Origin of the sequence: Thauera humireducens (assembly GCF_001051995.2) — a bacterium.
In the GTDB taxonomy this organism is placed as follows: Bacteria; Pseudomonadota; Gammaproteobacteria; order Burkholderiales; family Rhodocyclaceae; genus Thauera; species Thauera humireducens.
Map to the genome: position 1 here is coordinate 3,734,113 of NZ_CP014646.1, position 57,069 is coordinate 3,791,181.

General features: G+C 66.1%; 50 protein-coding genes (2 of these 50 cut by a window edge). 38 read left to right on the top strand and 12 right to left on the bottom strand.

What is annotated here, in order from left to right; genetic code table 11:
• The 4 genes in view from AC731_RS20095 to AC731_RS17365 are tightly spaced (at most 4 nt apart) and all read right to left on the bottom strand, a layout consistent with a single transcriptional unit that may run on beyond the window.
• On the bottom strand, positions 1-63 hold the beginning of the coding sequence (locus tag AC731_RS20095; RefSeq protein WP_004253676.1) for a hypothetical protein. Its footprint begins 90 nt before the window's first position; the window shows 63 of its 153 coding nt (coding positions 1-63); its start codon is at positions 61-63; the stop codon falls past the left edge of the window.
• Between the two features lie 4 nt (positions 64-67).
• Positions 68-838 carry a phosphoadenylyl-sulfate reductase gene (locus AC731_RS17355; protein WP_004253679.1) on the bottom strand — a complete coding sequence of 257 codons (771 nt, stop codon included), beginning with the start codon at positions 836-838 and terminating at the stop codon, positions 68-70.
• Complete coding sequence (locus AC731_RS17360; RefSeq protein WP_048708024.1) at positions 838-1,389, bottom strand: DUF934 domain-containing protein; 552 nt, start codon at positions 1,387-1,389, stop codon at positions 838-840. The genes AC731_RS17355 and AC731_RS17360 overlap by 1 nt, the downstream gene beginning before the upstream one ends.
• Positions 1,382-3,070, bottom strand: a complete 1,689-nt coding sequence (locus tag AC731_RS17365) for a nitrite/sulfite reductase (RefSeq protein WP_048708025.1) — start codon at positions 3,068-3,070, stop codon at positions 1,382-1,384. Before AC731_RS17365 ends, AC731_RS17360 begins: the two co-directional genes overlap by 8 nt.
• Before the next feature lie 172 nt (positions 3,071-3,242).
• On the opposite strand from AC731_RS17365, the gene cysB reads away from it, so the two are divergent.
• Positions 3,243-4,184, top strand: a complete 942-nt coding sequence (gene cysB, locus AC731_RS17370; protein WP_004253687.1) for an HTH-type transcriptional regulator CysB — start codon at positions 3,243-3,245, stop codon at positions 4,182-4,184.
• A gap of 16 nt (positions 4,185-4,200) precedes the next feature.
• Here the strand turns inward: cysB and AC731_RS17375 are convergent, their stop codons facing one another.
• From AC731_RS17375 to AC731_RS17385, 3 genes are all read right to left on the bottom strand, one after another.
• Positions 4,201-5,202, bottom strand: a complete 1,002-nt coding sequence (locus AC731_RS17375; RefSeq protein ID WP_048708030.1) for an asparaginase — start codon at positions 5,200-5,202, stop codon at positions 4,201-4,203.
• 69 nt (positions 5,203-5,271) lie between these two features.
• Entirely contained in the window at positions 5,272-7,011 is a 1,740-nt protein-coding gene (locus AC731_RS17380) for a cation:proton antiporter domain-containing protein (RefSeq protein ID WP_048708033.1), read from the bottom strand.
• A gap of 61 nt (positions 7,012-7,072) precedes the next feature.
• A complete protein-coding gene (locus tag AC731_RS17385) occupies positions 7,073-8,893 on the bottom strand; it encodes an ABCB family ABC transporter ATP-binding protein/permease (protein WP_048708036.1) in 1,821 nt (606 codons plus the stop codon).
• Between the two features lie 157 nt (positions 8,894-9,050).
• Between AC731_RS17385 and AC731_RS17390 the strand changes: the two genes are divergently transcribed.
• The 15 genes from AC731_RS17390 (at position 9,051) to AC731_RS17460 (ending at position 28,018) form a co-directional block, all read left to right on the top strand.
• Positions 9,051-9,728, top strand: a complete 678-nt coding sequence (locus AC731_RS17390; RefSeq protein WP_048708037.1) for a TetR/AcrR family transcriptional regulator — start codon at positions 9,051-9,053, stop codon at positions 9,726-9,728.
• Positions 9,729-9,782: 54 nt separating this feature from the next.
• Positions 9,783-12,269: an acyl-CoA dehydrogenase gene (locus AC731_RS17395; RefSeq protein WP_048708040.1), complete on the top strand. Its 2,487-nt coding sequence runs from the start codon at positions 9,783-9,785 to the stop codon at positions 12,267-12,269.
• Positions 12,266-13,552, top strand: coding sequence for an acetyl-CoA C-acetyltransferase (locus tag AC731_RS17400; protein ID WP_048708042.1), 1,287 nt, complete (start codon positions 12,266-12,268; stop codon positions 13,550-13,552). The genes AC731_RS17395 and AC731_RS17400 overlap by 4 nt, the downstream gene beginning before the upstream one ends.
• A complete protein-coding gene (locus AC731_RS17405) occupies positions 13,549-15,567 on the top strand; it encodes a 3-hydroxyacyl-CoA dehydrogenase NAD-binding domain-containing protein (protein ID WP_048708044.1) in 2,019 nt (672 codons plus the stop codon). The genes AC731_RS17400 and AC731_RS17405 overlap by 4 nt, the downstream gene beginning before the upstream one ends.
• Before the next feature lie 3 nt (positions 15,568-15,570).
• On the top strand, positions 15,571-15,978 hold the full coding sequence (locus AC731_RS17410; protein ID WP_038010909.1) for an acyl-CoA thioesterase: 408 nt from the start codon (positions 15,571-15,573) through the stop codon (positions 15,976-15,978).
• A 77-nt stretch (positions 15,979-16,055) separates the two neighbouring features.
• The gene (locus AC731_RS17415) at positions 16,056-17,342 is read left to right on the top strand and encodes an OmpP1/FadL family transporter (protein WP_004253719.1); all 1,287 of its coding nucleotides are present in this window, start codon (positions 16,056-16,058) and stop codon (positions 17,340-17,342) included.
• Positions 17,343-17,402: 60 nt separating this feature from the next.
• Complete coding sequence (locus tag AC731_RS17420) at positions 17,403-19,784, top strand: 3-hydroxyacyl-CoA dehydrogenase/enoyl-CoA hydratase family protein (RefSeq protein WP_048708047.1); 2,382 nt, start codon at positions 17,403-17,405, stop codon at positions 19,782-19,784.
• Between the two features lie 13 nt (positions 19,785-19,797).
• Positions 19,798-20,997, top strand: coding sequence for an acetyl-CoA C-acyltransferase (locus tag AC731_RS17425; RefSeq protein WP_048708049.1), 1,200 nt, complete (start codon positions 19,798-19,800; stop codon positions 20,995-20,997).
• 264 nt (positions 20,998-21,261) lie between these two features.
• Positions 21,262-22,602 carry a Na(+)-translocating NADH-quinone reductase subunit A gene (locus AC731_RS17430; protein ID WP_048708050.1) on the top strand — a complete coding sequence of 447 codons (1,341 nt, stop codon included), beginning with the start codon at positions 21,262-21,264 and terminating at the stop codon, positions 22,600-22,602.
• Between the two features lie 2 nt (positions 22,603-22,604).
• The gene (locus AC731_RS17435; protein WP_004253730.1) at positions 22,605-23,816 is read left to right on the top strand and encodes an NADH:ubiquinone reductase (Na(+)-transporting) subunit B; all 1,212 of its coding nucleotides are present in this window, start codon (positions 22,605-22,607) and stop codon (positions 23,814-23,816) included.
• A complete protein-coding gene (locus AC731_RS17440; RefSeq protein ID WP_048708052.1) occupies positions 23,809-24,594 on the top strand; it encodes a Na(+)-translocating NADH-quinone reductase subunit C in 786 nt (261 codons plus the stop codon). The genes AC731_RS17435 and AC731_RS17440 overlap by 8 nt, the downstream gene beginning before the upstream one ends.
• A 2-nt stretch (positions 24,595-24,596) precedes the next feature.
• Positions 24,597-25,265 carry an NADH:ubiquinone reductase (Na(+)-transporting) subunit D gene (locus AC731_RS17445; protein WP_004253734.1) on the top strand — a complete coding sequence of 223 codons (669 nt, stop codon included), beginning with the start codon at positions 24,597-24,599 and terminating at the stop codon, positions 25,263-25,265.
• Position 25,266: 1 nt separating this feature from the next.
• Positions 25,267-25,875, top strand: coding sequence for an NADH:ubiquinone reductase (Na(+)-transporting) subunit E (nqrE, locus tag AC731_RS17450; protein WP_004253736.1), 609 nt, complete (start codon positions 25,267-25,269; stop codon positions 25,873-25,875).
• A 15-nt stretch (positions 25,876-25,890) separates the two neighbouring features.
• Positions 25,891-27,114 (top strand): NADH:ubiquinone reductase (Na(+)-transporting) subunit F, encoded by a 1,224-nt coding sequence (gene nqrF / locus AC731_RS17455; protein WP_048708055.1) that lies wholly within the window; start codon positions 25,891-25,893, stop codon positions 27,112-27,114.
• Positions 27,115-27,217: 103 nt separating this feature from the next.
• A complete protein-coding gene (locus tag AC731_RS17460; protein WP_048708057.1) occupies positions 27,218-28,018 on the top strand; it encodes an enoyl-CoA hydratase/isomerase family protein in 801 nt (266 codons plus the stop codon).
• A gap of 56 nt (positions 28,019-28,074) precedes the next feature.
• Here AC731_RS17460 and AC731_RS17465 read toward each other — a convergent pair whose 3' ends face one another.
• Positions 28,075-28,857 (bottom strand): YdcF family protein, encoded by a 783-nt coding sequence (locus tag AC731_RS17465; RefSeq protein WP_048708060.1) that lies wholly within the window; start codon positions 28,855-28,857, stop codon positions 28,075-28,077.
• Between the two features lie 149 nt (positions 28,858-29,006).
• On the opposite strand from AC731_RS17465, the gene AC731_RS17470 reads away from it, so the two are divergent.
• The 10 genes from AC731_RS17470 to AC731_RS17515 all read left to right on the top strand — a co-directional run bounded on the left by AC731_RS17470 (position 29,007) and on the right by AC731_RS17515 (position 37,943).
• On the top strand, positions 29,007-29,561 hold the full coding sequence (locus AC731_RS17470; RefSeq protein WP_048708063.1) for a DUF2802 domain-containing protein: 555 nt from the start codon (positions 29,007-29,009) through the stop codon (positions 29,559-29,561).
• The gene (locus AC731_RS17475) at positions 29,558-30,205 is read left to right on the top strand and encodes an SPOR domain-containing protein (protein ID WP_048708066.1); all 648 of its coding nucleotides are present in this window, start codon (positions 29,558-29,560) and stop codon (positions 30,203-30,205) included. The genes AC731_RS17470 and AC731_RS17475 overlap by 4 nt, the downstream gene beginning before the upstream one ends.
• 38 nt (positions 30,206-30,243) lie before the next feature.
• Positions 30,244-30,687, top strand: a complete 444-nt coding sequence (gene fliW / locus AC731_RS17480; protein WP_004253748.1) for a flagellar assembly protein FliW — start codon at positions 30,244-30,246, stop codon at positions 30,685-30,687.
• 83 nt (positions 30,688-30,770) lie between these two features.
• The gene (locus tag AC731_RS17485) at positions 30,771-31,151 is read left to right on the top strand and encodes a RidA family protein (RefSeq protein WP_004253749.1); all 381 of its coding nucleotides are present in this window, start codon (positions 30,771-30,773) and stop codon (positions 31,149-31,151) included.
• Between the two features lie 117 nt (positions 31,152-31,268).
• Entirely contained in the window at positions 31,269-33,326 is a 2,058-nt protein-coding gene (gene recG / locus AC731_RS17490; RefSeq protein ID WP_082794365.1) for an ATP-dependent DNA helicase RecG, read from the top strand.
• 180 nt (positions 33,327-33,506) lie between these two features.
• Positions 33,507-34,088 (top strand): chorismate--pyruvate lyase family protein, encoded by a 582-nt coding sequence (locus tag AC731_RS17495; protein WP_048708069.1) that lies wholly within the window; start codon positions 33,507-33,509, stop codon positions 34,086-34,088.
• On the top strand, positions 34,073-34,954 hold the full coding sequence (gene ubiA, locus AC731_RS17500) for a 4-hydroxybenzoate octaprenyltransferase (protein WP_048708072.1): 882 nt from the start codon (positions 34,073-34,075) through the stop codon (positions 34,952-34,954). Before AC731_RS17495 ends, ubiA begins: the two co-directional genes overlap by 16 nt.
• A 40-nt stretch (positions 34,955-34,994) precedes the next feature.
• Positions 34,995-35,819, top strand: coding sequence for an orotidine-5'-phosphate decarboxylase (gene pyrF / locus AC731_RS17505; RefSeq protein ID WP_048708074.1), 825 nt, complete (start codon positions 34,995-34,997; stop codon positions 35,817-35,819).
• Positions 35,820-35,903: 84 nt separating this feature from the next.
• A complete protein-coding gene (gene ubiD / locus AC731_RS17510; protein WP_048708077.1) occupies positions 35,904-37,394 on the top strand; it encodes a 4-hydroxy-3-polyprenylbenzoate decarboxylase in 1,491 nt (496 codons plus the stop codon).
• Between the two features lie 135 nt (positions 37,395-37,529).
• Positions 37,530-37,943 (top strand): DUF4870 family protein, encoded by a 414-nt coding sequence (locus tag AC731_RS17515; RefSeq protein WP_004253761.1) that lies wholly within the window; start codon positions 37,530-37,532, stop codon positions 37,941-37,943.
• A gap of 13 nt (positions 37,944-37,956) precedes the next feature.
• Here AC731_RS17515 and dacB read toward each other — a convergent pair whose 3' ends face one another.
• Positions 37,957-39,351 carry a D-alanyl-D-alanine carboxypeptidase/D-alanyl-D-alanine endopeptidase gene (gene dacB / locus AC731_RS17520; RefSeq protein WP_048708079.1) on the bottom strand — a complete coding sequence of 465 codons (1,395 nt, stop codon included), beginning with the start codon at positions 39,349-39,351 and terminating at the stop codon, positions 37,957-37,959.
• 198 nt (positions 39,352-39,549) lie between these two features.
• Between dacB and AC731_RS17525 the strand changes: the two genes are divergently transcribed.
• The gene (locus AC731_RS17525) at positions 39,550-39,891 is read left to right on the top strand and encodes a hypothetical protein (RefSeq protein ID WP_004253766.1); all 342 of its coding nucleotides are present in this window, start codon (positions 39,550-39,552) and stop codon (positions 39,889-39,891) included.
• 23 nt (positions 39,892-39,914) lie between these two features.
• Here AC731_RS17525 and lysA read toward each other — a convergent pair whose 3' ends face one another.
• Entirely contained in the window at positions 39,915-41,195 is a 1,281-nt protein-coding gene (lysA, locus tag AC731_RS17530; RefSeq protein WP_048708082.1) for a diaminopimelate decarboxylase, read from the bottom strand.
• Entirely contained in the window at positions 41,192-41,380 is a 189-nt protein-coding gene (gene lptM, locus AC731_RS20455) for an LPS translocon maturation chaperone LptM (RefSeq protein WP_038010915.1), read from the bottom strand. The genes lysA and lptM overlap by 4 nt, the downstream gene beginning before the upstream one ends.
• Positions 41,381-41,416: 36 nt before the next feature.
• On the opposite strand from lptM, the gene cyaY reads away from it, so the two are divergent.
• On the top strand, positions 41,417-41,743 hold the full coding sequence (gene cyaY / locus AC731_RS17535) for an iron donor protein CyaY (RefSeq protein ID WP_048708085.1): 327 nt from the start codon (positions 41,417-41,419) through the stop codon (positions 41,741-41,743).
• A gap of 4 nt (positions 41,744-41,747) precedes the next feature.
• On the opposite strand, the gene AC731_RS17540 is transcribed toward cyaY, so the two are convergent.
• Positions 41,748-44,165, bottom strand: a complete 2,418-nt coding sequence (locus AC731_RS17540) for a penicillin-binding protein 1A (protein ID WP_048708087.1) — start codon at positions 44,163-44,165, stop codon at positions 41,748-41,750.
• Between the two features lie 177 nt (positions 44,166-44,342).
• Here AC731_RS17540 and AC731_RS17545 point away from each other — a divergent pair, with 177 nt between their 5' ends.
• The 10 genes from AC731_RS17545 to AC731_RS17585 form a co-directional block, all read left to right on the top strand.
• The gene (locus tag AC731_RS17545) at positions 44,343-45,419 is read left to right on the top strand and encodes a pilus assembly protein PilM (RefSeq protein ID WP_004253778.1); all 1,077 of its coding nucleotides are present in this window, start codon (positions 44,343-44,345) and stop codon (positions 45,417-45,419) included.
• Positions 45,416-46,021: a PilN domain-containing protein gene (locus tag AC731_RS17550; protein WP_004253781.1), complete on the top strand. Its 606-nt coding sequence runs from the start codon at positions 45,416-45,418 to the stop codon at positions 46,019-46,021. Before AC731_RS17545 ends, AC731_RS17550 begins: the two co-directional genes overlap by 4 nt.
• Positions 46,018-46,695: a type IV pilus inner membrane component PilO gene (locus AC731_RS17555; RefSeq protein ID WP_004253783.1), complete on the top strand. Its 678-nt coding sequence runs from the start codon at positions 46,018-46,020 to the stop codon at positions 46,693-46,695. The genes AC731_RS17550 and AC731_RS17555 overlap by 4 nt, the downstream gene beginning before the upstream one ends.
• Complete coding sequence (locus AC731_RS17560) at positions 46,692-47,213, top strand: pilus assembly protein PilP (RefSeq protein WP_004253787.1); 522 nt, start codon at positions 46,692-46,694, stop codon at positions 47,211-47,213. The genes AC731_RS17555 and AC731_RS17560 overlap by 4 nt, the downstream gene beginning before the upstream one ends.
• The gene (gene pilQ / locus AC731_RS17565) at positions 47,210-49,360 is read left to right on the top strand and encodes a type IV pilus secretin PilQ (RefSeq protein WP_205626607.1); all 2,151 of its coding nucleotides are present in this window, start codon (positions 47,210-47,212) and stop codon (positions 49,358-49,360) included. Before AC731_RS17560 ends, pilQ begins: the two co-directional genes overlap by 4 nt.
• A gap of 86 nt (positions 49,361-49,446) precedes the next feature.
• Complete coding sequence (locus AC731_RS17570; RefSeq protein ID WP_004253792.1) at positions 49,447-49,977, top strand: shikimate kinase; 531 nt, start codon at positions 49,447-49,449, stop codon at positions 49,975-49,977.
• Positions 49,965-51,047 carry a 3-dehydroquinate synthase gene (aroB, locus tag AC731_RS17575; RefSeq protein WP_048708091.1) on the top strand — a complete coding sequence of 361 codons (1,083 nt, stop codon included), beginning with the start codon at positions 49,965-49,967 and terminating at the stop codon, positions 51,045-51,047. Before AC731_RS17570 ends, aroB begins: the two co-directional genes overlap by 13 nt.
• A 73-nt stretch (positions 51,048-51,120) precedes the next feature.
• Positions 51,121-52,245, top strand: a complete 1,125-nt coding sequence (locus AC731_RS17580; RefSeq protein ID WP_048708094.1) for a deoxyguanosinetriphosphate triphosphohydrolase — start codon at positions 51,121-51,123, stop codon at positions 52,243-52,245.
• A 139-nt stretch (positions 52,246-52,384) separates the two neighbouring features.
• A complete protein-coding gene (locus tag AC731_RS20335) occupies positions 52,385-52,519 on the top strand; it encodes a hypothetical protein (protein WP_257721758.1) in 135 nt (44 codons plus the stop codon).
• Positions 52,520-52,553: 34 nt separating this feature from the next.
• Positions 52,554-57,069, top strand: the 5' portion of a protein-coding gene (locus tag AC731_RS17585; RefSeq protein ID WP_004253801.1) for a glutamate synthase-related protein. The gene runs 167 nt beyond the window's last position; 4,516 of the gene's 4,683 nt are visible here — the first part of the coding sequence; the start codon lies at positions 52,554-52,556; its stop codon lies off the right edge, out of view.

Here is a 57,069-nt window from a genome sequence, read left to right on the forward strand (position 1 = left end):
GCTGCGGCGGCCGGCGCCGACCACGGGCGTGTGCGGGGCCTGCGCCGGGTGCTTGGCGTTCATCGTTTTACCCCTTCTTGACGTGGAGGCCGCACTCCTTGGAGGCGGGGTCTTCCCACCACCAGCGGCCGGCGCGCACGTCCTCGCCCACGGCAATGGCCCGTGTGCAGGGCGCACAGCCGATGCTGGGGTAGAACTGGTCGTGCAGCGCGTTGTAGGGCACCTCATGCAGGCGGATGTAGGCCCAGACTTCTGTCTCGCTCCAGTCCGACAAGGGGTTGAGCTTTTCCAGCCCGTTGGCGCCGTCGAACTCGCGCAGCGGCAGACCGCTGCGGGTGACCGACTGGGCGGCGCGCAGGCCGGTGATCCAGGCCTGCTTGCCCGCCAGTGCACGGCGCAGCGGCTCCATCTTGCGCACGCCGCAGCACGCCTTGCGCAGTTCGACCGAGTCGTAGAAGGCGTTGATGCCGTGGCTGCGCACGAAGGTCTCCACTGCGGTCGCATCCGGGAAGTAGATCTTCAGCGTGGTGCCGTAGCGTTGCTCGACCTCGCCGATCAGCGTGTAGGTCTCGGCCGGCAGGCGTCCGGTGTCGAGCGAGAAGATCTCGATCGGCAGGCCGTTCGACAGGATCAGGTCGGTCAGCACCATGTCCTCGGCGCCGAAACTGTTGGCGAAGGCGAGCTCGCCCTTGCCACCGAACTCGGCCACCGCCTCGCGCAGCAGGGCCAGCGCGGCCGCGGCCTTGGCGCCGACGGTGGCACGCAGCGCGTCGGTCAGGGCAGGGCGGGTCGCCGGGTTGCGGGTGGCTGGGCGCAGGATCGAGACGCTCGCGTTCATCAGGCGGCCTCCCCCTGCAGCGGGCGGCGCGATTGGCGGCGGAACAGCGGTTCGGGTCGGTCGACCGCAGCCTGGTAGGGCTCGGAGAAGTCGTTCAGGCTGGCGAGTGCGGCGTCGAGCTGGGCCGGCGTGTACTTGCCCTCCTGCGGCTGCAGCACGCTGAAGCCGCAGCGCAGCAGGAAGAAGAACTGGTCGCGCAGCACGTTGCCGATCGCACGCAACTCTCCGCCGTAGCCCAGGCGGGTGCGCAGCAGGGTGGCGATCGAGTAGCCGCGACCGTCTGCGAACTTGGGGAAGTCGACCGCAACCAGCGGCAGTGCCGACAGGTCCGCCGTCAGCGCGGCCGGATTCTCGTTGCCCGCCAGCCAGACGCCGAGCACGCCCGCCTCGGCCTTGGGCAGCAGTTCCTCGCGGCGCGCCTGCCACACCGCCAGCGGCACGATCACGCGGCCGGCGGGCAGGGCGATGGTGGCAGCCTCGTCCCCTTCGGCAAGGCGCAGCACGGTCCACTCGTCCGCATGCACGCGACCGTTCTTGATGATGTCAGACATGGGCGATCTCCTTGGCTTCGAGGCGCGCGGTGCGCTCGGCATAGACGCGGGTCTTGAAGGACTCCACGCCGATGCGGCGGACGGTGTCGATGAAGCGCTCGTCGTCCTGGCGGTTGTCGATGAAGTTGTTGATCAGCGAGCTGATCACGTCGGGCATCTCTGCGGCGGCGAAGGACGGGCCGATGACCTTGCCCAGCGTGGTCTGGTTGCCCTGGTCGCCACCGATCGTCACCTGGTAGAACTCCTCGCCGTTCTTGTCGACGCCGAGGATGCCGATGTGGCCGACGTGGTGGTGGCCACAGGCGTTCATGCAGCCCGAGATGTTGATCTCGAGTTCGCCGATGTCGAACAGGTAGTCGAGGTTGTCGAAGCGGTCCTGGATGGCGTTGGCGATCGGGATCGACTTGGCGTTGGCGAGCGCGCAGAAGTCGCCGCCCGGGCAGGAAATGATGTCGGTGAGCAGGCCGATGTTCGGCGTCGCCAGGCCGATCGCGCGGGCCTCCTGCCACAGCGCGAAGAGGTCGGCCTCGCGCACGCTGGCGAGCACGATGTTCTGTTCATGGGTGCTGCGCACTTCGCCGAAGGCGTAGCGGTCGGCGAGTTCGGCGACGGCGTCGAACTGGTCTGCCGTGAGATCGCCCGGCGCCACGCCGTAGGGCTTGAGCGACAGCACGACGCTGGCGTAGCCCTGCACGCGGTGGTTGCGCACGTTGCGCCGCGCCCAGGCGGCGAAGGCCTTGTCCTCGGCGAGCCGCGCGCGATAGCCGGCATCCTGCGCCAGCGCGCTCAGCACCGGATCGTTGAAGCGGCCGGCGACGCGGTCGATCTCGGCCTGGGTCAGCGTCGACGGGCCGTCCTTGAGGTGGGCGAATTCTTCCTCGACCTGGCGCGCGAACTCGGGCACGCCGAGCGCCTTCACCAGGATCTTGATCCGCGCCTTGTAGGCGTTGTCGCGACGACCGTGCAGGTTGTAGACGCGCAGGATCGCCTCGCAGTAGTTGAGGATCTGCTGCCACGGCACGAAGGCGGCGACTTCCTCGCCGATGATCGGCGTGCGCCCCAGACCGCCGCCCACCAGCACGCGAAAGCCCAGTTCGCCAGCGGCGTTGTGCACGATGTCCAGCCCGATGTCGTGCACCCGGATCACCGCGCGGTCTTCCTTCGCGCCGTTGACCGCGATCTTGAACTTGCGCGGCAGGAAGGCGAACTCGGGGTGGAAGGTGCTCCACTGGCGCAGGATCTCGCACCACGGGCGCGGATCGACGATCTCGTCCGCGGCCACGCCGGCGAACGGGTCGGAGGTGACGTTGCGGATGCAGTTGCCCGAGGTCTGGATCGCGTGCATCTGCACCTTGGCCAGCTGGTCGAGGATCTCGGGCACATCTTCCAGGCGCGGCCAGTTGAACTGGACGTTCTGACGCGTGGTGATGTGGCCATAGCCGCGGTCGTAGGTGCGGGCGATGTGCCCGAGCGTGCGCAGCTGCTTCGAGTTCAGGTTGCCGTAGGGCACGGCGATGCGCAGCATCGGCGCGTGGCGCTGGATGTAGAGTCCGTTCTGCAGGCGCAGCGGACGGAACTCGTCCTCGGTCAGCTCGCCGGCGAGGTAGCGGCGGGTCTGGTCGGCGAACTGGGCAACGCGCTCATCGACGATGCGTTGATCGTATTCGTCGTACTGGTACATGTTCTGTCTCTCGTCGAGGGGAGCCGCGGAGGCGCCGGATTGCAATTCTTTGAGCCGGTGCGCCGTGACGGGGCACCGATCCCTGGGAGTGCCGCGATCGTAGAGGCTTGCCTTAGGGCTCAGAAGGTGTTCGGGGTTAAACTCTAAGAATTGAAAGTTATAAAGTCCGGCCATGAACCTGCAGCAACTGCGCTACATCCACGAAGTCGCCCGTCGCGGGCTGAATGTCTCGGAGGCGGCCGACGCCTTGTTCACTTCGCAGCCGGGGGTGTCGAAGCAGATCCGCCAGCTCGAGACCGAGCTTGGCATCGAGATCTTCGAGCGCCACGGCAAGCGCCTTGTCGCCGTGACCCAGCCCGGGCGTGCGGTGCTGGCGATCGCCGAGCGCGTGCTGCGCGACCTCGACAACCTGCAGCAGGTGGGTGACGAATTCGCCAACGAAGGCGTGGGCAGCCTGTCGATCGCCACCACCCACACGCAGGCGCGCTACGTGCTGCCGTCGGTGATCCGCGACTTCATGCGGCGCTACCCGCAGGTCAAGCTGTCGCTGCACCAGGGCAGCCCACGGCAGGTGTGCGAGATGGTGCTCGACGGCACCGCGGACATCGCGATCGCCACCGAGGCCATCGCCGACTACGACGACCTGGTGATGCTGCCCTGCTACCAGTGGAACCGCTGCATCGTCGCCACGCCGCGCCATCCCATCCTGCGCGAGGCACCGCTCACGCTGGAGGCGATCGCGCGCTATCCGCTGATCACCTACGACGACGCCTTCACCGGCCGCAGCCTGATCAACAAGGCCTTCCTCGGCCGTGGGCTGAAGCCCAACGTGGTGCTGTCGGCGATCGACTCGGACGTGATCAAGAAGTACGTGGAGATGGATCTTGGCATCGGCATCCTCGCGCGCATGGCCTACAACCCGGAGGAGGACCGGCGCCTGGGCATGGTGGAGGCATCGCACCTGTTCGAATCGAGCACGACGCGCATCGGACTGCGCAAGCGCGCCTGGCTGCGCGCCTATATCTATGCCTTCATCGAGGGCTTCGCGCCGCACCTGACGCGGCGCATCGTGGATGCGGCGCTCGCCGGCGGCGGCACGGACGCCGGCCTGTAGGCGGGTCGGTGCTGCGTCAGCCGCGCTCGAACCAGCGTTTCAGGCGCACCCCGCGCAGGCCGGCGCCAAGACCCACGATGAGGCGCACACGGGCCTTCAGCGGGTCCAGTGCCACGCATTGCAGCCAGTTGTTGGGACGGCCCGCCAGGTCTGCGGTCACGCCACCGCCGCAACGGCTGGCCAGCACCACCGGCACCGACGCGGGTAGTTCTTCTTCGATGGCAGCCTCCCAGCTCTGCGGCAGGCTGGCGTTGCCCGGCAGTCCGAGCACGAGCCCGGCCGCGCCGGTCAGCAGGCTGGCACGGGCCAGCGCACGCACGACGGCCGACGCCAGTGCGGCGGAACTGCCGGCGCCGACGGTGAGCAGTTCGACGGGCGGCAGCACCTGCACGCTGTCGGGCAGACTGATGCGGCTGTAGCGGTAGGGCGCGAGGGCCTGCAGTTGGGCGTCCGTCGCGCTGACGGTGAGCGCCTCCGGCGTGCTGAACGCATCGACCGCGCTGGGGTGGCGCTTGGTGACGAGGGCGGCCGGCAGGATGCGGTCGCCCAGCACGGCGAGCACGCCGGCGCGGCCGGCGGCGGGGCGGCAGGCCAGCTGCACCGCCTGGTACAGGTTCAGCGGGCCGTCGGCCGACAGCGCGGTGGCCGGGCGCATCGCGGCGGTCATCACCACCGGCTTGGCGGTGGCGAGCGTGATGTGCAGGAAGTAGGCGGTCTCTTCGAGCGTATCGGTGCCGTGCGTGATCACGATGCCGTCGATCTCGGGATCGTCGGCCAGGGCCTGCACGCGTCGCAGCAGGATCAGCCAGTGCGCCGGACCCATGTCCTTGCTGTCGATGGCGAACAGCGCCTCGCCGCGGACGTCGGCCAGCGTCGCCAACTGCGGCACGGCCGCGAGCAGGTCGTCCGCGCCAAGCTGACCGGCGGTGTAGCCCTTCGTTTCGATTGGCGAGCTGGCGACACCGGCAATGGTGCCGCCGGTGGCGAGCAGGGCGATGCGAGGCTTGCGCGTGCTCAAGGTATCGTGGTCCGCAGTTGAAGGTTTGGCTCAGGGGGTGTAGTGGCGGGCAAGGACGCGGTACGGCGCTCATTCACGCAAGGCCATGATGCGCCGCTCACGCTCCTGTTCGAGGAGCCGCGTCGCCGCATCGGAGGGCACGCCAAGCGCTTCGAGTGCGGCACCTGCCAGCTTGAGGGCAGACTCCAGCGTCTCGGGCACGACGACCGATGCGCCGGCCTCGCGCAGGATCAGCGCGTGCTTCTCGTCGCGTGAGCGCGCGATGATACGCATCTCCGGGACGATGCGTCGAATGCCCTGCGTCGCGTGCGTGGCCGCGGCGGTGTTGTCCATGGTCAGCACCACCGCGCGAGCGCGCTCGATGTGCAGCTTGCGCAACAGCTCTGGCCGGCTCGCGTCCCCGAACACCACCGGCGTGCCCACGCCGCGGTGGCGGTCGATGAGCTTGGTGTCGTGCTCGATCGCGATGAAGGAGACCCCCTGCTCGGAGAGCATCTGCCCCACCATCTGGCCGACCCGTCCGTAGCCCGCGACGATCACGTGCTCGTGCAGTTCGCCCAGTTCCTCATCGGGCGGCGGGGCGTCGGGCGTGATCTTGCGGTCCAGTGCGTCGCCCAGCATCTGGCCAAGGCGGGCGACGAGCGGCGCTGCCAGCATCGATACGCCGACGACGATCAGCATGAACTGGCCGATCGGTCGTGAAATCAGCTCGAACCCGAGGGCGAGGCCGATCACGATGAAGGCGAACTCACCCCCCTGGCCGAGCAGCAGGCCGCCCTCGACCGAACGCCCCCAGGACATGCCGAACACGCGCAGCAGCCCGGCGACGATGAGCCCTTTGAGGGCCAGCAGGCCGAGGACAGACAGCGGAATCCACACCGGTTGCTCGGCGAGGGCCCGCAGGTCGATGCCCATGCCCACCGACAGGAAGAACAGCCCCATCAGCAGTCCCTTGAAGGGCTCGATGGTGATCTCGACCTCGTGGCGGAACTCGGTCTCGGCAATGATCAGGCCCGCCAGCAGGGCGCCGAGCGCCATCGACAAACCCGCCGACCAGGTCAGGGCGGCGACCCCCAGCGTCGTCAGCAGCGTGAGCGCTGTGAAGGTGTCGGGTTGGCGGTCGGATGCGATCTGGTGAAAGAGCGGACGGATGACGCGACGCCCCACCAGGTACAGCACCACCACCGTGAGCACGCCCTTGAGCGCCGCCGATGCGAGCAGGAATCCGAAGCTGCTCTCGCCGCTGGTCGCGCCGAGAATGCTGATCAGCACGAGCAGCGGAACGACCGCGAGATCCTGGAACAGGAGGATGGCGAACGAGGACTGGCCCAGTGGGGTGCCGAGTTCGCGGCGCTGGATCAGCAGCTGCATCACGATCGCCGTTGACGAAAAAGCGAGCACCGTACCGAGGATCACCGAAGCCTCGACCGGATTGCCGAACTGCGCGGCGACGAGGCCGATCGCTGCGGCCGTCAGCAGCACCTGCAAGCCGCCGAGGCCAAAGACGAGCCGCCGCATTGACCACAGGCGTTCGACCGACATGTCGAGGCCGATCATGAACATCAGGAAGATCACGCCCAGTTCGGCGAGAAACTCCACGTCTTCCGGCCGGCCGAAGGTCAGCCACGCCAGCCAGGGCAGGTCCGCCGCGAACGAAGCCAGGCCATAAGGGCCCAGCAGCGTGCCCACTGTCAGGAAACCGAGCACGGGGTTGACCTTCAGCCGGCCGAGCAGGGGCATCAGCACCCCGGCGAGGGTGAGGAAGAGGATGATCTCCTTCAGGAAAGGAACCGAGTCGTGGGCATCCATGAGGGCGGAAAGTGGATTCAGTGTTTAATTTTACGCGACGCTCCCGCCGTCGCTCCGGCGCTCAGTGCACCTCGGGCGCACCTGCCGCGGCCTCTTCCTGCTGCTGCAGCAGCCACATCTGCGCGTATGCGCCGCCTTTCGCCAGCAGCGGGGTGTGGCGGCCACGCTCGACGATGCGTCCGCCGTCGAGCACGATGATCTCGTCCGCATCCATGATCGTCGACAGCCGGTGCGCGATGACCAGCGCGGTGCGGCCCTGCGCGGCGCGCTCGATCTGCGCCTGGATCGCCTTCTCGGTCTTGGAGTCGAGGGCCGAAGTGGCCTCGTCGAAGATCAGGATGGCGGGGTTCTTCAGCAGGGCGCGGGCGATCGCCACGCGCTGCTTCTCGCCGCCCGACAGTTTCAGGCCGCGCTCGCCGACACGCGTCTCGTAGCCGTCTGGCAACTGGCGGATGAAGTCCTCGAGCTGGGCGGCGCGCGCCGCAGCTTCCACTTCCTCGCGGCTGGCGGTGGGGCGACCGTACTGGATGTTGTAGAACAGGGTGTCGTTGAACAGCACAGTGTCCTGCGGAACGATGCCGATGGCTGCGCGCAGGCTGTCCTGCGTGAGCCGACGGATGTCGTGGCCGTTGAGGCGGATGGCGCCGCCCTGCACGTCGTAGAAGCGGTAGAGCAGGCGGGCGAGCGTCGACTTTCCCGAGCCTGAGTGGCCCACGACCGCCACCGTGCTGCCGGTCGGAACCTCGAAATCGACGTCGAACAGGATCGGGCGCTTGGCGTCATAGGCGAAGCTGACCTTCTCGAAGCGCACGCTGGCCGGGCCGGCCGGCAGGGTGAGGGCGTCGGCTGCGTCGGCGATCTCGCGGTGCTGGTGCATCAGGCCGAACATGCGTTCGATGTCGGTGAGCGACTGCCGGATCTCGCGGTACAGCACGCCGAGGAAGTTCAGCGGGATGTAGAGCTGGATCAGGAAGGCATTGACCAGCACGATGTCGCCGATCGTCATTTCGCCGGAGGCGACCCGGATCGCCGCCTGCCACATCATCGCGGTGACGGCCACCGCGATGATCGCCGCCTGGCCGACGTTGAGCGCAGACAGCGAGTACTGGTTGGTCACCTGTGCCTTGGTCCATTTCTGCAGCTGTTCGTCGTAGCGCCGCGCCTCGAACGCCTCGTTGTTGAAGTACTTCACCGTCTCGAAGTTGATGAGGCTGTCGATGGCGCGCGCATTGGCGGCGGAATCCAGTTCGTTTGCCTGGCGGCGCAGCGCGGTGCGCCAGTTGGTGACCTTGACCGTAAACACGATGTAGATCACGAGTGCGGTGAGGGTGATCAACGCGAACACCGCGTCGTACTGCACCAGCAGGATGCCGATCACCAGTCCGATTTCGATCAGTGTCGGCAGGATCGAATACAGCGTGTAGCTGATCAGCGAGCCGATCGAGCGCGTGCCGCGCTCGATGTCGCGCGTCAGGCCGCCGGTCTGGCGTTCCAGGTGGAATCGCAACGACAGCGCATGCAGGTGGCGGAACACGCGCAGCGAGATCTCGCGCACCGCCTGCTGCGTGACACGGGCGAAGACGACCTCGCGCAGCTCGGTGAGCAGTGAGGTCGAGAAGCGGAAGGCGCCGTAGGCAAGGAGCAGCGCCGCGGGCACGACGATGAAGGCCTGTTCGCGCGTGATCGTGAGGTCGTCGATCAGGTGCTTGAAAACGATGGGCACCGTCACGTTCGCGCCCTTTGCCGCAACGAGGCAGGCGAGCGCGAAGATCACCCGGCCCTTGTAGGCCCAGATGAAGGGAAACAGGCTTTTCAGGGTCTGCCAGTCGTGACGTTCGGTCGGCTCGGTGGCGGGCAGGGCGGCGGAGGGGGCGCGTCTCATTGAGGCAGTCCGGGGTGGGGCGGCGGAAGCGCCCGATTCTGTTGCCCGGCCGGGCGGGAGTCAAACCCGTGCCTTCCGGAGCGCCGTTCCATAAACGGCGCTTGACAGTGAATAAAGAGAATGTATTATTCAAACAAACGTTTGAAAGAGATTGCCGATGTCCGCCGAGCACCGTAATTCACCGCCCGAAACGCGTGACCGCATCCTCGATGCGGCCGAGCGGCTGTTCGTCGAGCATGGCTTCGAAGGCACCTCGATGCGCATGATCACCGGGGCGGCGAATGCCAATCTTGCTGCGGTCAATTACCACTTCGGCAGCAAGGACGCGCTGATCCAGGCGGTTTTTCGCCGCAGGCTGACGGCGCTGAACGAGACACGGCTTGCCGCGCTCGACCGGCTGGAGGCCGAGGCGGGCGAGGCGCCCCTGAAGCCGAGCCGCATCGTCGAGGCCTTCTTCGGGACGGCGCTGGCGCTGGCTGCCGACACCGAGCATGGCGGCAACCTCTTCATGCGCCTGCTCAGTCGCACCTACAACGAGCCGAACGCCTTCGTCCGTCAGTTCCTCGCCGAGGAGTACGCCGAAGTCATGGATCGCTTCCTCGGGGCGCTTTTCCGCGCGCTGCCGGGTGTGCCGCGCACCGAGGTGATGTGGCGCTTCCATTTCATGATGGGGGCGATGTCCTTCGCCATTGCCGGCATCGAAAGCGTGCATGCGATGGCGGGCATGCCCTACGAGACCGATGACCCGGCGAAGCTCCTGCCGCGCCTGATGAGCTTCCTGCTCGGGGGCCTGCGCGCGCCGTTGCCCGACTTCGGGGCGAGCGATACCGACTGATTTCAACGACAGGGCGCCGAATCGAAACCGAGCGCCCGGCAAGAGGAGAACGTGATGATCTGGTTGTTGCTGGTTTCCCTCCCTCCCTTGGCAGGTGCGCTCGCCTACGGGCGAGCGCCACTTTTTGCCTGGTTGCTGGCGGGCCTGGTGTGGCTCGCGGCAATGGGCTGGGCGGCCGACTGGCCGGTGGCGGTGACGCTGCTCGCGCTTGTCGCATATGGCGGCACGATGAGCCTGTTCCTCGTCGACGCACTGCGCCGACAATGGGTGACGGCGCCAATCTTCAAGGCCTTCCGCAAGGCGTTGCCGACGATGTCGCAGACCGAACGGGATGCGCTGGAAGCCGGTACGGTGTGGTGGGAGGGTGAGCTGTTCCGTGGCGAGCCCGACTGGAAGAAGCTCCAGAACTACCCCTGGCCGCGTCTCACGGCCGAGGAACAATCCTTTCTCGACAACGAGGTCGAGGAGCTGTGCCGCCTGACCAACGACTGGGCGTGCACCCAGCAGCAGGACATGCCGGCCGAGGTGTGGCGGTACATCAAGGACAAGGGTTTCCTCGGGATGATCATCCCGAAGGAATACGGCGGCAAGGGCTTCTCAGCCTATGCCCACTCGCAGGTCATCACCAAGCTGTCGACCCGCTCGTCTGCCCCGGCGGTGACGGTGATGGTGCCGAACTCCCTTGGCCCGGCGGAACTGCTGCTGCATTACGGTACGCCCGAGCAAAAACAGCATTACCTGCCCGGACTGGCCTGCGGCCGCGAGATTCCGGCGTTCGCGCTGACCAGCCCGTGGGCAGGGTCGGACGCCGCCTCCATTCCCGATGCCGGCGTGGTGTGCAAGGGCATGTGGAACGGCGAGGAAGTGCTGGGGGTGCGTGTGAACTTTGACAAGCGCTACATCACGCTCGCCCCGGTGTGCACCGTATTCGGCCTGGCTTTCCGTCTTTACGACCCCGACGGGCTGCTCGGCGGCGACAAGGATATCGGCATCACCTGCGCGCTGGTGCCACACGACCATCCCGGCGTGGACATCGGTCGCCGCCACTTTCCGCTGAACGCGGTGTGGATGAACGGACCGGTGCGTGGCAAGGAGGTCTTCATGCCGCTCGATTTCATCATCGGCGGACCGAAGATGGCCGGCCAGGGCTGGCGCATGCTCATGGAGTGCCTGGCGGCCGGGCGCTCGATCTCGCTGCCGGGCTCGAATGCCGGCATGCAGAAGCTGACCGCGCGCGCCGTGGGTGCCTACGCCCGCGTGCGCTACCAGTTCAAGACCCAGATCGGCCGTTTCGAAGGCGTCGAGGAGGCGCTGACGCGCATTGGCGCCAACACTTACCTGTGTGACGCGGCGCGCGTGATGACCGCGGGCGCGATCGATCTGGGCGAGAAGCCGTCGGTGGTGTCGGCGATCGTCAAGTATCACGTCACCGAGCGCGCGCGCCAGGTAGTCAATGACGGCATGGACGTGATCGGCGGCAAGGGCATCTGCCTGGGGCCGCAGAACTTCCTCGGCCGTGCCTACCAGCAGATTCCGGTCGGTATTACGGTGGAGGGGGCCAACATCCTGACGCGCAGCCTGATCCTGTTCGGTCAGGGCGCAATCCGTTGCCATCCGTTCGTGCTCGAGGAGATGGGCGCCGCGCAGCGCAATGACGCGCGCGCCTTCGACAAGGCCTTGTGGGGGCATGTCGGCTTCACGGTGTCGAACGCGGCGCGTGCGGTGGTGATGGGCCTGACCGGCTCGCACTTCGTCAAGGTGCCGTCGGACGTCGCGCCCGAGACGCGCCGCTACTACCAGCAGCTCACGCGCTTCTCGGCCGCCTTCGCCTTCATCGCCGACATCTCGATGGGGACGATGGGCGGCGCGCTCAAGCGTAAGGAGAAGCTGTCGGCCCGCCTGGGCGACATCCTGTCTCTGATGTACCTGGCCACGGCAACGCTCAGGCGCTACGAGGCCGACGGCCGGCCGGCTGCCGATGCGCCGCTGATGCACTGGGCGATCTGGGACTGCATGTTCCGCATCCAGCAGGCTTTTGAGGGCGTGATCGCGAACTTCCCGAACAGGCTCTTCGCCCTCGTGCTGCGCCGTCTCGTGGTGTTCCCGCTCGGCCGGCCCTACGTGGTGCCGTCCGACAAGCTGGGGCATGAGGTCGCGACGCTGCTGATCACGCCATCGGCCACCCGCGACCGGCTGACGTCCGACGTCTATCTGCCGACGGATATCGAGGAGCCCGTCGGCGCGCTCGAAGCGGCGCTGGCGGCGACGATCGCGGCGGAACCGATCGAGGACAAGCTCAAGCAGGCGCAGCGCGACGGCCGCTTCAAGCCCGGTCTGCTCACCACTGGCGACGCGGACGAAATGTGGCGCCAGGCGCGCGATGCCGGCGTGATCAGCGAGGACGAGTATCTCATCGTCGAGCGCCGCAACCTGCTGCGCGACAAGGTCATCCGTGTCGATGACTTCCCCTATGACTTCGGCCTCAAGGCGGCACTGGACGAGGCGCCGACGGTCGCGCCGGCCCTGAAGGAGGCGGCATGAGTCGTGATGTGTTCATCGTCGATGGCGCACGTACGCCCTTCCTGAAGGCGCGTACCGGCCCCGGTCCCTTCACCGCGGCCGACATGGCCACCGCGGCGGGTACGGCGCTGCTGATGCGCCAGTCCTTCGCGCCCGACCAGCTCGACGAGGTGATCCTGGGCTGCGCCAGTCCGGCGGCGGATGAAGTGAACATCGGTCGCGTGGTGGCGCTGCGGATGGGGTGCGGCAATGCCGTGCCCGGGTGGACGGTGATGCGCAATTGCGCTTCGGGCATGCAGGCGCTGGATTCTGCGATCGCCAACATCCAGTGCGGCCGTTCGGGGCTGGTGCTGGCCGGCGGTGTGGATGCCCTGTCCCACGCCCCGCTGCTGTTCTCCGAGAAGATGGTGCGCTGGCTGGCGAACTGGTACGCAACCAAGACGGTCGGCCAGAAGCTGGTGGCGCTCAAGTCCCTGCGTCTGGCTTACCTCGCACCGGTCATCGGCATCATGAAGGGGCTGACCGACCCCATCGTCGGCCAGTTGATGGGGCAGACCGCCGAGAATCTCGCATTCAAGTTCGGCATCACGCGCGAGGAGATGGACGCCTATGCGGTGGAGAGCCACCGGCGCGTGGTCGCCGGGCAGGACGCCGGCCACTACGCGGACGAAATCGTGCCGCTGATCGACCGGGACGGCACCGTGTATGGTGCCGATGACGGCGTGCGGCGCGATTCGTCGATGGCCGGGCTGGCGAAGCTCAAGCCCTTCTTCGACAAGAGGTACGGCCGCGTCACGCCTGGCAACAGTTCGCAGATTACCGACGGCGCGGCCTGGCTGCTGCTGGCGTCGGCCGAAGCGGTCGAGCGTCATGGCCTGCGACCGATCGGACGCATCGTCGATAGCCAATGGGCCGGGCTCGCACCGGATCAGATGGGGCTGGGGCCAGTGCATGCGGCGATGCCGATCCTGCAGCGCCACGGGTTGGCACCGAACGATCTCGACGCATGGGAGCTGAACGAGGCGTTTGCTGCGCAGGTGATCGCGTGCCTGCGCGCGTTCGATGATGACGAATATTGCCGCACCCATCTCGGAGTGGATGCCGCACCGGGTGCGCCCGATTCGGCACGGTTGAACGTCGATGGCGGTGCGGTGGCGCTGGGGCATCCGGTCGGTGCGAGCGGCGCACGCATTGTCCTGCACCTGCTGCACGTGCTGCGCTGCACCGGCGGCAGGCGCGGGCTGGCGTCGATCTGCATCGGCGGGGGGCAGGGTGGCGCGATGCTGGTGGAGGCCGTGCAATGACGCAATTCACGCAACAGACCTGGAAGCACTGGCGACTGCGCCGGGAGGACGACGGTCTGGCCTGGCTGGAGATCGACTGCGCCGATGCCGCAGCCAACACCCTGTCGGTCGAGGTCATGGCCGAGTTCGCGCAGGTGCTCGATGCGCTGGATGCGCGCTCGCCGAACGCGCTGGTGATCGCCTCGGGCAAGTCCGCCGGCTTCATCGCCGGTGCCGACATCGAGGAATTCACGCAGCTCGATTCGCCCGCTGCCGCGCGCGCCCTGGTCGAGCGCGGCTGGAGCCTCTTCAACCGTCTCGCCGCGGTGCGATACCCGACGCTCGCGCTGATCCGCGGGCATTGCCTGGGCGGCGGCCTGGAACTGGCGCTCGCGTGCCGTTACCGCATCGCGGTGGACGAGCCCGGCACCAGGCTCGCCCTGCCGGAAGTGATGCTCGGCATCGTCCCGGGCTGGGGCGGCATGCTGCGCCTGCCGGCCATGATCGGCCCGGCGGCCGCGCTCGACATGATGCTGACCGGCAAGAGCGTCGATGCGGACAAAGCCAGGCGCCTCGGGCTGGTGGATGACTGCGTTCCCGTGCGCGTGATGGAGTCCGCCGCGCGCATCATGGCGCTGTCCGATGCCCCGCCGCACAAGCTGCCGTTGCAGGAGCGCGTGCTGCGCTATGCGATGAACGGCCCGCTGCGCGTCAAGGTGGCGGACAAGGCGCGCAAGCAGGCCGCCGTGAAGGTCAGCCGCGACCACTATCCTGCGCCCTTCGCCATCGTCGACATCTGGGAGAAGCACGAGGGCAACGCGCTTGCAGTGCCGGCGGGCGATCCGTCCTCGCTCGAGGCGATCTTCGCCTCGCCGACGACCAAGAACCTGGTACGCGTGTTCTTCCTGCAGGAGCGCCTGAAGGCCTTCGGCAAGGACAACGATTTCGCACCGAAGCATGTGCATGTGGTCGGCGCCGGCGTGATGGGTGGCGACATTGCCGCGGTGTGCGCGCTGCGCGGCATGCGGGTGACACTGCAGGACCAGTCGGTCGAGCGCATCGCGCCGGCCGTCCAGCGCGCGGCGAAGCTGTTCGAGCGCCGCTACAAGGGCGACGCGCGTCAGGTCCGCTTCGCGCTGGACCGGCTGATTCCCGATCCACAGGGGCAGGGTGTCGCGCGCGCCGATCTCATCATCGAAGCTATCTTCGAGAATCTCGAGGTCAAGCGCAGCCTGTTCGCCGATCTCGAGCGTCGCGCGAAGCCCGACGCGGTGCTCGCCACCAACACCTCCAGCCTGCGGCTGGAGGACATCGCCACGGCGCTGCAGGACCCGTCGCGCCTCGTCGGCATCCACTTCTTCAATCCGGTTCCGATGCTGCCCCTGGTCGAGGTGGTGCAGGGGGAAAGTACCGATGCCGAAGCGCTGCGTCGTGCGACCGGTTTCGTGCGTGCCATCGACAAGCTGCCGTTGCCGGTGAAGAGCGCGCCCGGCTTCCTCGTCAATGCGGTGCTCGGGCCCTACATGCTCGAGGCGCTGCGCTGCGTCGAGGAGGGGCGCTCGCCGGAAACCGTCGATGCCGCGCTGGTGCGCTTCGGCATGCCGATCGGCCCGGTCGAGCTGGTCGATACCGTCGGGCTGGACATCGCGGTTGCCGCCGGCAAGGCGTTGGCCGGCGAGGGCGCGCGGCCGCCGCAGCGCCTGTTGCGCCTGGTCGAGGAAGGCAAGCTCGGACGCAAGAGCGGCGAAGGCTACTACCGCTGGGTCGATGGCAAGGCGCAGAAGGGCGAGGCCGGCGCAGCCGGGCCCGAACTGGCCGAACGCATCCTTGCGCCGCTGCTGGCCGCCACCGAGCGCTGCGTGCGAGGGGGCGTGGTCGCCGATGCCGATCTGGCCGATGCGGGGGTGATCTTCGGCGCGGGCTTTGCCCCGCACACCGGTGGGCCGCTGCACTACGACCGCAGCCGCGGGAAAACCCGGATTGGCGGTTTCCCGGGCCAGGCGGAAGGTGCGCCGCAAACCGTCACCCAGGAGTGAACCATGAGCGAGCCATCCGTACCTGTCTCTGAGCTACCCCATGACAAGCAGCCCGCGCTGAGGGTCATGCCGATGCCTGCGGACCTCAACCCGGCAGGTGATGTATTCGGCGGTTGGGTGATGTCGATGGTCGACATCGCCGGTGCGATTCCCGCCGTGCGCCGTGCGCGTTCGCGCGTGACGACGGTCGCGGTCAATTCCTTCGTCTTCAAGCAGCCGGTATCGGTCGGCGATCTCGTGAGCTTCTATGCGGAGGTCAGTTCGATCGGGCGTACGTCGATCACGGTCGATGTCGAGGTGTTCGCCGAGCGCGATCCCGAGAACCCCGTTGTGGTCAAGGTGACCGAGGCGCGACTGACCTATGTCGCCCTCGACGACAAGGGACGCAAGCGTCCGCTGCCAGCCGGATGAGTTTTGTTGGTGAGTAGTGCGTTTTTTCAGTAGAGCGGGACAAACCCGCAAGTCATGACAAAGTGAGGGGACATCACATGCAACTGAAGCGTCTGGCAATGAATGTGGCGGCGGCAACCGCCGCGCTGGCGACGGGCAACGCAATGGCTGCGGGTTTTGCGCTGCAGAACCAGAACGGGGCGGGGACGGGTTATGCCTATGCCGGTTCGGCGGCGGTGGCCGAGGATGCGAGCACGATCTACTTCAATCCGGCAGGGATGCTCTACCTGAGCGAGGGCCACCATGTGTCGGGCGCGCTGACCGTGCTGCATCGCTCGCTCGAGTTCTCGGACAAGGGAACGAATGCCCTGCGTGTTGCTGCGCCGCCGGTACCCGCCTATCCGCTCGGCACCGACGGTGGCGATGCGGGCGGCAACTCGCTGGTGCCCGCCGCATACTGGGCCATGTCGGTGAACAAGGATCTGCGCCTCGGCTTGGGAATCTCACCGACGTTCGGTAACGCCACCGAATGGGACGACACCTTCATCGGGCGCTACCAGGGCAACTACTCGGAGATCAAGGCGATCAACATCAACCCGAGCATCGCGTTCCGGGTCAACGACATGGTTTCGCTGGGCTTTGGCGTCAATTACGTGAAGTTCGAGGCCGACTTGCGTGGCATGCAGCCGGTGACTGCACTGTTGCCGCGCACGGTTGACGTCGAGAGCAAGCTGTCGGGCGACGACTCCGGTTGGGGCTGGAACGCAGGTGCGATGTTCCAGCTGACGCCGGCGACGCGCGTGGGTCTAACCTACCGTTCCACCATCGATCTGGACGTCAATGGCAAGGTCGAGGCAGGGCCGGGTTCGACGCCCGCGAAGGTGTCGATCGAGCTGCCGGATACCGCCTCGCTGGCGATCTCCCACCAGGCCACCGACAAGTTGCAGATCCTCGCGGACTACACCTGGACGGGCTGGAGCTCGATCCCGCGTCTGAAGGTCCAGCACGGCACCGCGGGGGTGACGCTCACCGACGAGTACCTTGGCTTCAAGGATAGCTACCGCGTCGGCCTCGGCATGCAGTACCAGTACACCGACGCGCTGCGCCTGCGCGCGGGCGTCGCCTATGACCAGTCGCCCGTGCGCAATGCCGCGGACCGCACCGTGCGCCTGCCGGACTCCGACCGCACCTGGCTGGCCGTCGGTTTCAACTACAAGCTGAGCAAGCAGACCTCGGTCGATGCCGGCTATGCGCACCTGTTCTTCGACAAGGAGAAGATCGACCGCCGTACGGTGCTCGGAACCAACCAGACCGCGCAGTTCGTCCGTGGCTCGTTCGATACCTCGGTGAACATCTTCTCGGTCCAGCTCAACCACGCTTTCTAACCCCGCCAGCGGGCCGCGGCCGGGCCCGGTGGTCCGGCCGCTTCGCATCCGGAGAACCGCATGAGTCGTCTCATCATCCGCAAGGTTGCCGTGCTCGGCGCCGGCGTCATGGGCGCGCAGATTGCCGCCCATTGCGCCAATGCCGACGTGCCGGTGATCCTCTTCGACCTGCCGGCCAGGGAAGGCCCGGCCAACGGCATCGTCGACAAGGCCGTCGCCGGCATGAAGAAGCTCGATCCGGCGCCGTTCGCGGCGAAGGATCGCGCGCAGTACGTCGAGGCCGCCAACTACGGTAGCGACCTCGCCCGGCTGGGCGAATGCGATCTCGTCATCGAGGCCATCGCCGAGAAGATGGAGTGGAAGCTCGACCTCTACGCCAAGGTCGCCCCGCACCTCAAGCCCGGCGCCGTGTTCGCATCGAATACCTCCGGCCTGTCGATCAATGCGCTCTCCGCCGGCATGCCGGCCGGGGCGCGCAACCGCTTCTGCGGCATCCATTTCTTCAACCCGCCGCGCTACATGCCGCTGGTGGAGCTGATCCCCACCGCCGAAACCGATCCGGGAATGCTCGACGCGCTCGAGGCCTGGCTGACGACGTGTCTGGGCAAGAGCATCGTGCGCGCCAAGGACACGCCCAACTTCGTGGCCAACCGCGTCGGCGTGTTCTCGATCCTCGCCGTACTGCACCACACCCAGCGCCTGGGTCTTGCCTTCGACGAAGTCGACCTGCTGACCGGCCCGCGCATCGGCCGGCCCAAGAGCGCCACCTTCCGCACCGGCGACGTCGTGGGGCTCGATACGCTGGCGCACGTCGTCGGCACGATGCAGGCGACGCTACCCAACGACCCCTGGCATGCGCACTTCAGCACGCCCGCGTGGTTGCAGGCATTGATCGCCAAGGGGGCGCTGGGGCAGAAGACCCGGTGCGGTATCTACCGCAAGCAGGGCAAGCAGATCCAGGTGCTCGACCTGCACCTGCAGGACTACCGCGACAGCGGCGGCGAGGTCTTTCCGGAGGTCGAGGCGATCCTGAAGCTGAAGGACCCGACGGAGAAGTTCGCCCAGCTCGCGGCGCACCCCCATCCGCAGGCGCAGTTCCTGTGGTCGATCTTCCGTGACGTGTTCCACTACTGCGCGGTGCATCTGGGGGACATCGCCGACAACGCGCGCGATGTCGATCTGGCGATGCGCTGGGGCTTCGGCTGGGCGCAGGGGCCGTTCGAGACCTGGCAGGCGGCGGGCTGGCGTGAGGTGGCGACGATGATCCAGGAGGACATCGAGCACGGCCGAGCGATGTCGAGCGTGCCATTGCCGCCCTGGGTGTTCGAGCGCGACGGCGTGCATGCGGCTGCGGGTTCCTTCAGTGCCGCGGAGAACGCGCTGAAGCCACGCGCGGCGCTGCCCGCGTATCAGCGCCAGCTCTATCCGGATCGGGTTCTGGGCGAAGCGCCGGACGACCGCGGCGAGACGCTGTGGGAGAACGCCGGCGTCCGCCTGTGGCGGCGCGCCGACCTGGACGCGCGCATCGGCATCGTGTCGATCGTGTCGAAGATGCACGCGATCGGCGACGAGGTGATGGACGGTCTGCTCGAGGCGATCGCGCGCGCCGAGGTCGACCTCGACGGCCTGGTGGTCTGGCAGCCGGCGCCGTTTGCGGTCGGTGCCAACCTGCAGCAGGTGGGCGAGGCCTGCCGCGCCGGGCAGTTCGACCTGCTCGAGAAGATGGTGGCGAAGTTCCAGCGCGCGTCGATGAGCATCAAGCATGCGCAGGTGCCAGTTGTCGCGGCAGTGCAGGGCATGGCGCTGGGCGGCGGCTGCGAGTTCGTGATGCATGCCGCGCACCGCGTGTTCGCGCTCGAGAGCTACGTCGGCCTGGTCGAGGCCGGCGTTGGCCTGATCCCGGCAGGCGGGGGCAGCAAGGAGTTCGCCTTGCAGGCCCATGCGATGGCGCAGCGTGCGGCGGGTGGCGACGTCTTTCCCTACATCCAGAACGCCTTCCAGACGATCGCGATGGCGACGGTCGCCAAGAGCGCGCTGGAGGCGATCCAGCTTGGTTTCGGGCGGGCGGGGGACGACGTGGTGTTCAACGCCAACGAGATCCTCTACGCCGCGATCCGGCGCGCACGGGCGATGGCCGAATCGGCGTGGCGGCCGGCGCTGGTCAATCCGGCGGCCACCGTGGCGGGGCGCAACGGCATCGCGACCTGCGAAATGATGCTGGTGAACATGGCCGAGGGCGGTTTCATCTCGGCGCACGACTACCGCGTCGCCAAGGCGGCGGCCATTGCCTTGTGCGGCGGCGAGGTCGAGACCAACAGCCGCGTCAGCGAGCAGTGGATCCTGGACGTCGAGCGCGCACAGTTCGTGGAACTGCTGAAGACCGAAAAGACCCAGCAGCGCATCGCGCACATGCTCGAGACGGGCAAGCCGCTGCGCAACTGAGGAGACTCGAAGAATGAGCAAACAGATTCAGGACGCCTACATCGTCGCCGCAGTGCGCACGCCGGTGGCGAAGCGCAACGGCGCTTTCCGCAACGTGCGGCCGGACGACATGCTGGCGAAGGTACTGCGCGAGGTGGTCGCGAAGGTGCCCAACCTCGACGGCAACGAGATCGGCGACGTCATTACCGGTTGCGCGATGCCGGAAGCCGAGCAGGGCATGAACGTCTCGCGCATCGGCCTGCTGCTGGCGGGACTGCCTGACAGCGTGCCGGGGATCACGATCAATCGATTCTGCGCTTCGGGGCTGCAGGCGGTGGCCGACGCCGCCAACCGCATCCGGCTCGGCGAGGCCGACGTGATGATCGCCGCGGGCACCGAGAGCATGAGCGCCATGCCGCAGATGATGGGCAACAAGGTCAGCCTCAACCCGGAGATATTCGCGCACGCCGAGAACGTCGCCATCGCCTACGGCATGGGGCTGACGGCGGAGCGGGTGGCGCAGCAGTGGGGCGTGAGCCGCGAGGACCAGGACGCCTTCGCGGTCGAATCTCACCGGCGCGCCTGTGCGGCGATCGCCGCCGGGCAGTTCGCGGCCGAGATCGTGCCGTATGCGGTGAAGTCGCATGTGCCGGGCGAAGGCGGCACGGTGCGCATCGTCGAGCGCGTGCTGACGCAGGATGAGGGGCCGCGGTCGGATTCGGCCACGGACAAGCTCGCCAGGCTCAAGCCGGTGTTCGCTGCGCGCGGCTCGGTGACGGCGGGCAACAGTTCGCAGATGTCCGATGGCGCGGCCGCGGTGCTGTTGATGAGCGAGGCGGCGGTCAAGCGCTACGGCGTCAGGCCGATCGCGCGCTTCGCCAGCTTTGCGGTGGCCGGCGTGCCGCCCGAGGTCATGGGCATCGGTCCGATCGAGGCCATTCCGCGCGCCCTGCAGCGTGCAGGGGTGGGCATGGGCGACATCGGCTGGACGGAACTCAACGAGGCCTTCGCCGCCCAGGCGCTGGCAGTGATGCGTCAGCTCGCGATGGACCCGGCCAAGGTCAATCCACTGGGCGGGGCGATTGCGCTGGGCCATCCCCTGGGCGCGACCGGCGCAATCCGCACCGCGACGCTGATGGCCGCGATGCAGCGCGATCCCGGTCTGCGCTACGGCATGATCAGCATGTGCATCGGCACCGGCATGGGCGCCGCAGGGGTGTTCGAGCGCGTCTGACGGGTGCTCTGGCTTGGGCTGGCCGTTGTCCCGTGAGGGATCGAGCGGATGGCGGTCGAGGACTGCCATCCGCCGTTTCCACCCTTCGGATATTACGGATAACGTGCACGTCACCTGATCGATCACCGTGATCGGTTGGTAACAATCTTTTATAATCCGTGGGTTTGTTTGATGCGGGAGCGCGTCGGCAGCCTTCGGATGGCAGTCCTGCCCGGAGGTCGCTCGCCTCCCGCCCATAGTCACGACAGTTTGGGCGAGAGACGCATGATTAGAATCAAACGCGGACTGGACCTGCCCATCACCGGCGCCCCGGCGCAGCGTGTCGAGGCCGGTCGGCCTGTGCGCAGCGTGGCCGTCATCGGCTTCGACTATCACGGCATGAAGCCGACGATGTCAGTCCAGGTCGGTGACCGGGTGAAGCTGGGCCAGGTCCTTTTCTCCGACAAGAAGACGCCGGGCGTGGTCTACACCGCGCCGGGCGCGGGCACGATCAGTGCAATCCATCGCGGCGAGCAGCGCGTGCTGCAGTCGGTGGTGATCGACCTCGAAGGCGAGGAAGCGGTCGAGTTCGCTCGCTACACCGATGCCGAACTCGAGACGCTGGCACAGGACAAGGTGCGCCAGAACCTGATCGACTCGGGTCTGTGGACCGCCTTGCGCACACGCCCCTACAGCAAGGTGCCGGCGTTGGATGGCACGCCGAGCTCGATCTTCGTCACCGCGATGGACTCCCATCCGCTCGCCGTCGATCCGACCATCGTCATTGCCGAACACGCCGCCGACTTCGCGCGCGGTCTCAAGGCGCTGGCCCGCATCGCCCGCGTGGTCGTGTGTCACGCGGAGGGCACGAAGATGCCCTGTTCCGGCTTGGCCAACGTCAGCGCCGAGACCTTCGCCGGCCCGCACCCGGCAGGCCTGGCAGGCACCCACATCCATTTCCTCGATCCGGTCAATGCGCACAAATCGGTGTGGCACCTGAACTACCAGGACGTGATCGCGATCGGCAAGCTGTTCTCCACCGGTCGCCTGTGGACCGAGCGCGTCGTGTCCATCGCCGGGCCGATGGTCGACAAGCCGCGCCTGGTGCGTGCGCGTCTGGGTGCAAATCTCGACGAGCTCACCGCCGGCGAGCTGCTGCCCGGCAAGAAGGTACGGGTGATCTCCGGTTCGGTGTTTGGCGGCCGCAGCTCGCGCGGCGCCTGCGCCTACCTGGGGCGCTACCACCTGCAGGTGTCCTGCCTGGAGGAAGGCACCGAGCGCGAGATGCTGCACTACCTGCGCGCGGGCGTCGACAAGCACTCGGTGATGAACCTCTACATCTCCAAGCTCTCGCCCGGCAGGCTGTTCAACTTCACCACTTCCACCAACGGCAGCGCGCGCGCGATGGTGCCGATCGGCAACTACGAGGAAGTCATGCCGCTCGACATCCTGCCGACGCAGCTGCTGCGCTCGCTCATCGTCGGCGATACCGAGATGGCGCAGAAGCTGGGCTGCCTGGAGCTGGACGAGGAAGACCTGGCGCTGTGCACCTACGTGTGCGCCGGCAAGTACGAATACGGTCCCATCCTGCGGGATAACCTCACACGCATCGAGAAGGAGGGTTGAGAATGGGTCTGCGCTCCTGGCTCGACAGCATCGAGCATCATTTCGAAAAAGGCGGCAAGTACGAGAAGTTCTACGCCTTGTACGAAGCCATCGACACCGCCCTGTTCAAGCCTGGCAGTGTCACCCGCACCACGTCCCATGTGCGCGACGGTCTCGACCTCAAGCGCATGATGATCACGGTGTGGCTGTGCACCTTCCCGGCGATGTTCTTCGGCATGTGGAACGTCGGCTACCAGGCCAACACCATCCTCGCCGGCAGCGCCGAGCTGATGGCGGCGCAGGACGGCTGGCGCATCGCGCTGACCAGCGCGCTGGCGGGGCTGGACCCGGCCAGCCTGTGGGCCAACTTCCTGCATGGGGCGACCTACTTCCTGCCGATCTACCTGACGACCTTCATCGTCGGTGGCTTCTGGGAAGTGCTGTTTGCCGCGATCCGCCGTCATGAGGTGAATGAAGGCTTCTTCGTCACCTCGGTGCTGTTCGCGCTGACCTGCCCGCCGGACATCCCGCTCTGGCAAGTGGCGCTGGGCATCAGCTTCGGCGTGGTGATCGGCAAGGAAGTCTTCGGCGGCACCGGAAAGAACTTCCTCAACCCGGCGCTGACCGGCCGTGCCTTCCTGTACTTCGCCTATCCGGCACAGATTTCGGGCGACGCCGTGTGGACCGCAGTCGACGGCTACACCGGCGCGACCATGCTGTCGCTCGGCGCGGCCGGCGGCATCGAGGCGGTGGTGGGCAATGGCATCGACTGGATGAGCGCCTTCCTCGGCACGGTGCACGGATCGATCGGCGAGACCAGCACGCTGGCCATCCTGATCGGCGGCGCGGTGCTGCTGATCATGAAGATCGCCTCCTGGCGCATCGTCGCCGGCGTGATGCTGGGCATGGTCGGCATGAGCCTGCTGTTCAACGCCATCGGCTCGGACACCAATCCGATGTTCTCCGTGCCCTGGCACTGGCACCTGGTCATGGGCGGTTTCGCCTTCGGCATGATGTTCATGGCGACCGACCCCGTGTCGGCGTCGATGACCAACACCGGCAAGTGGATCTTCGGTGCCCTGGTCGGTGTCATGACCGTGCTGGTGCGCGTGGTTAACCCGGCTTTCCCCGAGGGCATCATGCTGGCCATCCTGTTCGCCAACCTGTGTGCGCCGCTGATCGACCATTTCGTGATCGCGGCCAACATCAAGCGGAGGCTTGCGCGCAATGTCTAAGAAAGAATCGACGAGCCGCACGCTGCTGGTGGCGCTGGCGGTCAGCCTCGTCAGCTCGGTCTTCGTCGCCGGTGCAGCGGTTTCGCTGAAGCCGGTGCAGATCGAGAACCGCCAGCTCGACAAGCAGCGCAGCATCCTTGCAATCGCCGGTCTCGGCGAAGCCTCGATGTCCTCGCGCGAGATCAAGGATCTGTTCAGCAGCCGGATCAAGGCCCGCGTCGTGGATCTCGAAACCGGCGAGTACACCGACGCCTACGATCCCAACGTGTTCGATCCGCTCAAGGCGGCCAAGGACCCGAAGCTGTCCGAGGCTCTGGCCGGCGAGCAGGACATCGCGCTGATCAAGCGACGGGAGCGCTTCACGACCGTGTACATGGTCGAGCAGGACGGCCGGCTCGATTCGCTGATCCTGCCGGTGCGCGGTTACGGCCTGTGGTCGACACTGCATGGTTTCGTCGCGGTGAAGAGCGACCTCAACACGGTGGTCGGCCTCGGTTTCTATCAGCATGCCGAGACGCCGGGCCTTGGCGGCGAAGTCGACAATCCGAAGTGGAAGGCGCTGTGGCCGGGCAAGACCCTGTTCGACGAACAGGGCAAACCGGCGATCCGCATCGTCAAGGGGGGCGTGGATCCGGCGAACCCCGAGGCGACGCATCAGGTCGATGCACTTGCTGGCGCCACGTTGACCAGTAACGGTGTCGACAAGCTGCTGCAATTCTGGCTGGGCGAGCAGGGCTTCGGTCCCTTCCTCGCCAAACTTCGTACCCAGGGGGTCTGATCATGTCCAAGCCCACCATAAAGGAAGTCCTGCTCAACCCGATCTTTGCCAACAACCCGATCGGGTTGCAGATCCTCGGCATCTGTTCGGCGCTCGCGGTGACGTCCAACCTGAAGACGGCGCTCGTGATGTCCATCGCCCTGACGCTGGTGACGGGGTTCTCGAGCATGTTCATCTCGATGATTCGCAGCCAGATTCCGGCTTCGATCCGCATGATCGTGCAGATGGTGATCATCGCCTCGCTCGTGATCGTGGTCGATCAGATCCTGCGGGCCTATGCCTTCAGCCTCGCCAAGCAGCTGTCGGTGTTCGTCGGCCTGATCATCACCAACTGCATCGTGATGGGTCGCGCCGAAGCGTTCGCCATGCAGAATCCGCCGCTGCTGTCCTTCATGGACGGGATCGGCAACGGCCTCGGCTACAGCGTCGTGCTGCTGACGCTGGGCGTGATCCGCGAGCTGTTCGGCGCCGGCAAGCTGTTCGGGGTCGAGATCATCGCGCTCGCCAAGGATGGTGGCTGGTACGTGCCCAACGGCCTGCTGCTGCTGCCGCCATCCGCGTTCTTCCTGATCGGTCTGCTGATCTGGGCGCTGCGTTCGTGGAAGAAGGATCAGGTCGAGAAGCCGGCCTTCAAGATGGCTCCGCAGGTCGTGACCAAGGAGGCCTACTGAAATGGAACACTATCTCAGCCTCTTCGTGCGGGCCGTGTTCATCGAGAACATGGCGCTCGCCTTCTTCCTCGGGATGTGCACCTTCATCGCCATCTCGAAGAAGGTCGAGACCGCGATCGGCCTCGGCGTCGCGGTGATCGTGGTGCAGACCATCACGGTCCCGGCCAACAACCTGATCTACACCTACCTGCTGCGCGAAGGCGCGCTGGCGTGGGCGGGGCTGCCGGACGTCGACCTGTCCTTCCTTGGCCTGCTGTCCTACATCGGCGTGATTGCGGCCATCGTGCAGATCCTCGAGATGCTGCTCGACAAGTACGTGCCCAGCCTCTACAACGCGCTGGGCGTGTTCCTGCCGCTGATCACGGTGAACTGCGCGATCATGGCGGGCTCGCTGTTCATGGTCGAGCGCGACTACAACCTCGCTGAAAGCACGGTGTATGGCATTGGCTCGGGCGCCTCGTGGGCGCTGGCGATCGCGCTGCTTGCGGGCATCCGCGAGAAGCTGAAGTACAGCGACGTGCCCGAGGGCCTGCAGGGCCTGGGCATCACCTTCATCACCATCGGGCTGATGTCGCTGGGCTTCATGTCCTTCTCCGGCGTGCAGCTCTAAGGACGGGATGAACACATGAATACCGAAATCGTACTCGGCATCGGGATGTTCACCGCCATCGTGCTTGCGTTGGCCGTGTTCATCATCGTTGCCCGCTCCAAGCTGGTGGCCAGCGGCGACGTCACCATCGACATCAATGGCGAAAAGAAGATCACCGTCCCGGCCGGTGGCAAGCTGCTGCAGACCCTGGCCGAAAGCGGGCTCTTCCTGCCCTCTGCCTGCGGCGGTGGCGGCACCTGCGCGCAGTGCAAGTGCGTGGTCAAGGAAGGCGGCGGCTCCATGCTGCCGACCGAGGAGTCCCACTTCACCAAGCGCGACGCCAAGGAAGGCTGGCGCCTGTCCTGCCAGACCCCGGTCAAGCAGGACATGAAGGTCGAGGTGCCGGAAGAGGTCTTCGGCGTGAAGAAGTGGGAATGCACGGTGGAGTCCAACCCCAACGTGGCCACCTTCATCAAGGAACTGACGCTGCGCCTGCCCGAGGGCGAGGAAGTGGCCTTCCGAGCTGGCGGCTACGTGCAGCTCGAGTGCCCGCCGCACGTCGTGAACTACAAGGACTTCGACATCCAGGACGAGTATCGCGGCGACTGGGACAAGTTCAACATGTGGCGCTTCGTCTCCAAGGTGGACGAGACCGTGATCCGCGCCTACTCGATGGCGAACTATCCGGACGAGAAGGGCGTGGTGAAGTTCAACATCCGCGTCGCCTCGCCGCCGCCGGGGCGCGACGACATTCCGCCGGGCAAGATGTCGTCGTGGGTGTTCAACCTCAAGAAGGGCGATAAGGTCACGGTGTATGGTCCGTTCGGCGAGTTCTTCGCCCGCGACACGGACCACGAGATGGTCTTCATCGGCGGCGGGGCGGGCATGGCGCCGATGCGTTCGCACATCTTCGACCAGCTCAAGCGCCTGAGCAGCAAGCGCAAGATCACCTTCTGGTACGGCGCGCGCTCGATGCGCGAGGCCTTCTATGTGGAGGAGTTCGACAAGCTGCAGGAGGAGAATCCGAACTTCAAGTGGCACCTGGCGCTGTCGGATCCGCTGCCCGAGGACAACTGGACCGGCTACACCGGTTTCATCCACAACGTGCTGTACGAGAACTACCTCAAGGACCATCCGGCCCCCGAGGACTGCGAGTTCTACATGTGCGGCCCCCCGATGATGAACGCGGCAGTCATCAAGATGCTGCTGGATCTCGGTGTCGAGCGCGAGAACATCATGCTCGACGACTTCGGCGGCTGAGCGCCGGAGTCCTGCAGAAGCGCGGGCGCGCGGCGCTCCGTGTCAGAATGCCCGCTGTTGCGCCCGTGCGCATAGCGGGCATTTTTTTCTGGAGGATTTCCCGATGGCGGATACCGTTCTGCTCGATGTCACCGATGGCATCGCGACCTTGACCCTGAACCGGCCGCAGGCGCTCAATGCCCTGTCGATCGCGATGATGCCCGACCTGGCCGCGGCCGCACGCGCGCTCGCGGCGCGCAAGGACTACGGCGTGGTCGTCGTTCAGGGGGCGGGAGACCATTTCATGGCGGGCGGCGACCTGAAGGACTTCGCGGGCCAGCTGCACCTGTCGCGTGAGGCGCGTCTGGCGGAATTCAAGGCGCTGATCGTGCAGCACATCAACCCCACCGTGGAGATCCTGCAGAACCTGCCGCAGCCGGTGATCGCAAAGGTGCGTGGTGCCTGCGCCGGTTTCGGCCTGTCGCTGATGCTGGGCTGCGATCTTGCGGTCTGCGCCGACAACGCGAAGTTCACCACCGCCTACGCCTCGATCGCGCTGTCGGGCGACGGCGGCGCATCGTACTTCCTGCCCCGCATCGTCGGCCGGCGCAAGGCGGCCGAGCTGCTGCTGCTGGCCGAGCGCTTCGACGCCGCCGAGGCGCTGCGCCTGGGGGTGGCGAACCGCGTCGTGCCCGCCGACCGGCTCGACGACGAGGTCTCGGCGCTGGCGCGTCGCTTGCTGTCGGGGCCGCAGCACGCCTACGGCGAGATCAAGCGTCTGCTCACGGCTTCGCACGACAACCAGCTCGAGTCGCAGCTGCAGAGCGAGGCGGAAGCCTTCGCGCGTTGTGCCGCCACCGACGATTTTGCCGAGGGTGTCACCGCCTTCCTGGCAAAACGCGCGCCGTCGTTCGGCGGTCACTGAAGTCAGTCACTGAAGTCGGTCAGCGACTCGATCACGAAGGCCGTTCGCACGGGCGGTCATTGCGACAGGCGGTAGACCAGTCGCCCGATCGCCTCGTGCACCGCGAACCAGCCGGCATAGGCACTGTTCGCATTGGGGAGCTGGCCGGGCAGGAAGCGCGCTTCGGAGGGGGCGCCGTGGTCAGCGAGCCATCCCGTCGGCGCCGGCGTCACGATCAGTCCCGCTGACTCGAATGCCGCCTGCGCACGCGGCATGTGCATGGCATGGGTGACGAGCAGGACGTGCCGTACGTCAGCCTCGCGCAGGATCTGCGCCGAGAACAGCGCGTTCTCGCGCGTGTCCCGCGAGCGCGCCTCGGCCCAGCGCACCGTAAGGCCGAAGTCTTCCTCAAGCGCGGATTTCATCAGGACGGCCTCGGCGGTCTCGTCCCCGATGCCGCCGCCGCTGACGAGCAGCGGCAGACCCGTCGTGCGCGCGAGCCGGGCGCCGTAGCGCACCCGCTCGAGCGCGAGCCGGTTAAGGGTCTCCCCGCCATATTCCGGCGCATAGTCGCGCCGCCCGGCGCCGAGAACCACGATGGCCTGTGCGCCGCGGCTCGCCTCGAGGGACAGCGGTCTCGGGTCTTCGAGCTGCTTCGCCAGCCAGCCGACGCTGGCCGGCAGGGTCAGCAAGAGGTTGAGCGCCACGCCGCCCCACGCCAGCACCCGCCCGAGGCGTGGGCGGCGGCCCAGCAGGAGCAGGCCGGCGATGACCGGCAGCAGGGGCAGCAGCGGCGGCAGCACGAGCGCGGCGAGCAGCTTCTTCAGCCAGAACAGCAGGGCAGGGAGCGAAAAATCCATCTTGGTTTGTCGTCGGCAGGGGCGGCCAGTATTATCGGGCCAATTCACTCGTCCCCACCCGTGTCCATGACCCTTCCTTTTTCAACGCAGATGACCGTGGCGCTCCGGCAGTCGGACCTCGGTCGGCGTTTGTCGGGGGGGAGGGCGGAGTGAGCCTGCGTCAGCTCGTGTGGCTGCTTGTAGTCGTGTGCGTGGGCTTTGCTGCCTGGCAGTTGCTGCGCGCGCTGATCGTCGCGCGGCGCACACCACCGCGTGCCACGAGCGCGCCAGCGGTGACGGTGGTCGACGAGGAGGGCGCTGAGGACGACGGCTTCGATTACGCCCCCGCGCTTCGACCACGTCCTGTGACGCCGGCTCCCGCGGCGCCCCAAGCTGCTTCCGACGCCGTAGTGGAGCGCTCTGCGGATACCTTCCAGCTCGAACTCGAATCCCGTCACCTGCGGCGGGAGGTAGCCGAGCTGCGGGCGCTCGTGTCGCGCCAGCATGCCGAGATCGATGCCCTGCAGCTCGAGGTCGCTGGCCTGCGTACGCAGCTCGAGGATGCAGGCGCGAGTGCGAGCGGCGTGTCGCCCGAATACAGCGAGTCGCTGCGCCTTGCCGAGCAGGGCATGGCTGCCGAGGAGATCGCTGCGCGCTGCGGCATTACCGTGGCCGAGGCCGAACTCGTGCTCTCGCTCGCGCGCAGCCGAGGCGCCCCGCGATGAACGCGACGAGCGATCCTCAACTCGGTCAGCGCAACCGGGCCCTCAAGCGCGCAGGTCTGGCCCTGGCCGCGGCGGGCTTGCTGCTCGTCGTGGCACTGATGCTGGAACAGCAGGGGACCGTGCCGGAGCGCGCTGTCGCTGGAGATGGGCAGATCGGCGTGCCGCCGGCCGCGCCGGTGATCGCGATCCGTACCCCGGAGGCCCCCGTGCAGCCGGAACCGGGTGCGACCCGGGACGCGCAGGGCGCGCTGCCTGCTCCGGCCGATGCCGTGACGCCAGTTGCGCGGGCCGCGCCCTTGCCGACGCCCGTGTCGGGCGCGGCCCCGGTGCAACCCGTCACGCCTGCCGCTGATGCGGCACCCGAAGTGCAGGCAGCGCCCATCGCGCCGCCGTCCGCCCTGCCCGTCATTCCGCCGGCACCGGCCGACGGCTTTCGTATCCAGCTCGGCGTGTTCGGCGATCCGGCGAATGCCCTCACCCTGCAGCGCGAGCTCACCGCCAAGGGCTTGCCCGCGACGATCCAGAGCCGGGTCGTGCTGGGCCCCTTCACCGACCGTGCAGCGGCGGAGAAGGCGCAGGCCGCCTTGCGCAAGGCGGGCCATGAAGCCGGTATGCTGTTGCCACCTGTACGCAAGAAGCCCTGAACCGGGCGTAGAAACCTTCCATCCAGAGGAGTCGCACCATGAAGATCAAGAGCCCCGAGTTCGGCAGCGCAGAGATTGCCGACGATCTCATCATCGAGTTTCCCGAGGGGCTGCCCGGATTCGAAAGTTGCCGCCGCTTTGCGCTGGTGCATGAGGAGGGGCGTGAGCCTGAGGTCTTCCTGCTGCAGAGTGCGGAGGACCCCGAGGTCGGCTTTTCGGTCACGCCGCCGGCCCGCCTCGGTGTCAATCTCGAGTTCGTCCTGACCGACGCCGAGACCGAATTGCTGCAGCTCCAGAACCAGGAGGATCTGGCGGTCGCGGTGATCGTGCGGGCACAGGACGGTACGAACGCGAATCCGGCCTCCGCCGGCCTGAGCGCCAACTTCATGGCGCCGCTGGTGATCAACACCCGCGCACGCCTTGGTCTGCAGAAGGTCATCGGCCGCATGGGCTGCGACATCACGCTGCGCCAGCAGGACTGAATCCCGCCGCGCGGTCGCCAGTCGGCCGCAGGCGGGCAGTCGCGGTTTACAATGCGGACCTTTCGAACGCAGAGGTTTTCGCCATGGCCCGCACCATCATCTCCACGCCCAACGCACCGGCCGCGATCGGCCCGTATTCGCAGGCAGTCAAGGTCGGCAACCAGGTCTACCTGTCCGGCCAGATCGGCCTCGATCCTGCCAGCATGCAACTCGTAGACGGCGTCGAGGCGCAGGCCGTGCGGGTGTTCTGCAACCTGAAGGCGGTCGCCGAGGCCGCTGGCGCGTCGTTCGCCGACGTCGTCAAGATCACGATCTACCTCACCGACCTGTCTAACTTCGGTGTGGTCAATGAGGTGATGGCGCGCTACTTCGCCGAGCCCTATCCGGCCCGTGCCACCGTGGGCGTCCGCGAACTGCCGCGTGGTGCGCTGGTCGAGGCCGACCTCACCATCGTGCTCGGCTGAGTCCGCACTGTCTGCGTGCACCAGGGGTGCTGCGCCAGCAGCATCCCATGCGTTTCCGTGCCCCGTTCCCCGAAATCGATCGCTTCGACGCCCGCGGAGCCCGTCGCCACCGCTGCTGTGCGTGAGGCCGCGCTGCGCCTGCGTGGCTGGCCCGGTGTCGGCCCGCAGCTTGCCGGACAACTGGCGAAGCTCGACATCCGCGGGCCGCAGGACCTGCTGCTTCACCTGCCGCTGCGCTACGAGGACGAGACGCGGCTGACCCCCATCGCCGCCGCGCGCCCGGGGTTTGCCGTGCAGGTGGAAGGCGAGGTTCGGTCGAGCGAGGTCGTGCTGCGTCCGCGCAGGCAACTCGTCGTGCGCATTGCCGACGATTCCGGAACACTTGTCGCCCGCTGGCTCAATTTCTATCCCTCGCAGCAGAAGCAGCTTGCGGCCGGGCGTCGCGTGCGCCTGTTCGGGGAGGTGCGGGGCGGCTTCTTCGGCGACGAGATGGTCCATCCCCGCGTGCGCGCAGTGGAGGCGGGGGAGGCCCTGCCGAACGCACTGACACCGGTGTATCCGACCACCGCGGGCGTGGGGCAGGCCACGCTGCGCAAGCTCATCGATCGCGCGCTCGCCAGCGAGATGCTGGACGATCCGCTGCCCGCGGCGGCGTGTCGCGGCCTGGGGTTGCCGGGCTTTGGCGAGGCCTTGCGCGCCTTGCATCATCCGGCGCCCGATGCCGACCCGGCCGCGCTCGAGCTGCGCGAGCATCCGGCCTGGCGCCGCGTCAAGTTCGAGGAATTGCTGGTGCAGCAGATGTCGCTGCGCCGTGCCTACAACGCCCGCCGCGCCCGCCAGGCCGTGTCGCTGCCCGCTCGCGGCCAGCTGACCGCGGCCTTGCTTGACACCCTGCCTTTCCAGCCCACCCGCGCCCAGTCGCGCGCGGTGGCCGAGATCGCCCTCGACCTCGCTGCGCCGCACCCGATGCAGCGCCTGCTGCAAGGCGATGTTGGCAGTGGCAAGACCCTGGTTGCGGCGTTGGCGATGCTCCAGGCCGCAGAGAACGGCTGGCAGGCGGCGATGATGGCGCCGACCGAGATCCTCGCCGAGCAGCACTGGCGCAAGCTGTCCGACTGGCTCGCGCCGCTCGGCATCGGGGTGGCCTGGCTGTCGGGCAGCCGCAGGAAGCGCGAGCGCGAGGCCGAGCTCGAACGCCTGCGCAGCGGCGAGCTGCTGCTGGCCGTGGGCACCCATGCGCTGATCGAGGATCCGGTGACCTTGCCGCGGCTGGCGCTGGCGGTGGTCGACGAGCAGCACCGCTTCGGCGTGCGCCAGCGTCTTGCGCTGCGCGAGAAGGGCGAGGCGGGCCGGCGCCCGCACATGCTGATGATGTCGGCCACCCCGATCCCGCGCACCCTGGCGATGACCCACTACGCCGACCTCGATGTCTCGGTGCTCGACGAGTTGCCGCCGGGGCGCACGCCGATCCGCACCAAGCTGGTGTCCGACGCCCGCCGCGACGAGGTCGTCGAGCGGGTGCGGCAGGCCTGCCTCGGCGGCCGCCAGGCCTACTGGGTGTGCCCGCTGATCGAGGAGTCGGAGGCGCTGCAGTTGCAGACTGCAGTCGAGACCTTCGAGACGCTGGTCGCAGCGCTGCCCGAGCTCAAGGTGGGCCTGGTGCATGGGCGCCTCAAGGCCGACGAGAAGTCCGCCACAATGAAGGCCTTCTCCGCTGGCGAACTCGACGTGCTGGTGGCGACCACCGTCATCGAGGTGGGCGTGGATGTCCCGAACGCCAGCCTGATGGTCATCGAACACGCCGAGCGTTTCGGCCTCGCCCAGTTGCATCAGCTGCGCGGCCGAGTCGGCCGTGGCAGCGCCGAGTCGGTCTGCATCCTGATCTACGCCCAGCCCCTGTCGCAGACGGGCCGTGAGCGCCTGAAGGTGATCTACGAGAACACCGACGGTTTCGAGATCGCCCGCGCCGACCTGCGTATCCGCGGCCCCGGCGAGTTCGTCGGCGCGCGCCAGAGCGGACTGCCCTTGTTGCGCTATGCGAGTCTCGAGGACGACACCGCCCTCATCGATCCGGCACGCGAGTGGGCCGAGCGCATGCTGCGCGACATGCCCGAGGCGAGCGAGCGCCTGATGCAGCGCTGGCTGGGCGGGCGGGAAGCCTTGCTGCGCGCGTGAGCGTGCATCGCCGTAACGAGGTAGTCGGGAGGGGTGGGCGTTCGTGGAGAAGGCGAGGACTGTCCGAGCGCAGCGAGTTCCGCAGTCTTCGGAACGAATGCCCACCCCTCCCGACGGTGGTAGACGCTCTCGGTTGCTGCGCTCCGCTAGTACAATCCGGCCTCGTCCTGACGACCAAGCATGCTGATCCGTCCTCCTAGCGAAACCTGGCTGGCCGCCCCGCCGCGCACCCGCGCGCCGTCTCACCTCATTCCCTGGCTCACCGACCCGTCGTCGCTGACCGCGCGGATCCGCGCGCGCTGCGAGCGCGTCAGCGTGAACCTGCTGTCCCAGGGACTCGCCTCGGCCGTGCCCGACGAGGCGACGCTGCTCGGCCTGCGCCCTGGCGAGCGGGTGTGGGTGAGGGAAGTCCTGCTGCTCGCCGACGGCCGTCCGGTGGTGTTCGCCCGCACGCTGTTGCCCCGTGGACATGTGCGTGGCGCCTGGAACCTCTTCCACGGCTTCGGCGCCCGTCCCCTGGGGGCCGCCTTGTTCGCAGATCGGGCCATCGCGCGCGCACCGCTCGCCTGTGCCCGGCTCGATGCACGCGATGCGCGTTATCATCGCGTCCGCGCTGCCCTGGCCGCGCACGCGCCCTCGGAGCTTGTGCCGCGCGAAGTGTGGGGGCGTCGTTCGCTGTTCCATCGTCACCACCGCGCGCTGATGGTCAGCGAGTTCTTCCTGCCCGCGATTTTCGATCTGCCCCGATGCCCGACACGATGAGCCTCACCGACAAGCTGCCGCACTACGCCCGCCTGATGCGGATCGACAAGCCCATCGGCACGCTGCTGTTGCTGTGGCCGACGCTGTGGGCGCTGTGGTTCGCCGCCGATGGCTGGCCGCCGCTGCAGGTGCTGGTGATCTTCGTCGTCGGCACCTTCCTGATGCGCTCTGCCGGCTGTGTCATCAACGACTATGCCGACCGCGACTTCGACGGTCATGTCGAACGCACCCGCAACCGTCCGCTGGCCACTCGGGCGGTGAGTCCGCGCGAGGCCTTGCTGCTGGCCGCCGGCCTCTCGCTGCTGGCGTTTCTGCTCATCCTTCCGCTCAATGCGACCGTGCTCTGGCTGTCGCTGCCGGCCCTCTTCCTGGCGGGAAGCTACCCGTTCACCAAGCGCTTCCTTGCCATCCCGCAGGGCTACCTGGGAATCGCCTTCGGCTTCGGCATCCCGATGGGCTTCGCCGCCATCCTCGGCGAGGTGCCGCTGGTGGGCTGGGTGATGCTGCTGGCCAACGTTTTCTGGGCGATCGCCTACGACACCGAGTACGCCATGGTTGACCGACCTGACGATCTCAAGATCGGCATCAAGACATCGGCGATCACCTTCGGGCGCTTCGACGTCGCGGCGGTGATGCTGTGCTACGCGATCACGCTTGGCCTGCTCGCCGCGGTGGGCGTGGCAGCGGAGCGCGGCGTGGCCTGGTTCGCCGGCCTGCTCGTCGCGGCAGGCATTGCCGGCTACCACTACACCCTGATCCGCGAGCGCGACCGCGCCGGTTGCTTCAAGGCCTTCCGCCATAACAACTGGCTGGGTGCCGCGATCTTCGCGGGTCTCTTCATCGACGACCTGCTGCGCCGGGCCTGAGCGCGGCGTCGGCCTCACTGCGTATTCTCTGGACCCTGACATGCACTTCATGACCGCCCTCGAAGCCGCCTGGCACCAGCGTAACAGCCTGCTGTGCGTCGGCCTCGACCCCGATCCCGCCAAGTTTCCCGCGCACCTGCAGGGCAGGCCGGATGCCATCCTCGAGTTCTGCAAGGCCGTCGTCGACGCCACAGCCGACCTGGTGTGCTGCTTCAAGCCGCAGATCGCCTATTTCGCCGCCCAGCGCGCCGAAGACCAGCTCGAAGCGCTGATCGAGCACATCCACCTCGCCCATCCCGACACGCCGGTGATCCTCGACGCCAAGCGTGGCGACATCGGCAGCACTGCCGAGCAGTACGCCATCGAAGCCTTCGAGCGCTTCAAGGCCGACGCGATCACGGTCAACCCCTACATGGGCCGCGACTCGGTCGATCCCTACCTGGCCTACCCCGAGAAGGGGGTGATCCTGCTGTGCCGCACGTCCAATCAGGGCGGGTCGGACCTGCAGTTCCTCGACGTCGACACGCCGCGGGGGCGCATGAAGCTCTACGAGCACGTCGCCCGCACGGTGGCAGAGGACTGGAACGCCAGCGGCAACTGCGGCCTGGTGGTCGGCGCCACCTTCCCGGGCGAGATCGCGCGCGTACGCGAACTGACGGGCGACATGCCGCTGCTGGTGCCCGGCATCGGCGCGCAGGGCGGCGACATCGTCGCGACCATGGCGGCCGGGCGGACCGCGAAGGGGGCCGGACTGATGATCAACTCCTCGCGCGCAGTGCTGTATGCGGGCAGGGACGAGGATTTCGCCGAGGCCGCGCGCAAGGTGGCGCTCGACACCCGCGACGCGATCAACGCCCATCGCTGATCCCGGCTGCAACTTGAGGTCGACGGCGGAGTCTGTCGTCAGACCCGCGCCACGTGCGCACTGCACCTTTCAAGAGACGCCCGCATGAAATACGACGACCTGCGCGACTTCATCACCCAACTCGAGGCGCGCGGCGAACTGAAGCGCATCGCCGTGCCGGTCGATACCCACCTGGAGATGACCGAGATCGCCGACCGCGTGCTGCGCGCCGGCGGCCCGGCGCTGCTGTTCGAGCGCCCGATGACCAAGGGGGTGCCGCAGGCGATTCCCGTCCTCGCCAACCTCTTCGGCACCCCGCAGCGGGTGGCGATGGGCATGGGCGAGGATGTGGCCGACGGCAACTGGAGCACACCGCTGCGCGAAGTCGGGAAACTGCTCGCCTACCTGAAGGAGCCCGAGCCGCCCAAGGGGCTGAAGGACGCCTGGGAGAAGCTGCCGGTGCTGAAGCAGGTGCTTAACATGGCGCCGAAGGAAGTCCGCTCCGCGCCCTGCCAGCAGGTGGTGTGGGAGGGCGAGGCGGTCGATCTGGCGAAGCTGCCGATCCAGCACTGCTGGCCCGGCGACGCCGCGCCGCTGATCACCTGGGGCCTGGTGGTGACGCGCGGGCCGCACAAGAAGCGGCAGAACCTGGGCATCTACCGCCAGCAGGTGATCGGCCGCAACCGCGTGATCATGCGCTGGCTGGCGCACCGCGGCGGCGCCCTGGACTTCCTCGAGCACCAGCGCGCGCATCCCTGTGAGCCCTTCCCGGTCTCGGTGGTGCTGGGTTGCGACCCGGCGACCATCCTCGGCGCGGTGACGCCGGTGCCGGATTCGATCTCGGAGTATCAGTTCGCGGGCCTCTTGCGCGGCGCCAAGACCGAACTGGTGAAGTGCCTGGGCAACGATCTGCAGGTGCCCGCCTCGGCCGAGATCGTGCTCGAAGGCGCGATCCACCCGAATGACATGGCGCCCGAGGGGCCCTACGGCGACCACACGGGCTACTACAACGAGGTCTCCGACTTTCCCGTCTTCACCATCGAGCGCATCACCATGCGCCGCGACCCGATCTACCACAGCACCTACACCGGCAAGCCGCCCGACGAGCCGGCGATGCTGGGCGTGGCGCTCAACGAAGTCTTCGTGCCGCTACTGCAGAAGCAGTTCACCGAGATCGTCGATTTCTACCTGCCGCCCGAGGGCTGCTCCTACCGCCTGGCGGTGGTCAGCATCCGCAAGCAGTACCCGGGCCACGCCAAGCGCGTGATGTTCGGCATCTGGAGCTTCCTGCGCCAGTTCATGTACACCAAGTTCATCATCGTGGTGGATGAGGACGTGAACATCCGCGACTGGAAGGAGGTGATCTGGGCGCTGACCACGCGCATGGACGCCACCCGCGACACCACGCTGGTCGACAACACCCCGATCGACTACCTCGATTTCGCCAGCCCGGTGGCCGGCCTCGGCAGCAAGATGGGGCTGGACGCCACCAACAAGTGGCCGGGCGAGACGAGCCGGGAGTGGGGCACGCCGATCGTCATGGACGCGGCGGTGAAGGCGAAAGTCGATGCAATGTGGGACGAACTGGGACTTTGACCCGGCCGGCAGGGCTTGGGTGCGCGCCGTTCATGTTGCGCTGCGGCGGAACGACGTGGCACCCTGCAGGTCGAAGCGTTCGTCATCAGGGAGGTCGCCGCTTGGGTCGACCGCCCCCTGTCCTGAGGAAAAACGATGAGCAACCCCGTTCCCGCGCCGCTGCAGGCCGGCCAGCCCTCCGAGAACATGGTCACGGTCACGCACCTGATCTATGCGCTGCATGCCTTCGCAGTGTTCACCGGTGTCGTCGGCTCCGCGACCATCATCGGCAGTTTCGTCGCCAGCCTGCCGTCGATCGCCGCGATCATCCTGAACTACTGGAATCAGGCCGCGGTGCGCGGCACGTGGGTCGAGAGTCACTTCCGCTGGCAGATCCGTACGTTCTGGTTTGCCGTGCTGTGGATCGCTGTCGCCGTCCTGCTGGCGCTGACCGTGATCGGCATTCCGTTCGCGCTGCTGCTGATCGGCGTGGCCGGGCTGTGGGTGCTGTATCGCGTGGTGCGGGGCTGGCTCGCCCTGATCGGGCGGCGTGCGCTGCCGATGGATTGAGCCGTTGCGGCCCTCAGGGCTGCGCGCTCCACACCCATTCGAGCAGGGCGTCCTGTGCTGATGCGCTGGCGCCGGCCTCCGGGTGGTTCACCATCATGACCACCACGTGGCGGCGGCTGTTGCGGTCGAGGACGTAGCCGGCGATCGCGCGCACGCCGTTGAGCGTTCCGGTCTTGATGTGTGCCTGACCGCTGGCCGGACTGTTGCGCAGCCGGCGGCGAGCGGTACCGTCGAGCCCTGCGACGGGCAGGGCCGAGATGTATTCCGGCATCCACGGTCGCTGCCACGCGAGCATCAGCATCTGGCCTAGGGTGCCGGCGCGGATCCGTTCGATGCGCGATAGCCCTGCGCCGTTCTCGATGACCAGGCCATCCACACTCAGCCCTGCCGCAGCGAGCCCCTCGGCTGCTGCGTGCGCGCCGCGCGCAACCGCGTCCGGCGCCTCGGGCGCTTCCGCTGGAGACCTCGCGCCCAGACTAGCAAGCAACTGGCGCGCGATGACGTTGCTCGACCACTTGTTCATGTCGCGCACGATGTCGGCAAGCGGCGGCGACTCGTGCGTGAGCAGGACCTGTGCATCGGGTGGCATCAGTCCGGACCGGATCTGGCCGTCCAGGCGTCCGCCGGCTTCGGCCCAGAGGGTCGCGACCATCGCCGCACCGAACTCTGCCGGCGGCAGCGGCGCCGCGCTCCAGGTACGCGGGCCGCAGGCAGCCGGCAGGCTGCCGCTCAGCACGAGGCGGCGGCCCGGTTCGATGCGTGCCTCGAGGTCGCGATACCACACGTCGCAGCCTGCTGCCGAGGTGACGATGCGATTGTCGACCACCACGCCCGCCAGGGGCGGCTCGGCGAGGACGGTCACCGCCTGATTGGGCTGGCGACCGGGAAAGAGCGCCAGCTCCAGGGTGTTGTAATGCATCAGCAGACCGTGAGGGCCGCTGTTGTAGGGCCGCAGGCCGCGCCCGTCGAAGGCATCGGGGTCGTGGGGGGGCAGTTGCAGCACCGAGCCGTCGAGTACGATGTCGCCCGCGATGCGATCGATGCCGAGTCCCCGCAGGCGGCGCAGGAGCTTGCCGATCCGGTCCTTGTCCAGTGCCGGGTCGCCGCTGCCGACGATGTACAGGTTTCCGCTGAGGACGCCTTGCGACATGCCGGCGTCGCTGGCGATACGGGTACTCCAGGTATGGGCCGGGCCGAGCTGGTCGAAGGCAACGAAGGCCGTCACCAGCTTCATCACCGAGGCTGGATTCATCTCGGTGTCCGCGTTATGGCGAAGGCTTGGCGCTGCTGCGTCGACGGGTTGCACCCACACCGACACCGCACTGTCGGGAATCTGCGCCGATGCCAGGGCCAGCTGCACGGCGGGAGGCAGTGCGTCGTGCGCGGCGGCCGGGAGGGCAAGCAGCACGAGGCTGCAGAAGGTGGCTCTAAATCCGAACTGAATGTCGCGCGGTAGGGTACTACGACACAGTCGTTTGATGCAGTGCGACAAATTCACCCTCTTGGGTCTGTAGAATGCAGGCTGTGAAGAAGAAAACTGCCCGTCTGAATGCATGGGTGCGGTCGTCGGAGCGGTACTTTCCGGCGTGGTTGCGGGGGCTTGGGAATGAGTGGATTTGGGCATTATGCGCGCACGGCCGACGAGCTGGAGCGCGAAATCTATAAGCGGGGACTGGCCTTGGGGATCGACTGGGACGATCAGGTGCGGCTGCGGGAGCTCGCGCGGCAGGCCCTGAGCAGCGAACCGGGCAACGTCATGCGACTGCTGCGCAGCCCGATCCGGCAGGACAAGCTGACCGGGGAACTGTTTGCATTGTCCGAGTTGATGCTCAATACGATGCGACAGAGCGCGCAGATCGGGGTGCATACCAGCGGCGGCAGGGCGTGGAAAGCCTTCGGTCGCGCCTTGTACCAGGAGTCCGAGAGTCTGGAGGAGGCGGGCGCCTGAGGCGACCCGCCCCGGAGCTGGATTCAGCTCAGCGGTTTTTCGTCGGCGAACAGCGCCGAAACGGATTCGCGCTCGCGGACCAGATGCGACTGCTTGCCATCGACGATCACTTCGGCGGCGCGTGGGCGGGTGTTGTAGTTGGAGCTCATGGTCATGCCGTAAGCGCCTGCGGACAGGATCGCCAGCAGGTCGCCTTCGGCCGCGGCCAGTTCGCGTCCGCGGGCGAGGAAGTCGCCGCTCTCGCAGATCGGGCCGACGATGTCGTAGGTCTGCGTGGCTACATCGCGCTCGACGACCTCGACCACCTCGTGCCACGCATCGTAGAGAGCCGGACGCGCGAGATCGTTCATGGCAGCGTCGACGATGGCGAAGTTCTTCGTCTCGCCGGGCTTGAGGTATTCGATACGGGTCAGCAGCAGCCCTGCGTTACCGACCAGCGACCGGCCGGGCTCGAAGCAGAGCTCTTCCTTGCGGCCTTCGAACACCTTCAGCAGCGGTGCGAGATACTGCGCCACGCTTGGCGGGGCTTCGTCGCGGTAGCGGATGCCGAGTCCACCGCCAAGGTCGATGTGCTCGAGCACGATGCCGTCGGCGGCGAGCCGATCCACCAGGTCCGCCACCTTCTGTGCGGCCTCGGCGACGGGTGCCGGGTCGAGCAGTTGAGAGCCGATGTGGCAGGCGATGCCCGCGATGTGCAGGTTGGGCAGCGTCGCTGCGCGGCGGTAGAGCGATTGGGCATCGGCAAAGGCGACGCCGAACTTGTTGTCCTTGAGTCCGGTGGAGATGTACGGGTGCGTCTTGGGATCAACGTTGGGATTCACGCGCAGGGCGATCGGTGCGGTCTTGCCAAGTTCAGCGGCGACTGCGTCGAGGCGCTCCAGCTCGGTCGCGGATTCGACGTTGAAGCAGCGGATGCCGGCCAGTAGGGCCTGGCGCATTTCGCTCCGGGTCTTGCCCACGCCCGAGAATACGACCCGGTCGGCGCGGCCTCCGGCCGCCAGCACGCGGGCCAGTTCGCCGCCCGAGACGATATCGAAGCCCGCACCCAACTGGGCGAACACGGACAGGACGCCGAGATTCGAGTTGGCCTTGACCGCGTAGCAGACGAGCGCCTTGCGGCCGCTCAGGGCCTGCTTCCAGGCGTCGAAGGCAGACGTCAGTGCGGCCCTGGAGTAGACGTAGGTGGGCGTGCCGTACTGCTCGGCGATCTGGGGCAGCGACAGGCTTTCGAGGGTCAGCACGCCGTTCTCGGCATGCAGGGTCGGTGTCGGCAGCGGGGCGGCGATGTTGTTCTGGTCAGTCATTGGAGCTCGCGGTCTGAGAACGGGTCCGGGTGCAGGACGGGTTTGCTATGATCGGCGCCCGGTGCCGCCGGGCCGGACGTGCCGGTCTTGGGGGCAGGCAGGTAGAGCGGGCCCTTGATGCCGCAGGCCGAAAGGAGCGCGCAGGAAAGCGCGATTGCGGTAATTTTGGCTCGCATCGCCGTCATTCACGAAAAACTGGAATGCTAACAGAAGGGATCCGCATGGAAGAGGCTGCATTCAACGCGCTGGCCGAGGCTGAGCTCGAGCGTATCGAGAACGCACTGGAGGCGTGCGGCGCCGATATCGACATCGAACCCAAGCCCGGCGGCATCCTGGAGATCGAGTTCGACAACGGCAGCAAGATGATCATCAACCGCCATAGCGCCGCGCGCGAGATCTGGGTGGCTGCCCGGTCCGGCGGATTCCACTTTCGCCATGAGCAGGGTCGCTGGGCCAATACGCGCGGAGGCGACGAGCTGTGGGCAATGCTGGCTGCGCTGGTGAGCGACCAGGCTGGCGAGGCCGTCAGCCTGGTCCGTCCGGACTGATCCGTCAGCGCCGGATGGGCACCGGCATGCGGTCTTCGACCGGTGCAGGTGCTTGCGCGGCTGGAATCGGGCGACTGAGGGGGATGGGCGTCGGCGGAATGGCTTCTTCAGGCGCCTCGAGCGCAGGGCCCTGATCGTCGGATGCAAACATGTTCCGCAGCCAGTCGGGAGCAAGCGGAGGTTCCGGCGGCTCGTATTCGGCGTACTGGTAATCCATCCGGCTGCCGTCTCCGGCCTGAATCTGGACCAGGCCGTCGGGACGCGGGCGCTGGGCCTCCGGGCTGCCTTCCAGCGCCTTGCTCATGTAATTGATCCAGATCGGCAATGCCGCCGCGCCACCGGTTTCGCCACGGCCGAGATTGCGCGGCTGACTGTAGCCGACCCAGGTGATGGCGACGACGTCAGGGTTGTAGCCGCAGAACCAGGCGTCCAGATAGTCGTTGGTCGTGCCTGTCTTGCCAGCCAGGTCGTTGCGCTTGAGGCTGCGCGAGCGCGCAGCCGTTCCTCGCCGCATCACGTCCTGCATCATCGAGTCCATCAACCAGGCATTTCTCGGATCAAGCACGCGTGGTGCACTCTGTCCCGCCACGGGAGGGTCGGTGCGCGCGACCAGGCGGCCGTTGCCGTCGTAGATCTCCTTCACGACATAGGGGTCGATGCGGAATCCGCCGTTGGCGAACACGGCGTAGCCCGAGGCCATTTCCCACGGCGTGACGCTACCGGCGCCCAGCGCCATCGTCAGGTAAGGCGGGTGCTTGGCTGGGTCGAACCCGAAGCGTCCAACATAATCCTGGGCGAAGACCGGCGTGATGTCCTGCAGCAGTCGGATCGACACCAGGTTGCGCGAGCGTGTGAGAGCGTCGCGCACAGTCATCTGCCCCGCGAACTTGCCATCGTAGTTCTTGGGCTCCCAGGCCTGGCTGCCCGTCACGCCGGCAGGGAAGTAGAGCGGATCGTCGGCGACCACATGTCCGGGGCCGTAGCCGCGTTCGAGTGCGGCCGAGTAGATGAACGGCTTGAAGCTCGACCCTGGCTGGCGCTGCCCCTGGGTGGCGTGGTTGAACTTCGTGCGGGCGAAGTCGAAGCCGCCGACCAGGGCGCGCACCGCGCCATCCTTCGGGTCGACGGAAACCAGTGCGGCCTGCACTTCCGGCAGTTGCGCGATCTCCCAGGTCTTGTCACCCGTATCGCGGATCCGGATGATCGCGCCGCGGCGGATTCGCCTTGTCTGTGGGGCTTTTTCTGCGAGCATCGGCGCGGCAAAGCGCAGGCCGTTGCCGCTGATCGTGATTTCTTCGCCGCGGCGGTAGACCGTCACGGCTTTCGGGGAGGCCTGCAACACCAGCGCGGCCAGCAGGTCATCGTGATCGTTGATGTCCGACAGTGCCTCATCCAGACGTTCATCGCTGACGCCGCTCTGTGGCAGGTCGACGAATGCCTCCGGGCCACGATAGCCATGTCGCCTGTCGTAATCGAGCACACCCTTGCGCAGTGCCGCGTAGGCCGCTTCCTGATCCTTGCGCGTGATGGTCGTCACGATCCGGATGCCCAGCTCATAGGCCTGGTCGCCAAACTGCTCGACCGCGATCTGACGAGCCATCTCGGCCACATACTCGCCGTGGATGCCGTTGTCTTGTTGTGCGCGCGCAACATGCGTGTCGCGTTGACTGCGCGTTGGCGTTGCGACCGCAAGTGCCTCCTCGAAGGCGTCGCGTCCGATGAATCCGGCCTCGAGCATGCGGCGCAATACATACTGTTGTCGCACGGTCGCGCGCGCCGGGTTGACGATCGGGTTGAAGGCCGATGGTGCCTTGGGAAGCCCCGCAAGCATCGCGGCTTCGGGCAGCGTGAGTGCGTCCAGCGTCTTTGCGTAGTAGGCGCGGGCGGCGGCGGCGAAGCCGTAGGCGCGCTGTCCCAGGTAGATCTGGTTGATGTAGAGCTCGAGGATCTGATCCTTGCTGAGCTCATGCTCGATCTTGAGCGCGAGTAGAATTTCGTAAAGCTTGCGATTGTAGGTTTTTTCGCGCGTAAGGAAGAAATTTCGCGCAACCTGCATGGTGATGGTGGATGCGCCCTGCCCGCGGCCGCCCGACGTCAGGTTTGCCAGTGCCGCTCGCGCAATCCCAACGGGATCCACGCCGGCGTGTTCGTAGAAGCGCTCGTCTTCGGCTGCAAGGATTGCGTGCTTGAGCACCGAGGGAACCTCGGCTATGCGAACGACATCGCGCCGCTCCTCGCCAAACTCTCCAAGCAAATGCCCATCTGCCGTATATACTCGCAATGGGACACGCGGACGGTAATCGGTCAGCGAGTCAAGGGAGGGGAGGTTCGGCCAGGCGAAGAGCGACACTGCCGCGAGTGTCGCCAGGCCGAGAATTGCAAGCGCCAGCAGCGCCGCGACCGGATAAAGGACCCAGCGCATCAGCAGTCCACATTGATGTCAATAGGGCGCGCATTATACGGGATGCCCTTCAGAGATGCTGTTTCCAGTCGTTAGTTGTGAAACAGTTCCCTTTACATGTATCGGGTCTTGTTGATAGCATTTCATGACAAAAGTCAGCTTTGACTCGTAACATAAAGAAATGTAAGGACTTTCTTTGTGATTGAACTCCCCTTTTTCGGCTCTGCTGCAAATCAGCTTGCTGGGCTCGATATCTCATCTTCATCGGTCAAGCTGGTTGAGCTCGCCGGGGGGGACAAGGAAGGTTACAAAGTCGAGCGCTATGCCATTGAGCCCTTGCCGCGTGATGCGGTCACAGACGGCAATATTGCCAATCTCGAGGCGGTGAGCGATGCCGTCAGGCGTGCCTTGCGTCGCTTCGGCCCTGGGGTGCGCAATGTCGCAATGGCGCTGCCCGCTTCGTCAGTCATCACCAAGAAGATCATCCTTCCGACGGGATTGCGAGAGCAGGAAATGGAGCTCTCGGTGGAGTCCGAGGCGAATCAGTACATCCCCTTCGCGCTCGACGAGGTCAACCTGGATTTCCAGGTCATCGGTCCGGCGCCGGGCAGCCCCGACGAACTCGAGGTGCTGATCGCCGCTTCCCGCAAGGACAAGGTCGAGGACCGCGTTGCGGTGGCGCAAGCGGCGGGCCTGAAGGCGACCGTGGTCGATGTAGAGTCGCTGGCGACCGAGTCCGCGCTTGAGCTCGTCAGCCGCCAGTTGCCCAATGGCGGTGAAGACAAGGTCATCGGTCTGGTCGATGTTGGCGCCAACGTCATGAATGTCACGGTCTTCCGCAATCGGCAGCAGGTGTATGCGCGGGAGCAGGCGTTCGGTGGCAATCAGCTGACCCAGGATATCGCCCGGCAGTACGGAATGAGCATCGATGAGGCCGAGGTGGCCAAGCGCGCGGGGGCGCTGCCCGATACCTACTCGCGCGAGTTGATGCGCCCCTTCATGGACAGTCTTGCCCTCGAGGTATCCCGGGCGCTGCAGTTCTTCTTCACCTCCACCCAATACAACCAGGTCGACCACCTTGTTCTGGCCGGGGGGTGCGCCGTCATGCCAGGGCTGGCCGAGGTGGTGGCCGCTCGCACCCAGGTCGAGACCATCATCGGCAATCCTTTCGTCGGCATGACCGTCTCATCGAAGGTGCGGCCGAAGAATCTGCTGGCTGATGCGCCTTCGCTGATGGTGGCCTGCGGTCTCGCCCTGCGGAGGTTCGACGCATGATACGGATCAACCTGCTTCCGCACCGCGCCGAGAAGCGAAAGCTGCGCAAGCAGCGGTTTTATGGCTTCTCGGTGGCGATGGTCGTCATTGGCGCACTCATCGGCTTCATCGTCCATTCTGTCTATTCGGGCTATATCGAGCGGCAGGAGGCTCGCAACGCCTTCCTCAAGGCCGAAATCGCCAAGCTCGACCAGGAAATCGCCGAAATTCGTCGTCTTCAGGAACAGATTGATTCCTTGCTTGCGCGCAAGCAGGTCATCGAGTCGCTGCAGGGGACGCGCTCAGAGGCTGTGCATATATTCAACGAACTCGCCAGAGGAATGCCTGAAGGCGTTTATCTGAAGTCCGTCAAGCAGGCGGGAGCGCGGGTGACGCTGGTTGGCTACGCGCAATCCAATGCCCGGGTGTCGCACCTGATGCGGAACCTGGAGGAGTCTCCATTCCTCGAGCGGCCTACGCTGGTGGAGGTTAAGGCATCGACTGTCGAGGGGCGGCGGGTCAGTGAGTTCACGCTCGGGATCAACATCGAGCGACCCAAGACCGAAGAGCCGGTCCAGCAGAAGCCCGCGCCTGCGGCCAAGGGCAAGGGGGCGCGAAAATGAAGATGTTGGACACACAGAAGACGGTGCGAAAGTTCGACTTTCAGCGTCTGGCCAGGGATTTCAAGGGGCTCGACTCGAGTGATCCCGGCTTGTGGCCGCTGGCTCCGCGCGTTGCGGTCATGCTGGCATTGTTCGCGGCCACGCTGGGCGCGTTCTGGTGGTTCGATTGGCAGCATCAAGCTGACACGCTCACTCAGCGCGAAGCGGAGGAGCGGCAGTTGCGCGATAGCTGGGTAAGCAAGAAGCGGCAGGCCGTTAACCTGGAAGAGCACAAGCGGCAACTCGCGGAGATCGACCGACAGTTCGGGGCCTTGCTAAAACAGTTGCCCAACCGGGCAGAAATGGATTCGCTGCTTGCCGACATCAACCAGGCAGGTCTGGGGCGTGGCTTGCAGTTCGAACTGTTCAAGCCGGGTGCGAATCTCGTGAAGGAGTTCTACGCCGAGATGCCCATCGACATCCGCGTGACCGGGGGTTACCACGAGTTGGGTGAGTTCGCGAGCGATGTCGCCGGGCTGCCGCGGATCGTCACTCTCAACAACATCGCGATGAGTACGGAGAAGGATGGGCGTCTGAAGCTGGAGGCCAAGGCAGTCACCTATCGCTATCTCGACGAGGATGAGTTGGCGCAACAACGACAGGCTGCCAAGGCTGCGAAGGGGAAGAAACGATGAACAAGGCGGCATTCGTCGCTTGCGCCGTCCTCGTCGCCGGCTGCTCTGGTGGCGAACAGCAGGACATTCAGGCCTGGATGGGCGAGCAGGCACGAGCCATGCGTGGTTCGGTCAAGCCTTTACCTGAGATCAAGCCTTTTCCGGTCGTTTCCTACCAGGGCACGACAGGAGATGACCCGTTCCGTACGGGGCGGATGGAAGTCGAGAAGCGTGCGGCGAACACTGCGTTGCGCCCTGACATGGAGCGGCGAAAGGAGCCCCTTGAGGCATACCCGCTCGAGTCGTTGCGCATGGTGGGCGTACTGATGCAAGGGCAGAATTCCCACGCATTGGTGTTGGCCGGCAAGAACCTCCATCAGGTGAAGGTGGGGAATCACATGGGGCAGGACTTCGGTGTCGTGACCAAGATCAGCGAGAACGAAGTGACACTGAAGGAACTCGTCGAAGACGTGCATGGCGATTGGGTCGAGCGGACCAGTGCGCTGACATTGCAGGAGCGGCAGGAGGCCGGAAAATGAAACACCGCATCGGAATGCTGCTGCTGGCAGCCGCTTGCGCGGGCATTGCGCCCGCTCCCGCCGTACTCGCGCAGGATGCCGCGCAGGTGCAGGCTTTTGCCAACCAGATTGAAGGATTCGAAGTCGCCGAACAGGGGGGTACGCTCTATGTCCGCCTGACGATGAAAGAGCCGTTGAGTGCTCCGCCGCCGAGTTTCAGCGTGGCGAACCCGGCGCGTATCGCATTCGATTTCCCGGCGACCGGCAATGCATTGGGGCGCACGACCCAGACAATCGAACAGGGCGATCTGCGCAGCGCCAACATTGTCCAGGCGGGCGACCGGACGCGCGTCGTGCTGAACATGGTCAAGATGAACCCCCATGACGTTCGTATCGATGGTCGCAGCGTGGTGATCGCAATCCGCCCCGCCAGCGTGCAGGAGATGCAGGGCAGTGTCGTGGCGCAGGCACAGGGCAATTTCGCCGAATCGCGCTCGACAGCCGCGGTCGGACAAGGGGTGCGCGACGTAAATTTCCGCCGCGGCAAGGACGGCGAGGGGCGGGTCGTTGTTGATCTTGGCAGCCCCGATACCGGTATCGATATTCGCCAGCAGGGTGGAAACATCGTGGTGGACTTCCTGGGCGCCTCGCTTCCCGAGCATTTGCGTCGTCGCAGCGATGTCACTGATTTCGGTACGCCGGTCACGTCGATGTCCGCGCAGCAGATGGGCGACAAGGTTCGCCTGACGGTGACGCCCAATGGCTTGTGGGAGCACAATGCCTATCAGAGCGACAACCGGTTCGTGCTTGAGGTCAAGCGCGTCGTCGAGGATCCGAACAAGCTCGTGCAGGGCACGCGCGGGCAGTATCAGGGTGAAAAGCTCTCGCTCAACTTCCAGAATATCGATGTCCGCTCGGTTTTGCAGGTTATTGCCGACTTCACCAATTTCAACATCATCACGTCCGATTCAGTGCAGGGCAGCCTTACCCTGCGGCTGAAGGATGTGCCCTGGGATCAGGCGCTCGACATCATCCTGCAGGCCAAGGGCCTGGATATGCGCAAGAACGGTAACGTGATCTGGATCGCGCCGGGCGATGAGCTTGCTGCCCGCGAAAAGCTCCAGCTCGAGGCGAAGCAGCAGATCAATGATCTGGAGCCGCTGGCGACCGAAAGCTTTCAGATCAACTACCACAAGGCCAAGGAGATCTTTGATTTCCTCAAGAGCAAGGACCAGACAATCCTGTCCAAGCGCGGTAGTGTGGTCGTCGATGAGCGCAGCAACAAGGTGTTCGTCACCGACGTGGCGTCGCGGTTGCAATCCCTGCGGCGGCTCGTGCAGGAAATCGACATTGCACCGCGGCAAGTGCTGATCGAGGCTCGGATTGTCGAGGCCAACAAGACCTTCTCGCGTGACCTCGGTGTTCGCCTTGGGTATGGTGATCGCACCAACCGACATATCGGGAACGGAGGTCGGCTCGGTTTCGGTAGCTCGGAGTTCGGATCTGTCGATTCGTCCGGCAATATCGTGACGGGCCCGAACGCCCCGATCAACACGGTCATCCGTCGTGTCGGTGAGAGTGCGACCAGTGGTTCGAGCGCGTTGACCAGCGGCTATGGCAATCTGAATCTGACGCTTTTCAACAGCAGCCTGACCCGTTTCCTGAACCTTGAACTGGTGGCTCAGGAGACCGACGGGCGTATCCGCCTGGTCTCCAGTCCGCGGGTGCTGACTGCTAATCAAGTGGAGGCACTGATCGAGCAGGGTACGGAGATTCCGTACCAGGAGGCCAGCAGTTCGGGTGCTACGAGTACTTCGTTCAAGAAGGCCGTGCTGTCGCTGAAGGTCAAGCCGCAGATTACCCCGGACGGTCGTCTGCAACTGTCGATCGAGGTGAACAAGGATTCGCGTGGCGAAGATACAAGCGCAGGCCCGGCGATCGATACCAAGAAGGTCAAGAGCGAGGTCTTGATCGAGAACGGTGGCACCGTCGTGATCGGTGGCATCTACGAGGAGACTGATACCAGCACGACGGAGCAGGTTCCTCTGCTGGGCGACATCCCTGTGCTGGGCCATCTGTTCAAGACCAACATGAAGAACTCCGAACGCCGTGAAATGCTGGTCTTCATCACGCCGCGTATCGTCGCTGATGCGCTGACCCTGCGGTAAGTCCTTCACGCTGCTGATACAATGCCGCGGCGGGCATCCCGAGAGGGTGCCCGCCCTTTTTCATCTGGACTTCCGGCGATTCGCGCGTGACCTGCTTGATACTGATCGGCATGATGGGGGCCGGCAAGACCACCGTTGGCAAGGAGCTTGCGCGCAGGCGCAATGTCCGGTTCGCCGACTGCGACCATGAGATCGTGGCGCGGACCGGCGTGAGCGTGCCGACGATCTTCGAGATCGAAGGCGAGACTGGGTTCCGTCGCCGCGAGACGCTGATGATGGACGAGCTTACCCGGGAGCCCGACATCGTTATCGCCACGGGTGGGGGTGTCGTGACGACGCCCGAGAATCGTGATCTGATGCGGGAGCGGGGTGTCGTCATCTACCTCAACGTTCCCCCTCAGGTCCTGTTCGAGCGCACCCGCCACGACCGTAACCGTCCGTTGTTGCAGGTCGAGAATCCACGCCAGCGCATCGAGGAACTCTACCTCGCGCGTGATCCGCTCTATCGTGAGGTCGCGGACCTCATCGTGGAGGGCGGGCGCGGCAATCCGGGGGCGATGGTGCGGATGATCGAAAATGCGCTGCAGAAAGTGAAGAAGACGCCATGCGTACGTTGAACGTTGCCCTGGGCGATCGCGCCTATCCGATCCACATCGGCCGCGGCCTGCTCGATCGCGCCGACCTGATCCTGCCGCACCTCCGGACCCGGCGGGTGGCCGTCGTGACCAACGACGTGGTCGGGCCGCTCTATCTCGACCGCCTGCGTGCTGCGCTCGACGCTGCGGGGGTGCAGGTGAGCGCAGTCAGCCTGCCCGATGGCGAGGCGCACAAGGACTGGCCGACGCTGAACCGCATCTTCGACATGCTGCTGGCTGAGCGTTGCGAACGCTCGACCACGCTCATCGCGCTCGGAGGCGGGGTCGTTGGAGACATGGGCGGTTTTGCCGCGTCGTGCTATCAGCGTGGCATGCCCTTCATCCAGATCCCGACCACCCTGCTGGCCCAGGTGGACTCGTCGGTGGGTGGCAAGACCGCGATCAATCATCCGCTGGGCAAGAACATGATTGGCGCTTTCTACCAGCCGAGGCTGGTGCTGGCCGACATCGACACGTTGAGCACTCTTCCTGCACGCGAGCTTTCGGCAGGACTTGCAGAAGTCATCAAGTACGGCCTGATACGGGATGCCGAGTTCCTGGGCTGGCTCGAACGCAACCTCGAGCGCCTCGTGGCTTGTGAGCCGGATGCGCTGGCGTACGCGATCGAGCGCTCGTGCCGCAACAAGGCGGAGGTGGTGGCGGCCGACGAGACCGAGCAGGGCGAGCGCGCCTTGCTCAATCTCGGTCATACGTTTGGTCATGCCATCGAGACCGGACTCGGTTATGGCGAATGGCTGCACGGCGAGGCGGTCGCAGCCGGTACGATGATGGCGGTCGAGCTTTCGCGACACCTGGGCTGGCTGACAGAGGCCGACGTTGCCCGTGTCGCAGCGCTTTTCGAGCGCGCAGGCTTGCCGGTGTATGGTCCGAGGCTGGGGGTCGAGCGTTACCTCGACTTGATGGCCCACGACAAGAAGGTTGAGGCGGGCAGGCTGCGGCTGATCCTCCTGCGCTCATTGGGGCAGGGCGTGATCCATGGCGACGCGGTGCCAGCCGAGATTGGCAGGGCCATCGAGGCGCGCTGTCGCTGAGGTGACGCCGACAGGGCCGGCGTGCAGATGCGCCGCCCTCAAACCCGCTCCTTCCTGAATCGAGGACGAAACGATGCTGCAACTCGCCCCCTATGCCGTCTCCGAATCGAATTCACGTGGGCGGGCCCACGACGAGCCAGCTCCGGTCGCGAGGGGGGAGTTTCAGCGCGACCGCGATCGTATCGTTCATTCCACAGCGTTTCGACGGCTCGAGTACAAGACGCAGGTGTTCGTCAATCACGAAGGCGACCTGTTCCGTACCCGGCTCACCCACAGCATCGAAGTCGCGCAGATCACCCGCGGTATCGCCCGCCAGCTCAATCTCAACGAGGACCTCGCCGAGTCGATCGCGCTGGCGCACGACCTCGGGCACACGCCTTTCGGTCATGCGGGACAGGAAGCGCTGAATGCATGCATGAAGGACTACGGCGGTTTCGAGCACAACCTGCAGTCCTTGCGCACGGTTGATCTGCTCGAGGATCGCTATGCCGCCTTCGACGGCCTGAATCTGATGTTCGAGACGCGGGAGGGTATCCTCAAGCACTGCTCCCGCGCCAACGCCGAACTGCTCGGTGACGTTGGACGACGCTTCCTCGATGGCTTCCAGCCCTCGCTTGAAGCGCAGCTCGCGAACCTTGCCGACGAGATCGCCTATAACAATCATGACATCGACGATGGGCTGCGTTCGGGGCTGATCACGCTCGAGCAACTCGAGGAGGTGGCGCTCTTCGCGACCCAGCGGCGCGCGGTCGAGGCACGCTGGCCGGGTCTTGCAGGGCGCAAGCTGATCAACGAAACCGTGCGGCGCATGATTCACCTGATGGTGATCGACCTGCTCGAGCAGACGCGCGCCAACATCGCCGCCGCAGGCGTGCTCACGCTCGACGACGTCCGCGCCGCGCCGCGCCTCGTGGCTTACTCGGACAGCCTGTTGCCGCGCCTGCGCGAGCTCAAGCTCTTCCTGCGCGAGAGCCTGTATCGCCACTATCAGGTGCTGCGGATGACCAACAAGGCGCGCCGCATCATCAGTGACCTGTTCGTCGCATTCATGGACGATCCGCACATCCTGCCGCCGCAGTATCAGTCCAGGGCGCGCGACGACAAGCCGCGGGCGATCGCCGACTACATTGCAGGCATGACCGACCGCTATGCGATGAAGGAGCATCGTCGGCTGTTTGCGGTCGGTGAGATCCACTGACGCCGCCGTCGTGTTTCATGTCGTGGAACAATTTGCCGAAATGGCGTGCCGCAGTGCAAAAAAAATCTTGAACCTGTGGTTTCACGGGCGTATAGTTTTTTGTCAAGAAGATCTTTGGTGGCGGTTACCGAAATGGTGCATGCAGCAGCACAATTTCGCTGAAACGGTCATCAAAAAGCGTTATATGCACCACTTTGGTGCAAACCACAAAGCCGGTGCGCGCGCGCCCGGCTTTTTTGTGCGCGTTCGTTTTTTGGGGATGCCCGACCCCTGACGCGTGAACTCCGTTGTCGTTTGAGGAATAGAAGATGGATCTGCCCCAAAAGCAGGGTCTTTACGACCCCGCCAATGAACATGATGCCTGCGGCGTGGGTTTCATCGCCCACATCAAGGGCAGGAAAACCCACGACATCGTGCTGCAGGGCCTCGAGATCCTGAAGAACCTGGATCACCGCGGTGCGGTCGGTGCCGACCCGTTGCAGGGCGATGGCGCAGGCATCCTGATCCAGATCCCGGACCAGCTCTACCGGGAGGAGATGGCGAAGCTGGGCGTGAGCCTTCCGCTGCCCGGTGAGTACGGCGTGGGCATGGTGTTCATGCCCAAGGAAGCCGCTTCGCGCCTGGCCTGTGAAGAAGAGATCGAGCGTGCGGTCGTGGCCGAAGGCCAGGTCGTGCTCGGCTGGCGCGACGTCCCGGTCAACCACGACATGCCGATGTCGCCGACCGTGAAGGCCAAGGAGCCGGTGATCCGCCAGATCTTCATCGGCCGCGGTGCCGACGTGATGGTGACCGAGGCGCTCGAGCGCAAGCTCTACGTCGTGCGTCGCCGCGCCGCGAACGCCATCGGCGCGCTCAACCTCAAGCACGGCAAAGAGTTCTACATGGTGTCGATGTCGGCACGCACGGTGAACTACAAGGGCCTGCTGCTGGCCAACCAGGTCGGCGAGTACTATCCCGACCTGCTCGATCCGCGTGCGGTGTCCGCGCTGTCGCTGGTGCACCAGCGCTTCTCGACCAACACCTTCCCGAAGTGGGACCTCGCCCACCCGTTCCGCTACATCGCCCACAACGGCGAGATCAACACGCTCCGCGGCAACTACAACTGGATGCGCGCGCGCGAGAAGGGCGTGCATTCGCCGCTGTTGGGCGAAGATCTGCAGAAGATCTGGCCGCTGATCTATCCCGGCCAGTCCGACTCGGCGTCCTTCGACAACGCGCTCGAACTGCTGGTGATGAGCGGCTACTCGCTTGCCCACGCGATGATGATGATGATCCCGGAGGCCTGGGAGTCGCACACGCAGATGGACGAGAAGCGCCGCGCCTTCTACGAATACCATGCGGCGATGATGGAGCCGTGGGACGGCCCCGCCGCGGTGGCTTTCACCGACGGTCGCCAGATCGGCGCCACGCTCGACCGTAACGGCCTGCGTCCGGCGCGCTATCTCGTCACCGACGACGACCTCGTCGTGATGGCCTCCGAGTCGGGCGTGCTGCCGATTCCCGACAGCAAGATCGTCAAGAAGTGGCGCCTGCAGCCGGGCAAGATGTTCCTGATCGACATGGAACAGGGCCGCATCATCGGCGACCAGGAGCTCAAGGAGTCGCTGGCCAACGCCAAGCCTTACGCCGACTGGCTGCGCCGCATCAACATCAAGCTCGACACCCTCGAGGCGCCGGCTGTGCTCGACACCGCTGCAGCCGACGAGCGCGTCGCGCCGCTGCTCGACCGCCAGCAGGCCTTCGGCTTCACCCAGGAAGACATCAAGTTCATCCTCGAGCCGATGGGCAAGGCGGGCGAGGAAGCCACGGGCTCGATGGGCAACGACTCGCCGCTGGCGGTGCTGTCGTCCAAGAACAAGCCGCTCTACAACTACTTCCGCCAGCTCTTCGCGCAGGTCACCAACCCGCCGATCGACCCGATCCGCGAGCAGATGGTGATGTCGCTCGTGTCCTTCATCGGGCCGAAGCCGAACCTGCTCGAGATCAACGAGATCAATCCGCCGTTCCGCCTCGAGGTGAGCCAGCCGGTGCTGGACTTCGAAGGCATGGCCAAGATCCGCAACATCGCGCGCTACACGCAGAACAAGTTCCGCTCGGCCGAGCTGGACATCTGCTATCCGGCCGAATGGGGCAAGGAAGGCGTCGAAGCGCGCCTGGCCTCGCTCTGTGCCGATGCCGAGAACGCGGTGCTGGGTGGTTACAACATCCTGATCGTGTCCGACCGCAAGCTTGCGGCCGATCGCGTGGCGATCCCCGCACTGCTGGCGTTGTCCGCCATCCACCAGCATCTGGTGGCCAAGGGCCTGCGTACCCGCGCCGGCCTGGTGGTCGAGACCGGCTCGGCGCGCGAAGTGCATCACTTCGCCGTGCTCGCCGGTTACGGCGCCGAGGCGGTTCACCCCTACCTCGCCCTCGAGACGCTGCAGCACCTCGCGGGCGACGCCGAATCGGCGGCCAAGTACGTCAAGCACTTCGTCAAGGCCATCGGCAAGGGGCTGATGAAGGTCATGTCCAAGATGGGCATCTCGACCTACATGTCCTACACCGGCGCGCAGATCTTCGAAGCCGTCGGTCTGCAGCAGGCGCTGCTCGACAAGTACTTCACCGGCACCACCAGCCAGGTCGAAGGCATCGGCGTGTTCGAGGTGATGGAGGAGTCGATCCGCCAGCACAAGGCGGCCTTCAGCGCCGACCCGGTGCTGCACGACATGCTGGAGGCTGGTGGCGAGTACGCCTTCCGCGTCCGGGGCGAAGAGCACATGTGGACGCCGGATGCGATCGCCAAGCTGCAGCACGCCACACGCTCGGGCAAGGCCGACACCTACAAGGAATACGCCAAGATCATCAACGACCAGAGCAGGCGCCACATGACGCTGCGCGGCCTGTTCGAGCTCAAGGCAGCGGTCACGCCCGTGCCGCTGGACGAGGTCGAGCCCGCCAAGGAGATCGTCAAACGCTTCGCCACCGGTGCGATGTCGCTCGGTTCGATCTCGACCGAGGCGCACACCACGCTGGCCGTGGCGATGAACCGCATCGGCGGCAAGTCGAACACCGGCGAGGGCGGCGAGGATCCGATGCGCTTCAAGCCGCTGACGCAGGCGATCAAGCTGTCGCAGGTGATCGGCGAGAACCGCATCGCCCGCGACCTCGAGCTGAACGCCGGCGATTCGCTGCGCTCGGCGATCAAGCAGGTGGCCTCGGGTCGCTTCGGCGTCACCACCGAGTACCTGGTCAACGCCGACCAGATCCAGATCAAGATGGCCCAGGGCGCCAAGCCGGGCGAAGGCGGCCAGCTGCCCGGCCACAAGGTGTCGGAATACATCGGCTTCCTGCGCCACTCGGTGCCGGGTGTCGGCCTGATTTCGCCGCCGCCGCACCATGACATCTACTCGATCGAGGATCTGGCCCAGCTGATCCACGACCTGAAGAACACCAACCCGGTGGCCAGCATCTCGGTCAAGCTGGTGTCCGAGATCGGCATCGGCACGGTGGCGGCGGGTGTGGCCAAGGCCAAGGCAGACCACATCGTCGTCGCCGGCCATGACGGCGGCACCGGCGCCTCGCCGTGGAGCTCGATCAAGCACGCGGGCTCGCCGTGGGAGCTCGGCCTGGCCGAAACCCAGCAGACCCTGGTGCTCAACCGCCTGCGCTCGCGTGTGCGGCTGCAGGTCGACGGCCAGATCAAGACCGGCCGCGACGTCATCATCGGCGCCTTGCTCGGCGCCGACGAGTTCGGCTTCGCCACCGCGCCGCTGGTCGTCGAAGGCTGCATCATGATGCGCAAGTGTCACCTCAACACCTGCCCGGTGGGCGTCGCCACCCAGGATCCGGTGCTGCGTGCGCGCTTCCAGGGGCAGCCCGAGCATGTGGTGAACTACTTCTTCTTCGTCGCCGAGGAAGTGCGCGAGTTGATGGCCCAGCTGGGCATCCGCAAGTTCGACGACCTCATCGGCCGCGCCGACCTGCTCGACATGAAGCAGGGCATCTCGCACTGGAAGGCGCAGGGGCTGGACTATTCGCGCATCTTCTACCTGCCGAACGTGCCGGTCGAAGTGCCGCGTCTGCACACCGAGGTCCAGGACCATGGCCTGGAAGGTGCGCTCGACAACCAGCTCATCGCGCTCGCCAAGCCGGCGCTGGAAAAGGGCGAGAAGGTCAATATCGACCTGCCGGTGCGCAACATCAACCGCACCGTCGGCGCCATGCTGTCGGGCCAGGTGGCGACGCGCTACGGCCACGCCGGCCTGCCGTCCGACACCATCCACATCCGCCTGAACGGCACCGCCGGCCAGAGCTTCGGTGCCTTCCTGGCGCGCGGCATCACGCTGGAGCTGGTGGGCGAGGGCAACGACTACGTCGGCAAGGGGCTGTCGGGCGGGCGCATCGTCGTGCGTCCGAAGGCCGAGTTCCGCGGTGATACGCCCGAGAACATCATCGTCGGCAACACCGTGCTCTATGGCGCGACCGAGGGCGAGGTGTATTTCGCCGGTGTCGCCGGCGAGCGTTTCGCGGTGCGCAACTCCGGTGCCACCGCAGTGGTGGAAGGCGTGGGCGACCATGGTTGCGAGTACATGACCGGTGGCACCGTCGTCGTGCTCGGCCAGACCGGCCGCAACTTCGCGGCTGGCATGTCGGGTGGCGTGGCCTACGTGCTCGACGAGGACGGCACCTTCGAGCAGCGCTGCAACATGGCGCAGGTCGCGCTCGAGCCCCTGCCCGACGAGATCGCCGCGCGCAAGGGCTCGGAGTCGGGCGACGAGCTCGAGTCCCACGGCCGTGTCGACATCGACCACCTGACCATGGGCGACGAGCTCATCCTCAAGG

Excerpts from the sequence above, each read along its gene's own strand:
- AC731_RS17355 (WP_004253679.1), bottom strand. The coding sequence starts at position 838 with ATGAACGCGAGCGTCTCGATCCTGCGCCCAGCCACCCGCAACCCGGCG.
- AC731_RS17360 (WP_048708024.1), bottom strand. The coding sequence starts at position 1,389 with ATGTCTGACATCATCAAGAACGGTCGCGTGCATGCGGACGAGTGGACC.
- AC731_RS17365 (WP_048708025.1), bottom strand. The coding sequence starts at position 3,070 with ATGTACCAGTACGACGAATACGATCAACGCATCGTCGATGAGCGCGTT.
- cysB (WP_004253687.1), top strand. The coding sequence starts at position 3,243 with ATGAACCTGCAGCAACTGCGCTACATCCACGAAGTCGCCCGTCGCGGG.
- AC731_RS17380 (WP_048708033.1), bottom strand. The coding sequence starts at position 7,011 with ATGGATGCCCACGACTCGGTTCCTTTCCTGAAGGAGATCATCCTCTTC.
- AC731_RS17385 (WP_048708036.1), bottom strand. The coding sequence starts at position 8,893 with ATGAGACGCGCCCCCTCCGCCGCCCTGCCCGCCACCGAGCCGACCGAA.
- AC731_RS17390 (WP_048708037.1), top strand. The coding sequence starts at position 9,051 with ATGTCCGCCGAGCACCGTAATTCACCGCCCGAAACGCGTGACCGCATC.
- AC731_RS17395 (WP_048708040.1), top strand. The coding sequence starts at position 9,783 with ATGATCTGGTTGTTGCTGGTTTCCCTCCCTCCCTTGGCAGGTGCGCTC.
- AC731_RS17400 (WP_048708042.1), top strand. The coding sequence starts at position 12,266 with ATGAGTCGTGATGTGTTCATCGTCGATGGCGCACGTACGCCCTTCCTG.
- AC731_RS17405 (WP_048708044.1), top strand. The coding sequence starts at position 13,549 with ATGACGCAATTCACGCAACAGACCTGGAAGCACTGGCGACTGCGCCGG.
- AC731_RS17410 (WP_038010909.1), top strand. The coding sequence starts at position 15,571 with ATGAGCGAGCCATCCGTACCTGTCTCTGAGCTACCCCATGACAAGCAG.
- AC731_RS17415 (WP_004253719.1), top strand. The coding sequence starts at position 16,056 with ATGCAACTGAAGCGTCTGGCAATGAATGTGGCGGCGGCAACCGCCGCG.
- AC731_RS17420 (WP_048708047.1), top strand. The coding sequence starts at position 17,403 with ATGAGTCGTCTCATCATCCGCAAGGTTGCCGTGCTCGGCGCCGGCGTC.
- AC731_RS17425 (WP_048708049.1), top strand. The coding sequence starts at position 19,798 with ATGAGCAAACAGATTCAGGACGCCTACATCGTCGCCGCAGTGCGCACG.
- AC731_RS17430 (WP_048708050.1), top strand. The coding sequence starts at position 21,262 with ATGATTAGAATCAAACGCGGACTGGACCTGCCCATCACCGGCGCCCCG.
- AC731_RS17435 (WP_004253730.1), top strand. The coding sequence starts at position 22,605 with ATGGGTCTGCGCTCCTGGCTCGACAGCATCGAGCATCATTTCGAAAAA.
- AC731_RS17440 (WP_048708052.1), top strand. The coding sequence starts at position 23,809 with ATGTCTAAGAAAGAATCGACGAGCCGCACGCTGCTGGTGGCGCTGGCG.
- AC731_RS17445 (WP_004253734.1), top strand. The coding sequence starts at position 24,597 with ATGTCCAAGCCCACCATAAAGGAAGTCCTGCTCAACCCGATCTTTGCC.
- nqrE (WP_004253736.1), top strand. The coding sequence starts at position 25,267 with ATGGAACACTATCTCAGCCTCTTCGTGCGGGCCGTGTTCATCGAGAAC.
- nqrF (WP_048708055.1), top strand. The coding sequence starts at position 25,891 with ATGAATACCGAAATCGTACTCGGCATCGGGATGTTCACCGCCATCGTG.
- AC731_RS17460 (WP_048708057.1), top strand. The coding sequence starts at position 27,218 with ATGGCGGATACCGTTCTGCTCGATGTCACCGATGGCATCGCGACCTTG.
- AC731_RS17465 (WP_048708060.1), bottom strand. The coding sequence starts at position 28,857 with ATGGATTTTTCGCTCCCTGCCCTGCTGTTCTGGCTGAAGAAGCTGCTC.
- AC731_RS17475 (WP_048708066.1), top strand. The coding sequence starts at position 29,558 with ATGAACGCGACGAGCGATCCTCAACTCGGTCAGCGCAACCGGGCCCTC.
- fliW (WP_004253748.1), top strand. The coding sequence starts at position 30,244 with ATGAAGATCAAGAGCCCCGAGTTCGGCAGCGCAGAGATTGCCGACGAT.
- AC731_RS17485 (WP_004253749.1), top strand. The coding sequence starts at position 30,771 with ATGGCCCGCACCATCATCTCCACGCCCAACGCACCGGCCGCGATCGGC.
- AC731_RS17495 (WP_048708069.1), top strand. The coding sequence starts at position 33,507 with ATGCTGATCCGTCCTCCTAGCGAAACCTGGCTGGCCGCCCCGCCGCGC.
- ubiA (WP_048708072.1), top strand. The coding sequence starts at position 34,073 with ATGCCCGACACGATGAGCCTCACCGACAAGCTGCCGCACTACGCCCGC.
- pyrF (WP_048708074.1), top strand. The coding sequence starts at position 34,995 with ATGCACTTCATGACCGCCCTCGAAGCCGCCTGGCACCAGCGTAACAGC.
- ubiD (WP_048708077.1), top strand. The coding sequence starts at position 35,904 with ATGAAATACGACGACCTGCGCGACTTCATCACCCAACTCGAGGCGCGC.
- AC731_RS17515 (WP_004253761.1), top strand. The coding sequence starts at position 37,530 with ATGAGCAACCCCGTTCCCGCGCCGCTGCAGGCCGGCCAGCCCTCCGAG.
- AC731_RS17525 (WP_004253766.1), top strand. The coding sequence starts at position 39,550 with ATGAGTGGATTTGGGCATTATGCGCGCACGGCCGACGAGCTGGAGCGC.
- lysA (WP_048708082.1), bottom strand. The coding sequence starts at position 41,195 with ATGACTGACCAGAACAACATCGCCGCCCCGCTGCCGACACCGACCCTG.
- lptM (WP_038010915.1), bottom strand. The coding sequence starts at position 41,380 with ATGACGGCGATGCGAGCCAAAATTACCGCAATCGCGCTTTCCTGCGCG.
- cyaY (WP_048708085.1), top strand. The coding sequence starts at position 41,417 with ATGGAAGAGGCTGCATTCAACGCGCTGGCCGAGGCTGAGCTCGAGCGT.
- AC731_RS17540 (WP_048708087.1), bottom strand. The coding sequence starts at position 44,165 with ATGCGCTGGGTCCTTTATCCGGTCGCGGCGCTGCTGGCGCTTGCAATT.
- AC731_RS17550 (WP_004253781.1), top strand. The coding sequence starts at position 45,416 with ATGATACGGATCAACCTGCTTCCGCACCGCGCCGAGAAGCGAAAGCTG.
- AC731_RS17555 (WP_004253783.1), top strand. The coding sequence starts at position 46,018 with ATGAAGATGTTGGACACACAGAAGACGGTGCGAAAGTTCGACTTTCAG.
- AC731_RS17560 (WP_004253787.1), top strand. The coding sequence starts at position 46,692 with ATGAACAAGGCGGCATTCGTCGCTTGCGCCGTCCTCGTCGCCGGCTGC.
- pilQ (WP_205626607.1), top strand. The coding sequence starts at position 47,210 with ATGAAACACCGCATCGGAATGCTGCTGCTGGCAGCCGCTTGCGCGGGC.
- aroB (WP_048708091.1), top strand. The coding sequence starts at position 49,965 with ATGCGTACGTTGAACGTTGCCCTGGGCGATCGCGCCTATCCGATCCAC.
- AC731_RS17580 (WP_048708094.1), top strand. The coding sequence starts at position 51,121 with ATGCTGCAACTCGCCCCCTATGCCGTCTCCGAATCGAATTCACGTGGG.
- AC731_RS20335 (WP_257721758.1), top strand. The coding sequence starts at position 52,385 with ATGCAGCAGCACAATTTCGCTGAAACGGTCATCAAAAAGCGTTATATG.